The organism is Streptomyces sp. NBC_01446 (assembly GCF_026340095.1).
GTDB lineage: Bacteria > Actinomycetota > Actinomycetes > Streptomycetales > Streptomycetaceae > Streptomyces > Streptomyces aureus.
In genome coordinates this window covers 7,410,743-7,465,305 of the sequence record NZ_JAPEPO010000001.1, presented here as the reverse complement: position 1 = coordinate 7,465,305, position 54,563 = coordinate 7,410,743, and the positions used below count along the sequence as shown (strand labels likewise).

General features: G+C 71.0%; 56 protein-coding genes and 1 riboswitch (2 of these 57 running past the window's edge). Of the genes, 29 read left to right on the top strand and 27 right to left on the bottom strand.

The window, feature by feature from the left end:
- Positions 1–461, bottom strand: partial view of an alpha/beta fold hydrolase gene (locus OG456_RS33705; RefSeq protein WP_266567708.1) — the 5' portion only. The gene continues 388 nt to the left of window position 1, outside the view; 461 of the gene's 849 nt are visible here — the first part of the coding sequence; it begins with the start codon at positions 459–461; its stop codon lies off the left edge, out of view.
- 101 nt (positions 462–562) lie between these two features.
- On the bottom strand, positions 563–1,078 hold the full coding sequence (locus OG456_RS33700) for a helix-turn-helix domain-containing protein (RefSeq protein WP_266567706.1): 516 nt from the start codon (positions 1,076–1,078) through the stop codon (positions 563–565).
- A 957-nt stretch (positions 1,079–2,035) separates the two neighbouring features.
- Between OG456_RS33700 and dhaK the strand changes: the two genes are divergently transcribed.
- From dhaK to OG456_RS33685, 3 genes are read left to right on the top strand one after another with little or no spacing between them, the layout of a single operon-like run.
- On the top strand, positions 2,036–3,028 hold the full coding sequence (gene dhaK, locus OG456_RS33695; protein ID WP_266567704.1) for a dihydroxyacetone kinase subunit DhaK: 993 nt from the start codon (positions 2,036–2,038) through the stop codon (positions 3,026–3,028).
- A gap of 44 nt (positions 3,029–3,072) precedes the next feature.
- The gene (gene dhaL, locus OG456_RS33690; protein WP_266567702.1) at positions 3,073–3,675 is read left to right on the top strand and encodes a dihydroxyacetone kinase subunit DhaL; all 603 of its coding nucleotides are present in this window, start codon (positions 3,073–3,075) and stop codon (positions 3,673–3,675) included.
- A complete protein-coding gene (locus OG456_RS33685) occupies positions 3,668–4,102 on the top strand; it encodes a PTS-dependent dihydroxyacetone kinase phosphotransferase subunit DhaM (RefSeq protein ID WP_266567700.1) in 435 nt (144 codons plus the stop codon). The genes dhaL and OG456_RS33685 overlap by 8 nt, the downstream gene beginning before the upstream one ends.
- 76 nt (positions 4,103–4,178) lie before the next feature.
- On the opposite strand, the gene OG456_RS33680 is transcribed toward OG456_RS33685, so the two are convergent.
- Positions 4,179–4,895, bottom strand: coding sequence for a glycoside hydrolase family 75 protein (locus tag OG456_RS33680; RefSeq protein WP_266567698.1), 717 nt, complete (start codon positions 4,893–4,895; stop codon positions 4,179–4,181).
- A gap of 182 nt (positions 4,896–5,077) precedes the next feature.
- Here OG456_RS33680 and OG456_RS33675 point away from each other — a divergent pair, with 182 nt between their 5' ends.
- Complete coding sequence (locus OG456_RS33675) at positions 5,078–6,064, top strand: fibronectin type III domain-containing protein (protein ID WP_266567696.1); 987 nt, start codon at positions 5,078–5,080, stop codon at positions 6,062–6,064.
- Positions 6,065–6,317: 253 nt separating this feature from the next.
- The gene (locus tag OG456_RS33670; RefSeq protein ID WP_266567694.1) at positions 6,318–7,421 is read left to right on the top strand and encodes a Gfo/Idh/MocA family protein; all 1,104 of its coding nucleotides are present in this window, start codon (positions 6,318–6,320) and stop codon (positions 7,419–7,421) included.
- Here the strand turns inward: OG456_RS33670 and OG456_RS33665 are convergent.
- From OG456_RS33665 to OG456_RS33655, 3 genes are all read right to left on the bottom strand, one after another.
- On the bottom strand, positions 7,418–7,957 hold the full coding sequence (locus tag OG456_RS33665) for a PadR family transcriptional regulator (RefSeq protein WP_266567692.1): 540 nt from the start codon (positions 7,955–7,957) through the stop codon (positions 7,418–7,420). The two genes, OG456_RS33670 and OG456_RS33665, sit on opposite strands and share 4 nt — an antisense overlap.
- A 61-nt stretch (positions 7,958–8,018) precedes the next feature.
- Positions 8,019–10,040, bottom strand: coding sequence for an NADPH-dependent 2,4-dienoyl-CoA reductase (locus tag OG456_RS33660; RefSeq protein WP_266567690.1), 2,022 nt, complete (start codon positions 10,038–10,040; stop codon positions 8,019–8,021).
- 149 nt (positions 10,041–10,189) lie between these two features.
- The gene (locus tag OG456_RS33655) at positions 10,190–10,456 is read right to left on the bottom strand and encodes a hypothetical protein (RefSeq protein WP_266567688.1); all 267 of its coding nucleotides are present in this window, start codon (positions 10,454–10,456) and stop codon (positions 10,190–10,192) included.
- A gap of 97 nt (positions 10,457–10,553) precedes the next feature.
- Here OG456_RS33655 and OG456_RS33650 point away from each other — a divergent pair, with 97 nt between their 5' ends.
- A complete protein-coding gene (locus tag OG456_RS33650) occupies positions 10,554–10,988 on the top strand; it encodes a MarR family winged helix-turn-helix transcriptional regulator (protein ID WP_266567686.1) in 435 nt (144 codons plus the stop codon).
- A 22-nt stretch (positions 10,989–11,010) separates the two neighbouring features.
- Here the strand turns inward: OG456_RS33650 and OG456_RS33645 are convergent, their stop codons facing one another.
- Entirely contained in the window at positions 11,011–11,736 is a 726-nt protein-coding gene (locus OG456_RS33645) for a GNAT family N-acetyltransferase (RefSeq protein WP_266567684.1), read from the bottom strand.
- Between the two features lie 193 nt (positions 11,737–11,929).
- Here OG456_RS33645 and OG456_RS33640 point away from each other — a divergent pair, with 193 nt between their 5' ends.
- On the top strand, positions 11,930–12,562 hold the full coding sequence (locus OG456_RS33640) for a peptide deformylase (RefSeq protein WP_266567682.1): 633 nt from the start codon (positions 11,930–11,932) through the stop codon (positions 12,560–12,562).
- A 73-nt stretch (positions 12,563–12,635) separates the two neighbouring features.
- On the opposite strand, the gene OG456_RS33635 is transcribed toward OG456_RS33640, so the two are convergent.
- Complete coding sequence (locus OG456_RS33635; protein WP_266567680.1) at positions 12,636–13,427, bottom strand: VOC family protein; 792 nt, start codon at positions 13,425–13,427, stop codon at positions 12,636–12,638.
- 209 nt (positions 13,428–13,636) lie between these two features.
- Here OG456_RS33635 and OG456_RS33630 point away from each other — a divergent pair, with 209 nt between their 5' ends.
- Entirely contained in the window at positions 13,637–14,662 is a 1,026-nt protein-coding gene (locus OG456_RS33630) for an NAD(P)-dependent oxidoreductase (protein WP_266567678.1), read from the top strand.
- Between the two features lie 30 nt (positions 14,663–14,692).
- Here OG456_RS33630 and OG456_RS33625 read toward each other — a convergent pair whose 3' ends face one another.
- Positions 14,693–15,805, bottom strand: a complete 1,113-nt coding sequence (locus OG456_RS33625; protein WP_266567676.1) for a sensor histidine kinase KdpD — start codon at positions 15,803–15,805, stop codon at positions 14,693–14,695.
- Positions 15,798–16,622 (bottom strand): response regulator transcription factor, encoded by an 825-nt coding sequence (locus OG456_RS33620; RefSeq protein ID WP_266567674.1) that lies wholly within the window; start codon positions 16,620–16,622, stop codon positions 15,798–15,800. Before OG456_RS33620 ends, OG456_RS33625 begins: the two co-directional genes overlap by 8 nt.
- Before the next feature lie 123 nt (positions 16,623–16,745).
- On the opposite strand from OG456_RS33620, the gene OG456_RS33615 reads away from it, so the two are divergent.
- From OG456_RS33615 to OG456_RS33605, 3 genes are read left to right on the top strand one after another with little or no spacing between them, the layout of a single operon-like run.
- Positions 16,746–17,480 (top strand): glycosyltransferase family 2 protein, encoded by a 735-nt coding sequence (locus tag OG456_RS33615; protein ID WP_266567672.1) that lies wholly within the window; start codon positions 16,746–16,748, stop codon positions 17,478–17,480.
- A complete protein-coding gene (locus tag OG456_RS33610) occupies positions 17,477–18,145 on the top strand; it encodes a DUF2064 domain-containing protein (RefSeq protein WP_266567670.1) in 669 nt (222 codons plus the stop codon). The genes OG456_RS33615 and OG456_RS33610 overlap by 4 nt, the downstream gene beginning before the upstream one ends.
- Entirely contained in the window at positions 18,142–18,795 is a 654-nt protein-coding gene (locus tag OG456_RS33605; RefSeq protein WP_323136371.1) for a methyltransferase domain-containing protein, read from the top strand. Before OG456_RS33610 ends, OG456_RS33605 begins: the two co-directional genes overlap by 4 nt.
- Here OG456_RS33605 and OG456_RS33600 read toward each other — a convergent pair.
- Together OG456_RS33600 and OG456_RS33595 are read right to left on the bottom strand one after the other, a co-directional pair.
- Entirely contained in the window at positions 18,750–19,298 is a 549-nt protein-coding gene (locus OG456_RS33600; protein WP_266567668.1) for a hypothetical protein, read from the bottom strand. The two genes, OG456_RS33605 and OG456_RS33600, sit on opposite strands and share 46 nt — an antisense overlap.
- Positions 19,298–20,530, bottom strand: coding sequence for a molybdopterin-dependent oxidoreductase (locus OG456_RS33595; RefSeq protein WP_266567666.1), 1,233 nt, complete (start codon positions 20,528–20,530; stop codon positions 19,298–19,300). Before OG456_RS33595 ends, OG456_RS33600 begins: the two co-directional genes overlap by 1 nt.
- 153 nt (positions 20,531–20,683) lie before the next feature.
- Between OG456_RS33595 and OG456_RS33590 the strand changes: the two genes are divergently transcribed.
- Positions 20,684–22,042 (top strand): hypothetical protein, encoded by a 1,359-nt coding sequence (locus OG456_RS33590; protein ID WP_266567664.1) that lies wholly within the window; start codon positions 20,684–20,686, stop codon positions 22,040–22,042.
- Here OG456_RS33590 and OG456_RS33585 read toward each other — a convergent pair.
- Positions 22,029–23,690, bottom strand: coding sequence for a phosphatidylglycerol lysyltransferase domain-containing protein (locus OG456_RS33585; RefSeq protein ID WP_266569517.1), 1,662 nt, complete (start codon positions 23,688–23,690; stop codon positions 22,029–22,031). The genes OG456_RS33590 and OG456_RS33585 overlap by 14 nt on opposite strands.
- 241 nt (positions 23,691–23,931) lie before the next feature.
- Between OG456_RS33585 and OG456_RS33580 the strand changes: the two genes are divergently transcribed.
- Complete coding sequence (locus OG456_RS33580) at positions 23,932–25,158, top strand: esterase family protein (RefSeq protein WP_266567662.1); 1,227 nt, start codon at positions 23,932–23,934, stop codon at positions 25,156–25,158.
- A 137-nt stretch (positions 25,159–25,295) separates the two neighbouring features.
- The gene (locus tag OG456_RS33575; RefSeq protein ID WP_266567660.1) at positions 25,296–25,778 is read left to right on the top strand and encodes a DUF4440 domain-containing protein; all 483 of its coding nucleotides are present in this window, start codon (positions 25,296–25,298) and stop codon (positions 25,776–25,778) included.
- Here the strand turns inward: OG456_RS33575 and OG456_RS33570 are convergent.
- The gene (locus OG456_RS33570) at positions 25,775–26,500 is read right to left on the bottom strand and encodes a class I SAM-dependent methyltransferase (RefSeq protein ID WP_266567658.1); all 726 of its coding nucleotides are present in this window, start codon (positions 26,498–26,500) and stop codon (positions 25,775–25,777) included. The two genes, OG456_RS33575 and OG456_RS33570, sit on opposite strands and share 4 nt — an antisense overlap.
- A 411-nt stretch (positions 26,501–26,911) precedes the next feature.
- On the opposite strand from OG456_RS33570, the gene rho reads away from it, so the two are divergent.
- Genes rho through OG456_RS33555 form a run of 3 tightly spaced genes read left to right on the top strand, consistent with a single transcriptional unit; the run spans position 26,912 to position 29,206 of the window.
- Positions 26,912–28,072 carry a transcription termination factor Rho gene (rho, locus tag OG456_RS33565; protein WP_266567656.1) on the top strand — a complete coding sequence of 387 codons (1,161 nt, stop codon included), beginning with the start codon at positions 26,912–26,914 and terminating at the stop codon, positions 28,070–28,072.
- A gap of 60 nt (positions 28,073–28,132) precedes the next feature.
- Positions 28,133–28,618, top strand: coding sequence for a GNAT family N-acetyltransferase (locus tag OG456_RS33560; protein WP_266567653.1), 486 nt, complete (start codon positions 28,133–28,135; stop codon positions 28,616–28,618).
- A gap of 48 nt (positions 28,619–28,666) precedes the next feature.
- Positions 28,667–29,206: an inorganic diphosphatase gene (locus OG456_RS33555; RefSeq protein WP_266567651.1), complete on the top strand. Its 540-nt coding sequence runs from the start codon at positions 28,667–28,669 to the stop codon at positions 29,204–29,206.
- Between the two features lie 25 nt (positions 29,207–29,231).
- Here OG456_RS33555 and OG456_RS33550 read toward each other — a convergent pair whose 3' ends face one another.
- On the bottom strand, positions 29,232–29,594 hold the full coding sequence (locus OG456_RS33550; protein ID WP_266567649.1) for a metalloregulator ArsR/SmtB family transcription factor: 363 nt from the start codon (positions 29,592–29,594) through the stop codon (positions 29,232–29,234).
- Positions 29,595–29,683: 89 nt separating this feature from the next.
- Positions 29,684–29,908, top strand: a riboswitch (cobalamin riboswitch).
- A 28-nt stretch (positions 29,909–29,936) separates the two neighbouring features.
- Between OG456_RS33550 and OG456_RS33545 the strand changes: the two genes are divergently transcribed.
- The 4 genes from OG456_RS33545 to OG456_RS33530 all read left to right on the top strand — a co-directional run bounded on the left by OG456_RS33545 (position 29,937) and on the right by OG456_RS33530 (position 34,406).
- Positions 29,937–31,031 (top strand): HoxN/HupN/NixA family nickel/cobalt transporter, encoded by a 1,095-nt coding sequence (locus OG456_RS33545; protein ID WP_266567647.1) that lies wholly within the window; start codon positions 29,937–29,939, stop codon positions 31,029–31,031.
- 81 nt (positions 31,032–31,112) lie between these two features.
- Entirely contained in the window at positions 31,113–31,787 is a 675-nt protein-coding gene (locus OG456_RS33540; protein ID WP_266569516.1) for a YoaK family protein, read from the top strand.
- Positions 31,788–31,878: 91 nt separating this feature from the next.
- Entirely contained in the window at positions 31,879–32,658 is a 780-nt protein-coding gene (locus tag OG456_RS33535) for a hypothetical protein (protein ID WP_266567645.1), read from the top strand.
- Positions 32,659–33,047: 389 nt separating this feature from the next.
- Positions 33,048–34,406, top strand: a complete 1,359-nt coding sequence (locus tag OG456_RS33530; RefSeq protein ID WP_266567638.1) for a helix-turn-helix domain-containing protein — start codon at positions 33,048–33,050, stop codon at positions 34,404–34,406.
- Positions 34,407–34,462: 56 nt separating this feature from the next.
- Here OG456_RS33530 and OG456_RS33525 read toward each other — a convergent pair whose 3' ends face one another.
- Positions 34,463–35,686: a cytochrome P450 gene (locus OG456_RS33525; protein WP_266567636.1), complete on the bottom strand. Its 1,224-nt coding sequence runs from the start codon at positions 35,684–35,686 to the stop codon at positions 34,463–34,465.
- Between the two features lie 112 nt (positions 35,687–35,798).
- On the bottom strand, positions 35,799–36,680 hold the full coding sequence (locus tag OG456_RS33520) for an MBL fold metallo-hydrolase (protein WP_266567634.1): 882 nt from the start codon (positions 36,678–36,680) through the stop codon (positions 35,799–35,801).
- A gap of 406 nt (positions 36,681–37,086) precedes the next feature.
- On the opposite strand from OG456_RS33520, the gene OG456_RS33515 reads away from it, so the two are divergent.
- From OG456_RS33515 to OG456_RS33490, 6 genes are all read left to right on the top strand, one after another.
- Entirely contained in the window at positions 37,087–37,596 is a 510-nt protein-coding gene (locus tag OG456_RS33515; protein WP_266567632.1) for a transglycosylase SLT domain-containing protein, read from the top strand.
- A 68-nt stretch (positions 37,597–37,664) separates the two neighbouring features.
- Entirely contained in the window at positions 37,665–38,801 is a 1,137-nt protein-coding gene (locus tag OG456_RS33510) for an LCP family protein (RefSeq protein WP_266567630.1), read from the top strand.
- Between the two features lie 32 nt (positions 38,802–38,833).
- The gene (locus OG456_RS33505) at positions 38,834–39,094 is read left to right on the top strand and encodes a hypothetical protein (protein WP_266567628.1); all 261 of its coding nucleotides are present in this window, start codon (positions 38,834–38,836) and stop codon (positions 39,092–39,094) included.
- Positions 39,095–39,313: 219 nt separating this feature from the next.
- A complete protein-coding gene (locus OG456_RS33500; RefSeq protein WP_266567626.1) occupies positions 39,314–40,534 on the top strand; it encodes a transposase in 1,221 nt (406 codons plus the stop codon).
- 268 nt (positions 40,535–40,802) lie between these two features.
- A complete protein-coding gene (locus tag OG456_RS33495) occupies positions 40,803–41,864 on the top strand; it encodes a nitrous oxide reductase family maturation protein NosD (RefSeq protein WP_266567624.1) in 1,062 nt (353 codons plus the stop codon).
- A 50-nt stretch (positions 41,865–41,914) separates the two neighbouring features.
- Entirely contained in the window at positions 41,915–42,943 is a 1,029-nt protein-coding gene (locus tag OG456_RS33490; protein ID WP_266567622.1) for a methyltransferase, read from the top strand.
- Positions 42,944–43,031: 88 nt separating this feature from the next.
- Here the strand turns inward: OG456_RS33490 and OG456_RS33485 are convergent, their stop codons facing one another.
- The 8 genes from OG456_RS33485 to OG456_RS33450 form a co-directional block, all read right to left on the bottom strand.
- A complete protein-coding gene (locus tag OG456_RS33485; protein WP_266567620.1) occupies positions 43,032–43,364 on the bottom strand; it encodes a TcmI family type II polyketide cyclase in 333 nt (110 codons plus the stop codon).
- Between the two features lie 39 nt (positions 43,365–43,403).
- Positions 43,404–43,880, bottom strand: a complete 477-nt coding sequence (locus tag OG456_RS33480) for an SRPBCC family protein (protein ID WP_266567618.1) — start codon at positions 43,878–43,880, stop codon at positions 43,404–43,406.
- A gap of 1 nt (position 43,881) precedes the next feature.
- Positions 43,882–44,142, bottom strand: coding sequence for an acyl carrier protein (locus tag OG456_RS33475; RefSeq protein WP_266567616.1), 261 nt, complete (start codon positions 44,140–44,142; stop codon positions 43,882–43,884).
- A gap of 26 nt (positions 44,143–44,168) precedes the next feature.
- Positions 44,169–45,416 carry a ketosynthase chain-length factor gene (locus tag OG456_RS33470; protein ID WP_266567614.1) on the bottom strand — a complete coding sequence of 416 codons (1,248 nt, stop codon included), beginning with the start codon at positions 45,414–45,416 and terminating at the stop codon, positions 44,169–44,171.
- The gene (locus OG456_RS33465) at positions 45,413–46,681 is read right to left on the bottom strand and encodes a beta-ketoacyl synthase (RefSeq protein ID WP_266567612.1); all 1,269 of its coding nucleotides are present in this window, start codon (positions 46,679–46,681) and stop codon (positions 45,413–45,415) included. Before OG456_RS33465 ends, OG456_RS33470 begins: the two co-directional genes overlap by 4 nt.
- A complete protein-coding gene (locus tag OG456_RS33460) occupies positions 46,678–47,157 on the bottom strand; it encodes a cupin domain-containing protein (protein ID WP_266567610.1) in 480 nt (159 codons plus the stop codon). Before OG456_RS33460 ends, OG456_RS33465 begins: the two co-directional genes overlap by 4 nt.
- 67 nt (positions 47,158–47,224) lie before the next feature.
- Positions 47,225–48,349: a SchA/CurD-like domain-containing protein gene (locus OG456_RS33455; protein ID WP_266567605.1), complete on the bottom strand. Its 1,125-nt coding sequence runs from the start codon at positions 48,347–48,349 to the stop codon at positions 47,225–47,227.
- Between the two features lie 322 nt (positions 48,350–48,671).
- Positions 48,672–49,844 (bottom strand): transposase, encoded by a 1,173-nt coding sequence (locus OG456_RS33450; RefSeq protein ID WP_266567597.1) that lies wholly within the window; start codon positions 49,842–49,844, stop codon positions 48,672–48,674.
- A 182-nt stretch (positions 49,845–50,026) separates the two neighbouring features.
- On the opposite strand from OG456_RS33450, the gene OG456_RS33445 reads away from it, so the two are divergent.
- A complete protein-coding gene (locus OG456_RS33445) occupies positions 50,027–51,709 on the top strand; it encodes an FAD-dependent monooxygenase (protein WP_266567595.1) in 1,683 nt (560 codons plus the stop codon).
- A 15-nt stretch (positions 51,710–51,724) separates the two neighbouring features.
- Here the strand turns inward: OG456_RS33445 and OG456_RS33440 are convergent, their stop codons facing one another.
- Positions 51,725–52,492 carry a class F sortase gene (locus OG456_RS33440; RefSeq protein WP_266567593.1) on the bottom strand — a complete coding sequence of 256 codons (768 nt, stop codon included), beginning with the start codon at positions 52,490–52,492 and terminating at the stop codon, positions 51,725–51,727.
- A gap of 203 nt (positions 52,493–52,695) precedes the next feature.
- Positions 52,696–53,706, bottom strand: a complete 1,011-nt coding sequence (locus OG456_RS33435; RefSeq protein ID WP_266567591.1) for a hypothetical protein — start codon at positions 53,704–53,706, stop codon at positions 52,696–52,698.
- 714 nt (positions 53,707–54,420) lie between these two features.
- Here OG456_RS33435 and OG456_RS33430 point away from each other — a divergent pair.
- Positions 54,421–54,563, top strand: the start of a protein-coding gene (locus OG456_RS33430; protein ID WP_266567589.1) for an MFS transporter. It continues 1,249 nt past the right edge of the window; 143 of the gene's 1,392 nt are visible here — the first part of the coding sequence; its start codon is at positions 54,421–54,423; its stop codon lies beyond the right edge, outside the window.

Below are 54,563 nucleotides of genomic sequence, written 5' to 3'. Positions count from 1 at the left end.
GCGTGCAGCGAGAGGAACGCGGACAGTGCGGTGACCCAGACACTCTCGACCGTCGTAGGCGGGGAGGCGGTGCAGTTGATGCCGATCGCCGCCGCGGTCCGCTGCGGATAGTGGGCCGGGAAGACCCCGGCGAGCATGCCGCCCCAACTGTTGCCCACCAGAATGCACTCGTCGATGCCGAGCGCGTCGAGGATCTCGACGAGCGCGTCGGAGCAGTCCTTGAGATCAATGATCTTGCGCAGCGCGTCGGACTTGCCGTGTCCGGGGCTGTCGATGAGCACTACGCGGTGGGTCGGGGCGAAGTGCTCGTACTGGTACTGCCACATGGTGCCGTCCATCATCAGGCTCGGCCAGCACACCATGGCGGGGCCGCCGGAACGGCCGCCGACGCGCACGTTGATCAGGCCCAGTGAGGTGGGGATCAGCTTCTCGGTAACCCCTTCGAGCCAGTTCGTGGTCATGATCAGTCCCTTCCGTGGCCAAGGAGACGTTCAGTCACTCGTAGCGTAACGCTACTAGTTCCAAAACGCTACTACCCTTGGTCGCCTTCGGATCGAGGTGATCAGCGGGGCCCCGAACCGTCGTCGCCCGGTGTCGCGGGAGCCGACCCCCTCCCGCGGCCGGCACCGCCTCCCTCGGCGGACACCGGCCGCAGAGCAGAGGCCTCGACCGGCTGATGGCAGCTGCTGCACGCGAGGTACGGATTGGTCGGGTTGCCGCACGTCGTGTGCATCAGCGGGTGGTGCGTGATGTCGGTATCGGTCGCATGGGTTTCGGCCCAACGCGTGACGGCCGCAATGGCGGGGACGACGAGTTCGCGGGCGCTGTCGGTGAGCGCGTACTCGTACCACGGTTTGTCGGAGCGGTAGGCGCGCTTGGTGAGCAGGCCCAGCTCGGTCAGGCTGTTGAGCCGCGCGGTGAGGATGTTCGCCGAGATACCCAGGGCTCGCTTGAGTTCGCCGAAGCGGCCAACGCCGAAGAACACCTCCCGCAGGATCTGGTAGTTCCAGCGTTCGGAAATCGCGGCCAGGAACTCCTGGCCATGCTGGAAGGCGACGTGGCCCTCATGGTCGGACACGGCTTCTCCTCTCCGGTGACCCCGGTAGTGGTTCCAAATCGAAAGTAGTCCCGCAATATTACTAGCCAGGAAGCGGGTAAAGCAGGCCGGAGGCGCACCATCAGGGCGCACTCGTCAGGCCCCAGCAGTCGGCGACGTCTCCGTGGGACTCATGGCCCATTCGACGGCAGCCACCACTTCTTCGCCCGCGGGCTCCAGGAGGTGGCCGTACCGGTCGACCGTGGTGGTGATGGACTCATGCCCGAGCCTCGATCCCTGCTGGCCTGGTGCGGGTTAGGTGTTCGCCGCACCGACGCCACAGCACCCGTGACAACCACTGATGCCGATAGCCGTACGAGGATCTCGCCCCTCAGGAAGGGGCCTGCCTCCGGGCCAACAACCACCCCTCACGTTCAGTGAGTTCTCGTCGACACACGCGGTTCGATCAGTTCGACCTCGCTGCGGCCAGCCTTCAAGATTTCTTCGAGGGGCTTTCACTGCAGATCAGCGGCCAGCTTTGGCGGCTGGTCGAAGGGCAAGCCGGGTGAGGATTCGGTTCGTCAGAGGGTCGGCGAGCAGCGCGCCGGCCGCGCCGCGGTCGCAGTCCCGGGGCCACACCAGCCACTCGGGGTCATCGAGCTCGCGCGACAAGGCCACACGCAGGCATTCTGGCGGATCAGGAAGCTCGCCTCGCCAACCCTGCAACGCTCGGCTGGCGCCACTTGAAGCGAGCCCGCACACGTGACCAGCGCTCCGCGAGAGCCGATACTGCCGGAAGTAAGCGGTTGGGAGCGCCGGTCTGCAACTACACGCCCACCTGATACTCCGTTAGTAAAGTCAGCAGCAGGTCAGCATCAGCCCCGCCAGGACCCGCTTCCAGCCGCCACGGACCGCCAAGATCGAAAACCTTCCAAACCTGCTTTGACCAGAGAAAACACTGGTCAAAGGCTCAGACGTTACCCACACTTGGAGGCACCCATGAAGATGCTCATCAACGTGGCCGAGACGGTGGTCGCCGACGCGTTGCGGGGAATGGCCGCGGCTCATCCGGAGCTGGTCGTCGATGTCGAGAACCGGGTGATCGCGCGCCGGGACGCCCCCGTCGAGGGGAAGGTCGCGATCGTCTCCGGCGGTGGGTCGGGGCACGAGCCGCTGCACGGGGGGTTCGTGGGGCACGGGATGCTGTCGGCCGCCTGTCCGGGCGAGGTGTTCACGTCGCCGGTGCCCGACCAGATGGTGCGGGCCGCGGCCGCCGTGGACAGCGGCGCCGGGGTGCTCTTCGTGGTGAAGAACTACACGGGTGACGTGCTCAACTTCGACATGGCCGCGGAACTCGCCGAGGACGAGGGGATCCAGGTCGCCAAGGTCCTCGTCAACGACGACGTGGCCGTCACCGACAGTCTGTACACCGCGGGCCGGCGCGGCACGGGCGCGACCCTGTTCGTCGAGAAGATCGCGGGCGCGGCGGCCGAGGAGGGGCAGCCGCTGGAGCGCGTGGAGGCGATCGCCCGTCAGGTCAACGCGAACGCGCGGAGTTTCGGTGTGGCCCTGAGCGCGTGCGCCACGCCCGCCAAGGGCAGCCCGACCTTCGATCTGCCGCCCGGCGAACTGGAGTTGGGCGTCGGTATCCACGGTGAGCCGGGCCGCGAGCGGCGCGCCATGATGACCTCCGGCGAGATCGCCGACTTCTCCGTGGACGCCGTCCTCGAGGACCTTCAGCCGACCGACCCGGTACTCGTCCTCGTCAACGGCATGGGCGCGACCCCGCTGCTGGAGCTCTACGGGTTCAACGCCGAGGTCCAGCGCGTGCTCAGCGGGCGCGGCGTGCCGGTGGCCCGCACTCTCGTCGGGAACTACGTCACCTCGCTCGACATGGCCGGTGCCTCCGTCACCCTGTGCCAGGTCGACGAGGAGCTGCTGCGCCTGTGGGACGCGCCCGTCAGCACGGCGGGCCTGCGCTGGGGCATGTGAGGCAGCCCATCGTCCGAACCATCACCACCACGCAAGGAGATGACGTGCTCGACGCCGATTTCTTCCGACGCTGGCTCACCGCGGCCACCGCGGCCGTCGACCGGGAGGCGGCCCGGCTCACCGAACTCGACTCGCCGATCGGTGACGCCGACCACGGCAGCAATCTGCAGCGCGGCTTCGTCGCCGTGAGCGCCGTCCTGGAGAAGGAGTCACCGGCCACCCCCGGCGGTGTCCTCACCCTCGCCGGGCGCCAGTTGATCTCGACCGTGGGCGGCGCGTCGGGCCCGCTGTACGGGACGCTCCTGCGCCGTACGGGCAAGGCGCTCGGGGACGCCCCCGAGGTCAGCGAGGCGGAACTCGCCGCGGCGCTGCGGACCGGGGTGGACGCGGTCATGACGCTGGGCGGTGCCGCGCCGGGCGACAAGACCATGATCGACGCGTTGGTGCCCGCGGTCGACGCGCTCGGCACCTCCTTCGACGCGGCCGCCACCGCCGCCGAACAGGGCGCGCTCGCGACGACACCGATGCAGGCGCGCAAGGGGCGGGCGAGCTATCTGGGCGAGCGCAGCATCGGGCATCAGGACCCGGGCGCCACGTCGTCGGCGCTGCTCATCGGGGCGCTGGCCGAGGCGGCCCGCGATGAGTGATCCCGCGAACGTGGGCAGCGGTCAGGAGAAGCTCGTCGGGATCGTCCTCGTGTCGCACAGCCGCGCCGTCGCCGAGTCGGTGGCGGAACTGGCGAAGGCGCTCGCGGGCGGCGGTGCGGTCGTCCCCCTGGCGCCGGCGGGCGGTACCGAGGGCGGCGGGCTCGGCACCAGCGCCGAGCTGATCTGCGGCGCCGCGCGGTCGGTGGACCGGGGTGCGGGCATCGCCCTACTCGCCGATCTGGGCAGCGCGGTCCTCACGGTGAAGGCGCTGCTCGCGGAGGGCGACGAACTCCCGGACGGGGCGCGCCTGGTGGACGCCCCGTTCGTCGAGGGTGCCGTGGCCGCCGTCGTCACGGCGTCGGCGGGGGCGGATCTGGACGCGGTCGAGGCGGCTGCCGTCGAGGCGTACACGTACCGGAAGGTGTGAGGGCCCGGGGCGGCGGCTCACCCGTCGCCCCGGCGCGCCGCGTGGATCCGTCGCCCCAACCCAGCTTGTTTCTGGCTCAGTTGACGGACAGGAACTTCTTCGCCTGCGCCTCGCCCAGCGCCACCGCGGCCCCGTGGCTCTCGATGGGCCGCACAGTGGTGTTCTTGAACAGGATGTAGGTGACCTCGCCGGCGGCGCCGCCCTGTACGGGATCCGGGTTGATACCGAGGTTCACCGCGGTGGCGTACGAGGCCTCGCCGATGACGTCGTTCGGTCCTGTGTCGCCGACGACGGCGTACTGGATCTTGTCCCGGTAGATGATCGCGGCCACTGTTCCGCCGCGGATGCCGTGGGACGCGGGGGTCCATATGGGGCTCGCGCCGGGGACGACAACGTACGGGAGGCTCTCCGCGCCGAGAGCTGAGCCGTGGGAGTCCTGGTAGGCGGTGGTGCTCATGAACAGCGGGTCGGTGCGCGTGTTGCAGTGGACTCCCGGGCGGCCGTCGCAGTCGATGTCCATGTCGGCCTTCCAGTACACGGCGTCACCCTTGCCGCAGACCGGTATGTTCGCGGGCGCCTGTTCGTCGCTGCGGTAGCGGCCGCGTGAGATCTGCGCGCACCCTTTCACCTTGCCCAGCAGGTCCGCGGCCATCACGGAGCCTTCCTGGGCTCCCCCGGCCCGGCGCGGTGCGCGCTCGCGGGCGTCCGGCGTGTGGGCGAGCGCGGGGGGCGCAGGGACGAGCAGGGCGGCACTGCAGACAGCGGCCAGGACCGGCGGGCGCGTGCGCGTCACGAAGGAAGATATGAGGGGAATGCTACGTATGTTCACAAAAACCCAATCTGGGCGCACCTGAGCGCGTAGTCCACTCCTCGGGGGCCGGACGGGAACCGACGCGCGCGACACCACCTCTTGATGTGACCCCGTCACTCATGACATACAGGTCTGTACCAATGCTTCCGAGTGGAAGGCCTGCCGTGCGACGCATCCCCGGACGCGCCCCGCTGGCGTACACGACCTGCGCCGCCGCGCTCCTGTTCGCCACCTCGTGCGGCCTGCTCGACAACGACACCCGGCAGGGGCCCTCCCTCACGGCCCCCGCCGGAGTCACGGCGCAGGCGGGCAGCGCCACCTCCGTCCACGTCATGTGGAGCCGACCCGAGGGAGCCGCCGAGGTCACGGGCTACACGGTGTACCGGGGCGCCACCAAGGTGAAGGAGGTGCCGGGCGAACAGCACATGGTCGACGTCGTAGGGCTGCACCCGCGCTCCGCCTACACCTTCTCCGTTCGGGCCGAGGACACCGACGGCGCACTCGGACCGCTCAGTCCGAAGGTGGCCGTCACGACACCGGCCGCCGTGGCCGAGGACCGGTCGGCCCCGACCCGGCCGGGAGCGCTGCGCGGCCGGGCGGACGGCGGCCGGGCGGCTTCGCTGTCGTGGGGCGCGTCGAAGGACGACAAGGGCGTCGTCTCGTACGACATCTACCAAGGTGCATCGAAGATCCACAGCGTCGGCGGGGGCGAGACCCGGGCGCTGATCACCGGGCTGCGGCCGGGCACCACCTACTCGTTCACCGTGAAGGCGCGCGACGCCGCCGACAACACCTCCCCCGCGGGCCCGGCCCTCAGGCTCACCACCGCGAAGGGCTCCGACGAGGGCCCCGGCACCGCCCCCACCGACTTCCGCGCCACGTCCCGCCAGGACGGCGGCGCGTACTACATCGACCTGTCGTGGACGCCGCCGCGCACGGGCGGCACCGTGCCCGCGTACCGCATCTACCTCGACGGCCGCCAGGCCACCACGCTCGTCTGGGGCGACGCCCCGCCCAAGGGCACGGCGCGGAACAGTTTCTACGTGGGCAAGGAGGGCGGCGTCCGGCACCGGGTGCGGATCCGGGCCCAGCTGCCCGACGGGACGTGGGGCGCCTACTCCACCGAACGGAGCGTCGCCACCGGGTCCTGAGCAGGGCCCTCCGGGCCGGACGGCCACCGGGCCCGGCGGGCCGGACGATGGAACCTGTCACTTGCCCGGCTCCCGTCCGCTTGCGCCCGGCCCGGCCCACACGTTGGCTCTGGAAGGACTACGAGACCGCGACGTACGCCGTGGGCGGAGTCCGCCCGGGACGCGCCCTTGTCCGCTCCCCTCCGGGCGTCCTACCGTCTCCGGAGCCGCGCGGGAGCGGCCGCACCACCTACGCATCCGCCTTGGGGGCAGCGTGAGTTCGGGGCCGGTCGGTGTCGCCGTCGTCGGGGCGGGCGTCATCAGCAAGGAGTATCTGCGGACACTGTCCGCCTTTCCCGATCTGCGGGTGGTGGGGGTCGCCGACCTCGACGCGGGCCGCGCCACGGCCGTCGCGCGCGAGCACGGCGTACCGGTCGCCGGCGACGTGGCGACGGTGCTCGCCGTTCCAGAGGTCGAGCTCGTCGTGAACCTCACCGTGCCGGCCGCCCACGTGCAGGTCGCGACGCAGGCGCTGCGGGCCGGGAAGCACGTGTACGGCGAGAAGCCGATCGCCCTGGCCCCCGGCGAGGCCGAGAAGGTGCTCGCCCAGGCGGCGGAGCGGGGGCTTCTTGTGGGGAACGCGCCGGACACGTTCCTCGGCGCGGGGCTCCAGTCGGCGCTGCGGGCCGTCGGGGCGGGGCACATCGGTGAGCCGGTGGCGGCGACGACGGCGGTGCAGGGTCTTGGGCCGGAGCGCTGGCACCCCGATCCGGCGTTCTTCTACCAGCCGGGCGCGGGACCGCTGTTCGACCTGGGGCCGTACTACCTGACGGCGCTGGTGGCGCTGTTCGGCGGAGTATCGCGTGTGGCGGCCTCGGCGGCACGCGCGCGCGAGGAGCGCGTCGTCGGGTCGGGGCCCAAGGCGGGGCAGGTGTTCCCGGTGGTGGTGCCGACGCATGTGTCGGCGCTCGTCGAGTTCGCGTCGGGGGTGCGGGCGACGTCGGTGTTCAGCTTCGACTCGGCGGTGCCGCGTATCCAGTTCGAGGTCACCGGCACGGAGGGCGTCCTCGCGGTGCCGGACCCCAACACCTTCCGCGGGCCGCTGAAGGTGCGGGCCAACGGGGCGGACGACTGGCGCGACCTGCCGGTCGCGGGGCGCGTCGACGGGCGCGGGCTCGGCGTGCTCGACCTGGCGCGGGCGATCCGCCGGGGCGGTGCACCACGTGCGTCGGGAGCACTGGCCCTGCACGTCCTGCAGACGATGACGGCGATCACGCACTCGGCCGAACACGCCGAGTTCACCCGGATCGCCACCTGCCCGACGCCACCCCCGCCCGTGCCGGCGGACTGGGACCCGGAGGCGGCGACCGTAGGCTAGGACGGGTCGAGGCCGAGTTCCTCCAGGGTCTCTTCGAGCCAGCGCGCCCAGAAGGTCTCCAGGTCGATGCCCGCGCGCAGCACGACGTGTTGCAGGCGGTTCTCTACGGAGTCGAGGCCGGGCGGGAAGTCGCGCTTCTCGATCTCCTCGTACTCCGCCAACTGCCGCCGGTGCAGGTCGAGATGGCGGCGCAGGTCGGCCTCGATGCCGTCGGTGCCGACGACGGCGGCGGCGCGCAGGCGCAGGAGCAGCGGGTCGCGCAGCGGTTTGGGGTCCTGGCTCGCGGCGGTCCAGCGGGCCAGTTCGGCGCGGCCCTCGGGCAGGACCTCGTACTCCTTCTTCTGGCCGCGCGCGGGCGTCGGCGCGGGCAGGGCCCTGATGTACCCCTCGCGTTCCAGGCGGCCCAGCTCGCGGTAGATCTGCTGGTGCGTGGCCGACCAGAAGTAGCCGATCGACTTGTCGAAGCGGCGCGTCAGTTCGAGGCCCGACGACGGCTTCTCCAGGAGGGCCGTGAGGATCGCGTGCGGGAGTGACATGGCTGCACCTTATGCGGAGGCGGTCACGTGGCCGGCGGGCCCGGCCACGTGACCGCCGGTCTCACAGCGCCGCGGCCAGCTCGGTGCCCTGGCGGATGGCGCGCTTGGCGTCCAGCTCGGCGGCCACGTCGGCGCCGCCGATCAGGTGCGCCTCGCGGCCGGCGGCGAGCAGGTCGTCGTACAGACCGCGGGCCGGGTCCTGGCCGGTGCACAGGACGACGGTGTCGACGGGGATGACGGTGGAGTTACCGTCGACGGTGACGTGCAGGCCCGCGTCGTCGATGCGGTCGTAGGTGGCGCCCGCGACCATGGTGACTCCGCGGTGGCGCAGTTCGGTGCGGTGGATCCAGCCGGTGGTCTTGCCGAGTCCGGCGCCGACCTTCGTGGTCTTGCGCTGGAGGAGGTGGACGGAGCGCGGCGGCACCGGGCGCTCGGGCTTCGCGAGGCCGCCGCGGCCCTGGTAGTCCATGTCGACGCCCCACTGCCGGAAGTACGTGGCCGGGTCCTGGCTCGCCTTGTCCCCGCTGTCGGTGAGGTACTCGGCGACGTCGAAGCCGATGCCGCCCGCGCCGACGATCGCGACGCGCTCCCCGACGGGCGCGCCGTCGCGCAGGACGTCGAGGTAGCCGACGACGCTGGGGTGGTCGAGCCCCGCGATCTCCGGGGTGCGGGGGGTGACGCCGGTGGCGACGACCACCTCGTCGTACGCGTCCGGGGTGAGGTCGGCGGCGGTGACGGGGGTGTTCAGCCGGACGTCCACGCCGTGCAGTTCGAGCTGCGCGCGGTAGTAGCGGAGGGTCTCGTCGAACTCCTCCTTGCCGGGGACCTTGCGGGCGACGTTGAGCTGGCCACCGACCTCGGACGCGGCGTCGAAGAGGGTGACGGCGTGGCCGCGCTCGGCGGCGGAGACCGCGCAGGCAAGGCCGGCGGGGCCCGCTCCGACGACGGCGACACGCTTGCGCAGGCGGGTGGGCGCGAGGACGAGTTCGGTCTCGTGGCAGGCGCGCGGGTTGACGAGGCAGGAGGTGATCTTGCCGCTGAACGTGTGGTCCAGGCAGGCCTGGTTGCAGCCGATGCAGGTGTTGATCGTTTCCGAGCGCTCGGCCTGGGCCTTGGCCACGAAGTCCGGGTCGGCGAGCAGGGGCCGCGCGAGGGACACCATGTCGGCGCAGCCGTCGGCGAGCAACTCCTCGGCGATCTCGGGGGTGTTGATGCGGTTCGTGGTGACGAGCGGGATGGAGACCTCGCCCATGACCTTCTTGGTGACGAAGGTGTACGCGCCGCGCGGCACGGACGTAGCGATGGTCGGGATGCGGGCCTCGTGCCAGCCGATGCCGGTGTTGATGATGGTGGCGCCGGCGGCCTCGATCTCCTTGGCGAGCTGCACGACCTCTTCGAGGGTGGAGCCGCCGGGCACGAGGTCGATCATCGAGAGCCGGTAGATGAGGATGAAGTCCGTGCCGACGCGCTCGCGGACGCGGCGGACGATCTCGACGGGGAAGCGGATGCGGTTCTCGTACGAGCCGCCCCAGCGGTCGGTGCGCCGGTTCGTGGCGGCGACGATGAACTCGTTGATGAGGTAGCCCTCGGAGCCCATGATCTCCACGCCGTCGTAGCCCGCCCGCCGGGCGAGTTCGGCGGCGCGCGCGAAGTCCTCGACGGTCTGCTCGACCTCGGCGTCGGTGAGTTCGTGCGGCGGGAAGGGACTGATCGGCGCCTGGAGCGGGCTCGGGGCGACGAGGTCCTCGTGGTAGGCGTAGCGGCCGAAGTGGAGGATCTGCATCGCGATCTTCCCGCCCGCCGCGTGCACCGCGTCGGTGACCTGGCGGTGCTCGTCGGCCTCCGCCTCGGTGGTCAGCTTCGCGCCGCCGGCCCAGGGGCGTCCGGCCTCGTTGGGGGCGATGCCGCCGGTGACCATGAGGCCGACACCGCCGCGGGCGCGGGTGGCGTAGAACTCCGCCATGCGCGCGAAGCCGTTCTCCGCCTCCTCGAGTCCCACGTGCATGGAGCCCATCAGGACCCGGTTGGGCAGCGTGGTGAATCCGAGGTCGAGCGGGGTGAACAGGTGCGGGTATCGGCTCATGGTGGCCCTCCGTGCGCGGCGAACGTCGTCACAGTTGTAGACGACGACACCGCGCTTTTGCAACAAGTTGCATAAGAGAGCTGCGCCACGCCGCACAGCGCCGCCGCGCCACGCCGCCGGGGCGGGTCGCGGCGCGGCCGGGCGGCCGGTCAGTCCGCGGCGACCTCGGCCACCCACCCGTACGGCAGCTCCTCGCCGTCGACCGTCACGGCCTCGACGGAGCGGGTGAGCGGGTCGATCTCCACCTGCACCCCTTCGCCCTCGAAGCGCGGATAGCCGGACTCCCCGGACGACCCCGTGGCCTCGACGGGCACCACGCGCAGGGGGTTGCCGTGCACGGGGTGACCGTCCTTGTCGGCGAGTTGGGGCTTGACCAGGACCGTGTAACGGGCGGGCACATCACTGAGGTCGCTCATGCTCAGGAGGCTAGCTCCGGGCACGGGAACGCGCCTGCCCGCGGCGCGCACCCGCCCTCGGTTGTAGAATGCAACGAGCAGCGGGAGAGGACAGCACGTGACAGACCGAGAGACGGCCGTCGAGACCATTCAGCGCGAGATGACGTCGTTCGCGCGGCGTGCCAGAGCGATGGCCGGACGAATGCACCCCGAGCTGTCGCTCGTGTCGTACACCCTGCTCAGCCACCTGGACGAGAAGGGCGGCTGCCGGGCGACGGACCTCGCCACGCACTACGCCCTCGACAAGTCGACGGTGAGCCGGCAGGTGTCCGCGCTGGAGCGGGCCGGGCTCGTGATGCGCCGGGTGGACCCGGACGACCACCGCGTCCAGGTCCTCCATCCGACCGAGGCGGGCGCCGACATCCTCGCCCAGGTCACCGTCAGCCGCCGTCAGGCGTTCCGGGAGCGGGTGGCGGACTGGCCCGAAGAGGATCTCGTCCGCTTCGCGGACTATCTGCTGCGCTACAACGCGCAGGTCCAGGACGACGCCTGAGCCGCCCCGGACACCCGGCGCGTCAGCGGGCGGCGGCGTGGTCGAACTCCGGGACCCGGGCCGCCATGAACTTCGTGGTGCGCCGCAGCCGGAAGCCCAGTGACTCGTAGAGCCGGATGGCGTTCGTGTTACGCGCCGCCGTGTGCAGGAACGGGGTCTCGCCGCGCTCCTTGATGCCCGCCGCCACGGCCAGGACGAGGCGGGCCGCGAGCCCCTGGCCGCGATGGTCCGGGTCGGTGCAGACGGCGCTGATCTCCGTCCAGCCCGGCGGGTGGAGCCGCTCCCCCGCCATCGCCACGAGCGCGCCCTGCCGGCGGATCCCGAGATAGGTGCCGAGTTCGACGGTGCGGGGCAGGAACGGCCCCGGCTGGGTGCGCGCGACGAGGTCCAGCATCTCGGGCACGTCGGCCGCGCCGAGCGGCACGGCCTCCGCGTCCGGCGCCGCTGCCACGCCGTCGTCGACGAGTTGCACCCCGTCCATGCTCATCGTGAGTTCCCAGCCCTCGGGCGGCGCCGTGCGCATCCCGGGCAGCGGGACGGTCTCGCCCGGCCCGGCGAGCGCCGCGAGATCCGCCCAGTCCCCGGGGCCCGGCTCGTCCGGCAGCGCGAGCCACGGCGACACCTCGAGGGGGTACCGCACGACCCGGCCCCGCCGTTCGGCGAAGTGTGCGTGCGGGCCGGTGAGGGAGGCGTACGCGGGGTTGTCGAGCGGGTGCGGGTGGGCGGTGGCGGCGGCCGGGACGGACATACGGCGGGCTCCCAGGAGACGGCGGTGGGCGTGCGGGCGGTGGAGCGGCCGTGCCGACCATGGCCGCCCTCTGATGAAAGCCCATGTCACCGCGGTCTCATTCCCCCACCGGAGCAATGTTCACGAGCCCGCAACGATGCGCGCGGCGCGCAGGACGTTGCCCACGCGTGATCCTTCTTGACATGCTGGCCCGATGCCCTCCGTACCCCTGAGTGACCGCGTCGAGGAACTGCTCGCGGGCGAGCACCCGTTGCCGGTCGTGGAGGCGGGCGACCCCGTGCTCCGGTCCCGCGCGCAGACCTACGACGGTCAGCTCGCGCCCGCGCTCCTGGAGCGTCTGATCACCGCGATGCGCGCGTCGATGCACGCCGCTCCGGGCGTCGGGCTCGCCGCACCGCAGATCGGCGTCCCGCTGCGGATCGCCGTCATCGAGGACGCGGCCGAGGTCCCCGAGGAGCTACGGGTGGCGCGCGGCCGGGTGCCGCAGCCGTTCCGTGTTCTGGTCAACCCGTCGTACGTGCCCCTGGGGGCGCACCGTGCCGCGTTCTTCGAGGGCTGCCTGAGCGTGCCCGGCCTGCAGGCCGTGGTCTCCCGGCACCAGCGGGTGCGGCTGCGGGGTCTCGACGAGCGGGGCCGCACCCTGGACGAGGAGTTCACGGGGTGGCCCGCCCGGATCGTGCAGCACGAGACGGACCATCTGCACGGAACGCTCTATCTCGACCGGGCGGAGTTGCGCTCGCTGTCCACCCGGAACGCGATGGCCGAGCGCTGGACGCAGCCCACCGCGGAGCTGGCCGCGGGCGCGCTCGGCTTCTCGCTTCCCTGAGAGCCCGTGCTCCGTGAGAGCCCGTGCCCCTTGAGAGAGAGCCCGTGTCCCTGAGGGCCCGTGCGCCCTCCCGTCAGGTGAGGTCGGGCATGTCGCCCTGGGTCGTGCTCAGGTCGATCACCGAGAACGCGGCGCCCTGCGGGTCCGTCACCGCCGCGAAGCGGCCGAACGGGGTGTCCATCGGGCCGTAGTGGAGCTTTCCGCCGAGCCTGGTCACCGTGGCGACCGCCGCGTCGCAGTCGTCGACCGCGAAGTAGACGTTGACGTACGACGGGACCTGCGGCGGGAAGTCCTCGGTCATCTTGAAGCGGCCGAGCTGGGGCTGTCCGTCGAGCTGCCAGATGTTGAAGTCGACGCTCTCGTCGGCCATCTTCCGGACCTCGTACGGGAAAACGGCCTCGAAGAACCCGTCCGTCTTTGCGGTGTCACGCGTGGTCACCTCGGCCCAGGCGTACGAACCGGGCTCGCCCACCTTCTCGAACCCGTCGTGCGTACCCGGCTGCCAGAGGCTGAAGAAGACGCCGGCCGGGTCCTGGACGGTGACCATCGAGCCGAAGTCGCGGACCTCCATGGGCTCCATCATCAGGGTGCCGCCGGCCTCCTTGACGCGGCCCGCCGTGGCTTTGATGTCGGGCGTGGCCAGGTACAGGTTCCAGGCCGGCGGGGTGCCCTCCATGCCCGGCATCTGCGGCACAAGCGCCCCGACCCGCTTTCCGTCCGACTTCGCCTGCGTGTAGTTGCCGAACTCCTCCTGGCCCTCCTCGAACGTCCAGCCGAGAAGCTCGCCGTAGAAGCGCTTGGCGCCCTCCAGGTCGGGGAACATGGCGTCGGCCCAGATGGGCGCGCCCTCCGGTCGTGCGGCCATGGCGCGAACCCTTCTTCCGAGTGATGGTGGTTCCGGGGGTGGGACGGTCCGGGCAACGATGTGTGGTTCAGCCCGTTTCCCACCGATTCACGCTAGTCGCGTACAGGCCGCCGCGCGATACCGAACTCTGTTCGCACAAGCCTTACGGAGCCATGACGTATCGGCGCGGAGAGCCGTCGCGGCGCCCTGTGCCGCATAGCGTGGGCGGCATGCGTGTACTGGTCACCGGCGGTGCCGGGTTCATCGGGTCCGCGGTCGTGGACACTCTCTCCGCACGAGGCCATGAGGTCGTCGTGCTCGACGTCCGGCCGCCCGGCCCGGACGAACGCCGGCCCTGGGTCGTCGCCGACGTACGCGACCCCGCCGCCGTGGAGTCGGCCCTCGCCGGCGTCGACGCGGTGTGTCATCAGGCGGCGAAGGTAGGACTCGGCAAGGACTTCGCCGACGCGCCCGACTACGTCTCCCGCAACGACCTCGGCACGGCCGTGCTGCTCGCCGCGATGGCCTCGGCGGGGGTACGGGATCTGGTGCTCGCCGGGTCGATGGTCGTGTACGGGGAGGGGCGGTACGAGTGCGGGCGCCACGGAGTGGTGCGCCCGGGACCGCGTGCCGAGGCCGACCTGCGGGCGGGCCGCTTCGAGCCCGGGTGCCCGCGGTGCGGCGATGCGCTGGGCCCCGGCCTCGTCGGCGAGGACGCCCCCACGGACCCGCGCAACGTGTACGCCACGACGAAGCTCGCCCAGGAACATCTGGCGTCCGCCTGGGCGCGGGCCACCGGGGGCCGCGCGGTGTCGCTGCGCTACCACAACGTGTACGGGCCGGGGATGCCGCGCGACACCCCGTACGCGGGCGTCGCGTCGTTCTTCCGGTCGGCGCTGGCCCGGGGCGAGGCCCCGCGCGTCTTCGAGGACGGCCGCCAGCGGCGGGACTTCGTGCACGTTCACGACGTGGCCGCGGCGAACGCGCTCGCCCTCGAGGCCATGGGCGACCGGCCCTCCGACGCGTGCGTCGCGTACAACACGGGCAGCGGGGACCCGCACACGGTGGGCGAGATGGCCCACGCACTCGCCGCCGCGTACGGCGGGCCGATGCCCGTCGTGACGGGCGAGTACCGGCTCGGCGACGTACGGCACATCACGGCGGACCCGGCCCGGCTCAGGGCGGAGCTCGGGTGGCGCGCCGAGGTGGGGTTCGAGGAGGGGATGACGGAGTTCGCCAAGGCGGAGCTGGGGTGATGACTGCGCCGGCCGCCGGGACGCGTACCGCTACGCCCCCGCGGCCGGGAGCGTCACCTCGAAGCAGCAGCCGCCGGCCACATTGCGCACGGCGGCGCTGCCCCGGTGGGCCTCCACGATTCCCCTGACGATGGCGAGCCCGAGGCCCGCGCCCGACGGAGGTGTACGGGCGTGGCTGCCGCGCCACCCCGTGTCGAAGACGCGCGGCAGATCCTGCTCGGGGATGCCGCCGCAGCCGTCCGTGACCGTGAGGACCACACCGTCCGTGGAGCCTGCCGCCGCCACGGCGACCGTGCCGTCGGCCGGCGTGCGACGGATCGCGTTCACCAGGAGGTTGCCGAGGACGCGGCTCATCTCCTTGCCGTCGACCTCGACGGGAATCCGGTCGACGCTGTCGCCGACGAGGCGTACGCCGTGTTCGCGGGCGAGCGGGTCGGCGCCCGCGAGCGCGTCGCCCACGAGGTCGTGGAGGGAGATCCTGGACGGGCTCAGGACGAGGGTCCCCGCGTGGATGCGCGACAGTTCGAAGAGGTCGCCCACCATGTCGTTCATGCGCTCGACCTCGGTGCGGATCTGGCGCAGATAGCGGTCCGGGTCGGCCGCCATGCCGTCCTCCAGGGCTTCGGACATCGCGCGGAGCCCGGCGAGCGGGGTGCGCAGATCGTGCGAGATCCAGGCGACGAGCTCGCGACGCGAGGTCTCCAGGGCGCGCTCGCGGTCCCTGGAGGCGGCCAGCTTGGCGCTGGTGGCCTCCAACTCCCTTGAGAGCGCGGCGAGTTCCGCCGTCGCGGGGACGAGGGGCGCCGCGAAGCTGCCCCCGTCGCCGAAGGAGCGGGCGGCGAGGGTGAGCGCGTTGCTGCGGGCCACGACCCAGCGGCCGAGGAGCAGCGCGGTGGCCAGTGACACGGTGGCGGCCATCGCGGCGACGGTCGTCACGACGGTCAGGTCGTGCGGGGACAGGAACATCGCCCAGGCCACGACGAGCGTTCCGGCGAGCATCGCCGTCACGGCGACGGCGGCGACGACCGTGAGCGACACCGTCAGGGAGCGGCGGCGCAGCACGAACAGGACGAGCGCGCCCAGCAGGCCCGCACCGACGGCGCCGAGGAACGCGTAGAGGGCGATGAGGAGCATGTCATGCACGGGGTTCGGTCCACTCTGCCGGTGCGCGGTCGGGCCGGGGAACGTCCGGCGCACGGCCGGGCCGAGGGACTTCCGGCACGCGGTCGGGCCGAGTGGCGTCGCCGTGCGGGTCCGAGCCTGGGCCCGGGTCCAGGCGGTAGCCGACTCCCCAGACCGTCTGGATGAGGCTCGGGGCCGCCGGGTCGTCTTCGATCTTGCCGCGCAGTCGGCGGACGTGAACCGTGACGGTCGACAGGTCACCGAAGTCCCAGCCCCACACCTGCTGCATGAGCTCCTCGCGGGAGAAGGCGCGGCCCGGGTGGCGCAGGAAGAAGGCGAGAAGGTCGAACTCCCTTATCGTCAGGGCGAGTTCGACCCCTGCTTTGGCGGCTCGACGTGCCGCGGGGTCGACGGTGAGGCCGGCCGCGCGCAGCGGTCCCGCCGGCTTGGGTGCCGTGGCCGCGCGGGCCCGGCGCAACACCGACTCGACACGCAGGACCAGCTCCCGCGGGCTGAACGGCTTGGTCACGTAGTCGTCCGCGCCGACCTCGAGGCCGAGGATGCGCTCGTCCTCGTCGCCACGCGCCGTCAGCATGATCACGGGGACGGGGCCGCGGGCCCGGAGTCTGCGGCACACCTCGAGGCCGTCCATGCCGGGCAGCATGAGGTCGAGGACGACCAGGTCGGGCCCGTGCGCGTCGGCGCGGTCGAGGGCGGCCGGGCCGTCGGCGGCGCGGTCGACGTCGTAGCCGGCGCGGTCCAAGTAGCCCGCGACGACCTCGGCGACGGTCGGGTCGTCGTCGACGACGAGGACACGGCCGAGCGGTGGTGTCTGCATTCCACCAGCGTCGCACCCGAGGCGCCCGTTCCGAGCCGCCGGAGGGGTCACCCGCGCGCGACGTCCGCGTTTCGTAAGGAGCGGAGGACCGAAATGTCAGGTTTGGATTCGTAGGGTGACATCGTGATCCCCCCTGACTATCCCTCGCTCCCCACCCCGGCCCCCTCGGTCGATGTCGTGCTGCCCTGCCTCGACGAGGCCGCCGCGCTGCCGTGGGTGCTGGCCCGCATCCCGGACGGCTGGCGGGCGCTCGTCGTGGACAACGGGTCCACCGACGGCTCCCCGGACGTCGCCCGTTCCCTGGGCGCGACGGTGGTGACCGAGCCCCGGCGCGGCTTCGGGGCCGCCTGCCACGCGGGCCTGCTGGCGTCCGACGCGGACATCGTCTGCTTCTGCGACTGCGACGCGTCGCTCGACCCGGGTCTGCTGACGCCGTTCGTCCAGGACGTCGTCGCGGGCCGGGCCGATCTCGTGCTCGGGCGGCGCCGACCGCAGGGCCGTGGCGCCTTCCCCGTGCACGCGCGCGCCGGGAATCTCGCGCTGGCGGGGATGCTGCGCCGGCGCACCGGGCTGCGGCTGCACGACCTGGGCCCGCTGCGCGCCGCGCGCCGCACCTCCCTCCTCACCCTGGACCTCGCGGACCGCCGCAGCGGCTACCCCCTCCAGATGGTCGTCCGGGCCGCCGACGCGGGCTGGCGCATCGAGGAGCGCCCGGTGCCCTACCGGCCCCGTACGGGAAAGTCGAAGGTCACCGGCACCTGGCGGGGCACCTGGCAGGCCGTACGGGACATGCGCGCGGTCCTCGCGGAGAAGCCGCTGCCGGCGCTCACGTCGCACGGAGAGGCGGCATCCCGGTGAGCGCCGGCGGATCGCCCGCGGCACGGCGGCACGGCACCACCCTCCTCGTCATCGCCAAGTCCCCGGTGCCCGGGCGGGTCAAGACGCGGCTCACGCCGCCGTTCACGCCCGAGGAGGCCGCGCGCCTGGCCGAGGCCTCGCTCGTCGACACCCTGCACGCCGCGCTCGCCACGTCCGCGCGGCGTCGGGTGCTGGTGCTCGACGGGGCGCCCGGAGCATGGCTGCCGGCCGGGATCGAGGTGGTCGCGCAGTGCGACGGCGGCCTGGACGAGCGGCTCGCGGCGGCGTTCGCCGGGTCCGACGGGCCCGCCGTCCTGATCGGGATGGACACGCCTCAGGTGACGCCCGCGCTGCTCGCCCCCGTGTTCGGGCCCGACGCCTGGCGGGGCTGCGACGCATGGTTCGGGCCCGCCGACGACGGCGGTTTCTGGGCGCTCGGGCTCGCCGAGCCCGACCCGGAACTGCTGCGGGGTGTGCCGATGTCGACGGCGCACACGGGTGCGGCCCAGCGGACGCGGCTCACGGACGCGGGGCTGCGCGTACGGGACCTGCCGGTCCTGCGGGACGTCGACACGGCCCACGACGCCGCCGTGGTGGCGGCCGCCGCACCGGACGGACGATTCGCGGCCGAACACGCGCGGCTGACGCGGGTGGTCCGCTCATGACGACGGCGCGCGAGGCGGCACCGGCCTGGTGTACGGATCCTTACGCCGACGCCGTGCGCAACGAGCGCGGCCCCCTCTTCCTGCGGCGCGCCGACGGATGGCTGCTGCCGCTCGAGGTGGAGCGCTGGTGCGCGGTCGCCGACGCCGCCGACCGGTCGGCGCTGCGCCGCTGCGAGGGTGCTGTCCTCGACATCGGCTGCGGCCCGGGCCGGCTGGTCGCCGCACTCGCCGCGGCCGGTCACCGCGCGCTCGGCATCGACGTGAGCGAGGCCGCGGTCGCGCGGACGGTCCGCGTCGGTGGCGCCGCGTTGCAGCGGTCCGTCTTCGACTCCCTGCCCGGCGAGGGCCGTTGGGGGACGGCGCTTCTTCTCGACGGCAACATCGGGATCGGCGGCGACCCGGAGGCCCTGCTGTCCCGTGTCGCCGAACTCACCGCTTCCGGGGGGCTGTTGATCGCCGAGACGGCTCCGCTCGACATGGACGAGCGGGTGGAGGTGCGGGTGGACGACGGGCAGGGCGCCGCGGGCTCGCTCTTCCCGTGGGCCCGGGTGGGGACGCGGGCGCTGCTGCGGTACGCGCGCCCGCTCGGCTGGCTGCCGGTCGCTCAGTGGTCCGAGGGCGGGCGCTCCTTCGTCTCCTTGCGCCGCTGACGCTCCCGTTCGCGCTCCCGCGCCCGCTCTTCCCGGCGCGCCCTGCGTGCCTGCCTCCAGGGCGACGCGGGAGCGAGGAACGTGACGGCCACGAACCACAGGGCCGACGCGGCGAACAGCGCGGCCGTCAGCAGCAGCCACCGCGGCAGGAACGCGTCCCCCGAATGTCCCGTCACGAGGGCGAAGTGGTCCGCCCGCGCCCGCGTGATCAGCGGGAACCAGACCAGCAGCAGCAGGCCCGACAGGAACGCGGGGACGCGTACATACATCGTCGTTCTGCGGCTCCGGTCGCCGAGCGCCTTCTGCGCCGCGACGTCCGCGAGCGAGTACACCGGCACGAGCAGCAGGTCGTGGACGAGGGCCGCGCCGACGAACCAGACCGCCACGGCCCACGGATCGTTCTCGAGCAGCCGCACGCCCGCGTATCCGGCGAGGGCGAACGAGGCTGCCAGGAGCGGGAGTTGGAGCGGGCTCTCGCCGTACCAACGACTCAGTCGGTTCATCACAGCGCTCCGAACGTCATGCGGGCGACCCACTTGGTGTTCAGGACGCCCGGCGCCGCGGGGACGATGACACGGGCCGGGTAGCCGTGGTCGAGGGTGAGGTCGGCTCCGTTGACACGCAGGGCCAGCAGGGAGCGCGGGTCGTGGACCTGGTTGTGCCGCAGGGCCGCCTTCCGGAACGCGCCGTGCTGTTGCAGCGATTCGACGAAGACGTCGGTGTCGCCGTCGGTCCCGGCGAGGGCGGCGAGGTCGCGCAGCCGTACGCCGCTCCAGTGCTGGTCGTCCGTGGACCAGCCTTCGACGCAGGCGATGGGCAACGCGCTGGTGTGCTGCGGGAGTTGGAGGAGGTCGTCGCGGGTGAGCCGGTGGACGGCGCCTTTCGGCCCGGTGACGACGAGCCGCCACGGCTCGCCCGTGTCGGCGGTACGGATGCCGGCCACGGCGGCGGTCTTGTTGATCTGGAAGCGGCCGGGGCCGGTGCCCGGGTCGGCGCCGCCGTGCGGCGCGAGCAGAGCGGTGCTGCGCCATACCCCGCCGATGCTCTGGCCGGCCGTCGTGACGAGCAGCAGGAGCGAGCCCGCGCCGACCATGGCGAACGCCCCGCGTCGCGAGACCGTGGGCTCGGCCGGTTTCGCCGGCACCAGCTCACCCGTCTCGGGCAGGCCCGCCTTCCGCTCACGCAGCACGCGCAGCGCCTGCGGTACGCGCAGCACCGCGTGGACGATGAACGCGCTGATGAACACCCATGCGCCGTAGAAGTGCAGCGGATAGAAGGAGCCGGGGAACAGGTAGTCGAGCTGCACGTTGAGGATGCCGGTCACGAACTCGAAGAGCGCGCCGCCCACGAGCAGGAGCAGAGACAGCCGTTCCAGGGCGTGGCCGATGGAGCGCGCGGGTGGCAGCGTGAACAGTTTGGGCACGACCGACCACAGCTTGGCGAGGAGCACGGGCACGAGCGCGACGCCCACGGTGACGTGCAGTCCCTGGGTGAGGCGGTACAGCCAGTGCGGGTCCGTCGGCCAGGAGAACAGATAGAAGCCGAGCAGGCCCTTGCCGGGCGTCTTGTCGTTGACCGCAGCGAGGTTCGGGTTGTAGGCGGCGTACGACAGGAGGCCGGTCACGAAGAGCAGGGTCATGCCGACGAGCAGGACGAGGCCGAGGACCGCGGTGAAGCGCGGGCCGCGCAGCGGGCTGCGCCACGGATCGGGGAGAGTGCGGGGGAGGACGCCCATGTGGTTCCTTCAGGCTGTGCGCGGCGGGGGCCCGCCGACCTGTTCCGACCGTATTGCGCACAGCCCGCGGATAGGCGCAGGAAGATCTGACGGTTCGGTGACGCGACCTCGCGGTGCACCAAATGGGCGGTGCGGGCGCCTAGCGTTCCAGGTGTGAAGCTCGAAGCTCCCCCTGAAGCCCCCCGCACCGCGCCACCCTCCACCGGGACGCGCCGTGACCTGCTCGCCGCCGCTGCCGCCGCCACCCTGGTCGCGGCGGCCGCGCTCGTGGGCCGATACATCCAGGACCGCTACGGCACCCTGCACGTCGACTGGGCGCCCCTGTACGCCCATTGGGATCCCCACGTGGGCCCGGGCACCCCGGCGGCGATCACCGTCGCCGTACTGGTCATCACGTACGGGCCTGTGGTGGCGGCCCGGCTTCGGTGGCGGCGGCTGCTGCCCGCCGTGTGGGCCGCGTCGGCGGCGTGGACCTTCTCGCTCGCGCTCGTCGACGGCTGGCAGCGGGGCATCGCCGGGCGCCTCACCACGTCGTACGAGTATCTGCGGGTCATCGACCGGTTCGACGACGTCGGCGCGACGCTGCGGGATTTCACGCGCCACATCCTGCTGCAGTCCCCCGGCCACTGGCCTCCCCATGTCGCGGGGCATCCGCCCGCAGCGACCCTGACCTTCGTGGGTCTGGACCGGATCGGGCTCGGCGGGGGTGCGTGGGCCGGGGTGTGGTGCATCACGGTGGGGTGCACGGCGGCTGTCGCCGTCCTCGTCACGGTGCGCGCGCTCGCCGACGAGCGGACGGCTCGCCGCGCGGCGCCCTTCCTGGCGCTCGCGCCGGCCGCGGTCTGGACGGGCACGTCGGCGGACGGTTACTTCGCGGCGGTCGCCGCCTGGTCGGTGGCGCTGCTCGCGGTGGCGGCCACCCGCGGCAGCCGCTGGGCGGCCCTCGGCAGCGGACTGCTGTTCGGGCTCACCTGCTATCTGTCGTACGGGCTGACGCTGATGGTCCTGGTCGCGGCGGCCGCGCTGCTCGCGACGCGGACACCGCGGCCGCTGCCGCTGTTCGTCGTGGGGGCGGCCGTGGTGCCCCTCGCGTTCACCCTCGTCGGGTTCAACTGGTGGGAGGCCTATCGCCTGCTGACGGAGCGTTACTACCAGGGTGCGGGCGGGATCCGGCCGTACGGCTACTGGGTGTGGGGCAACCTCGCGTGCACCGTGCTGATCGTCGGGCTTGCCACGGCGGCGGGGCTGCGCCGGGTTCCGGGACGTGTCCTGCGCGCGCGTGATGAGCCGGAGGGGCGGCTCGCGCTGGTCGTCCTCGGCGCGGCGCTCGCCCTCCTGGCCGCCGATCTGTCGGGCATGAGCAAAGCGGAGACGGAACGTATCTGGCTCCCGTTCGCCGTCTGGCTCATCGCGGCCACCGCTCTGCTGCCCGAGCGGTGGCGCCGCGGGTGGCTGACCGCGCAGGCGGTGCTCGCCCTGCTGGTCAACCACCTGCTGGTCACGGGGTGGTGACCTTCACCGGCTGCGGCTTCTCCTCGCGGGCGGCGGGCCGGTTCCGCAGCAGCTGCCTCAGCCGCTCCGCCGGGCGCGGCAGGACGACGAACGCCTCGGCCTGGAGACAGGCCCAGCTGATCCTCGGCAGGTCGCGCACCGTGGGGTAGACGACGAAGCGCGGCTCCCACTCCGGCCGGAACTTCGCGTTGAAGCGGTACAGGGACTCGATCTGGAACCAGCGCGAGAGGAACACGAGCAGCCCCCGCCACACCCGCAGCACCGGGCCCGCGCCGAGGCGCTCGCCGCGCGCGAGAGCGGCCCGGAACACCGCGAAGTTGAGCGACATGCGGCGCACCCCGAGCCCGGGGGCGCCGCGCAGGGCGGCCACGATGAGGAGTTCGTTGAGGCCGGGCTCGGCCGTGCGGTCGCGGCGCATCAGGTCGAGGGAGAGACCGTCCTCGCCCCAGGGCACGAAGTGGAGCAGGGCGCGCACACGGTCGTTGCCCGCCTCGTCGTCCTGATGGGCGGTGACGACGACGCAGTCCCCGTCGTCGGGGTCGCCGAACCGGCCGAGGGCCATGGAGAACCCGCGTTCGGTGGCGCTGCCCCGCCACGCGGCTGCGACCTCGCGCAACCGCTTCTTCTCCTCGTCGGGCAGATCGCGCACGCGCCGCATGCGGCAGCTGTAGCCGGCGCGTTCGATGCGGTTGACCATCTGCCGGACGTTGCGCATGGTGCGACCCGAGAGACTGAAGGCCTGACAGTCGACGATGGCCTCGTCGCCCAGCTCCAGGGCCTTGAGGCCGCCTTCGCGGACCCAGACCTGCCCGCCGAGTTCGCTGCACCCCATGACAGCGGGAGTCCAGGCGTGCAGGGCGCACTGCCGCAGGAACTCCTTGATGGCGCCGGGCCAGGCCTCGTAGTCGCCGATGGGGTCGCCGCCCGCCAGGGCGACGCCGGACACCACGCGGTAGGCGACGGCGGCCTTGCCCGAGGGCGAGAAGAGGACACGCTTGTCGCCGCGCAGCGCGAAGTAGCCGAGCGAGTCGCGCCGCCCCTCGTCGGCCAGCAGGGCGCGCAGGCGTTCGTCGCTGTCGGCGGGGCGCAGGGTCACGGGCCGCAGGGCGAGATAGGCGCTGGTGGCGGCGGTGACCACGCCGAGCGCCAGCAGCGAGAAGTACACGATGTCGCCGGCCCGGTCGCTCCTGTACGCGATGGGGCCTGACGCACCGAGCAGGCCGTAGCCGACCTCCTGGACCCGGTCGGCGAAGGTGATGGCGTGGCCCGCCTCCTGGTTCGCGCGCACACCGACGACGAGCAGGCCGAGCCCGAAGCTGCTGCCGCCGAGGACGACGAGGTTCCACAGGGCGCGCGTTCTGCCGCGCGGGTCGCCGAGTGCGTAGAACTCCTCGCGGTAGGCGACGAGCGCGACGCACAGGACGACGGAGACGGTCGCGGGGATCAGGGCGTGATGGCGCACGCCCTGGACGAGCGCGCTGACCGCGAGGAGCCCCACGGCCGCCTCCCAGGCGCGCCGTTTACGCCGGCGCAGACCTCTGGCGAGCATCACGAGCAGCAGTCCCGCGGCGAGCGCGGCGGCGCGGGCCACCTCCTCGGCGAGGCCCGGCACGTAGGGCGCGATGCGCTCTATGCGGGTCTCCTGCATGTGCGGGGAGATCGCCGACGCGATGTCCAGAATTCCGATGATCAGGCACGTGTGACCTGCCACGGCGGCGGGGCGTTGTTTCACAGTGAGTGAGCGTAGGAGGGCTCCACCTCGCTGGAGTAAGAGCGACACAGGAGCACGGTAAGAACGCGGTGGCCGGCAAACCTGCCTCGGCCATCGTGTCTCTTTCCCGATGAAAACTGCCGAACAGCGCAGATGACGGCTGAAAGTTGAGGAAAACATGGGCCTGACGAGCCGGGCACTCGAGTACGCGACGGTGCTGGCCGCCCTGGTGTGTGTGGGGCTCGCGGTCTGGGTGTGGCCGCGGCTCGCCCGGCGCGGGCCCGTGGCCGTGCTCGGCCGCCTCGGCGTGATCGGCGCGACCCAGCTCACGATCCTGACCGCGTTCGCTGTCGCCGTGAACACGAACTTCGAGTTCTACGGCTCGTGGGACGAACTGCTCGGCCATGTCGACAAGGCGCCCGCCGAAGTCACGGCGCTCGGCCGGTCCGGCGTCTACTCCACGGTCGGTGCGGTGCGCGGCGGTCTGGTGCAGCCCGCCGGGCCGCAGGGCCTCGATCGGGTGAAGGGCATCCCGCACGGACCCGCGGCACAGGTCGGCCGGGTCGAGTCGGTCAAGATCGTCGGACGGCGCAGCAAGGCCGTGAACCCGGCGTTCGTGTATCTGCCGCCGCAGTACTTCCAGAAGCAGTTCCACCGCCAGCGCTTCCCCGTGATGGTCGCGATCAGCGGCTACCCGGGCGGCATCATGAACCTCGCCCAGTACCTCCAGGTCCCGCAGACCGCCGACCGGCTGCTGAGGGCGGGCAGGATCCAGCCGACAGTGATCGTGATGGTGCGCCCGACGATCGCGCCGCCACGTGACACGGAGTGCGTGGACGTGCCCGGCGGTCCGCGGGCCGAGACGTTCTTCACGAAGGATCTGCCGGAGGCGCTGAAGCGGTCGTACCGCGTGGGTCACGACCCCAGCGCGTGGGGCGCTCTCGGCTATTCGTCGGGCGGCACGTGCGCGCTCCAGCTCACCCTGCGCCACCCCGGCGTGTACACCTCGGCGGCGGCGCTGTCGGCGGACTACAGGATCGGCGACGACCTGACCACCGGCAGCCTCTTCGGCTCGGGTCCCGGCGCCGCGCAGCGGCAGCGCGAGCACGACCTCATCTGGCGTCTGGAGCACCTGCCCGTGCCCCGCGTGTCCGTCCTGGCCGCCAGCAGCAGGTCGGGCGAGAAGGACTACGGCGACACGATGAAGTTCCTGCAAGCGGTGAAACCGCCCATGACGTCGGCCCAGATCATCCTGCCGCGCGGCAGCCACCACTTCACGACATGGCAGCGGGAGATCGCTCCGGCCATGCAGTGGATGAGCGACCAGCTCACGTTCCCGCAGGACACCGCGTCGTCACGGCACCGCCGGCCCACGACACAGGCCGCGAACCGGCCGCACCCGTAGCCGCGCCCCCGTCGGTGACCCGCCTGCCCGGGCCCCGCTTCGGCCCGCCGGAGCAGCCGTCACCGGCGACCCGTTACGGTGGCCTGGCATCGGCGCCGGCCCGGCGCGCCTCCCCCGTCCGACCAGGAGCAGCCCTCATGCCCGAGTCCGCCGTGTCCGCCCGCCCCGCACTGGCCAGGCCTGGCGCGGCGCCCGGCGACGTGGCCGCCGTCTGGTCCGTCGTGACCGGCATGTACGAGGCGTACGCCACCGGGGACCGCGCCCAGATCGACGCCCGGCTCGACCCGGAGGCGACGATCTGGGACCCGGCCGCCGAGCCGCTGCTGCTCGGCAAGCCGGACCTGGACCGGGTGCGGGACGAGCGGCCCGAGTCCGGGGACGGGTCCGTGGGGAGCGGGCTTCGCCCGTACGACCCGGTCGTCGACGTCTTCGGTGACACGGCGGTCCTGCGGTACTGGCTGCGCGTCGCGTACGCGCCCGGCCCGGACGGCACCCCGCTCCGACCCGAGCTGCTGCGGAACACGGCGGTCCTGCGCAAGGACCCCGCGGTCGGCCGCTGGCTGATCGTGCATCTCCACGAGGACGTACGGCAGGCGGGCGGGGCGCCCGAGACCGCCTAGCGCGGCGGGCCGGCCTTCGTGGCCACCAGGAGGCGGCACCCGGGGCTGCCGTCGGAGCGCTCGCCGAGTTCGGGCAGCGCCCGGAGCTCCACATCGAAACCGGCCCTGACCAGCTCGCTCCGTACGTCGCCGAGGCGGAAGCCCCGGTAGTACATGACGAAGGGCGGCCGCCACAGCGCGTTGCGGACCCGCATCGCGCCGTCGAAGGCCAGCATCGACCAGTAGCCGAGGGAGCCGGGCCGCGCGGGAGCCGGCACCGGGAACGCGAAGCGTCCGCCCGGCCGCAGCACGGAGTGGACCTGCGCGAACAGCGCGGGCCGCTGCCGCGGCAGGAAGTGGCCGAACGCCCCGAAGCTGACGACGAGGTCGAAGGCCGGCCCGAAGGGCAGCGCGAGGGCGTCGCCGCGCACCAGGTCCGCGCCGCTCCCGTGGGCCGCGCGGCCCGCCGTGAGCATGCCCGCGCTGATGTCCACCCCGACGGGCCGCTCGCGGCACACCTGCGCCAGCACGCCGAACCCCGCGCCGGTCCCGCAGCACAGGTCGAGTCCGCGCTCGAAGGGGCCCATGCCGCGCAGGGCACGGGTCACGGGTGCGAGGACCGACCGGGGCGTGCGGAACGGCGTGCGGTCGAACTTGGGGGCGAGCAGGTCGTAGCCGTGCTCGACGGAGGACAGCGCCTGGACGGCGAGCTCCCGGACTGTGGGGCCTTCAGGTACGAACATCGGGGCTCAGCATAGGCCGCGCCCGGCGTCACGGGGGCTTTGCCCAAGGGGTCGAGCAGGGTTCACGGGGCGGCTGAGAACGGCGGCCCGTGACGTGAGCCCTTGCGGGACGGCGCCCCCACGGTGTTACAGTGCGAGTGGCACGCGTGCTAGCCGCCTCTTCGGCGCCGGTGCCAGTCTCCCCCTCCGAATCGCCGCTACAGCGGGATTCGTCGAATCGATGTCAGCGATGCGCCAGGCGGCGCCGACGCGCCGTACCCCGCATCGCTTCTCCCCGGCCACAGGCTTCTCAGGGCTTTCACGGGCCTCTTCGCCCGCCCGCCTCGCGGGGCGTGCAGTCACCGCCCCGATCCCGCCGGATCCCACCTCACTCATGCTCTCGTACGAACGTCCGCGAAAGGACCGATTCCGATGACCACCACACTCGAACCCCCCACCATCGCAAAGGCGTTCACGACGCAGCCGAAGGAGGTCGCGGTCCAGGCCGCGGGCGTCCTCGACATCTCGGGCAACGGGCCCGGGTCCCTGCGCCTCGCCGATCTCCTGCCGACGTCGCACGACGTCCAGGTGCCGGCCGCCCTGATCCGCCGACTCGGCCTGCGCAAGGGCGACTTCATCCAGGGGACGTGCGGCAGGCCGCGCGCCCTCGCCGAGGTCGAGCGCGTCAACGGGCGCCCCGTCCAGGAGCTGCGCGGGCGGCCCCGGTTCGGCGACCTCACTCCCCTGCACCCGCGGCAACAGCTGCGTCTCGAAACCGCGAAGGGCGGTGTGGCACCCCGCGTCGTCGACCTGTTCACCCCCATCGGCAAGGGGCAGCGCGGGTTGATCGTGGCACCGCCCAAGACCGGCAAGACGGTGCTGCTCCAGCAGCTCGCCGCGTCCGTCGCCACGAACCACCCCGAGGCCCATCTGATGGTGGTGCTCCTCGACGAACGGCCGGAGGAGGTCACCGACATGCGGCGTTCGGTGCGCGGCGAGGTCTTCGCCTCGACCTTCGACCAGCCCGCGAAGGCGCACATCGCGCTGGCCGAACTGGCCGTCGAGCGTGCCAAGCGGCTCGTCGAGGACGGCCGGGACGTCGTCATCCTCCTCGACTCCCTGACGCGCCTGTGCCGCGCCCACAACAACACGGCCTCGTCCGGCGGCCGTACGCTCAGCGGCGGTGTCGACGCCTCCGCGCTGATCGGGCCCAAGCGGTTCTTCGGAGCGGCGAGGCTCGCCGAGGAGGGCGGCTCGCTCACCATCCTCGCCACCGCGCTCGTCGACACCGGCTCTCGCGCCGACGACTACTTTTTCGAGGAGCTCAAGAGCACGGGCAACATGGAGATCCGCCTCGACCGCACCCTTGCCGAGCGCCGGATCCACCCCGCCGTCGACCTCACCCAGTCCGGCACGCGCCGCGAGGAACTCCTTCTGCCGGAGGCCGAGTTGACGGTCGTACGCGGCCTGCGGCGCGCGCTTCGGTCGCGGGACGGGCACGCCGGGCTCGAGACGCTCGTCGAGCGGATCCGGCAGACGCAGGACAACGCGACGTTCCTGCGGCAGGTGCAGTCCACCGTTCCCACCGCGTGAGACGGCCGCCGTACAAGGTCCCGGGTCGATCGGCGCCGCAGGATGCGTAATACTCTCACTATGACTTCGAGCATTACAGCCTTGGGATCGGGAGGTGGCGGGGCGGTCCGGGTGCGCAGGGCGACCGCCCGCGACGCCAAGCGGCTGACCCGGCTCGTCCGTACGTCTCGCGCCTACGAGGCCCCGTACGCGTCGATGGTGGCCGGCTACCGGGTGGGCCCCGACTACATCGAGGCCCATCGCGTCTTCGTCGCCGTCGACGCCGACGACCTGGTGCTCGGGTTCTACGCGCTCACGCTCGTGCCGCCGGAGCTCGACCTGATGTTCGTCGCCGACGCGGCGCAGGGGCTCGGCATCGGGCGGCTGCTGGTCGCCCACATGAAGGACGAGGCGCGCGCCGCCGGACTCACCTCGGTCCGCGTGGTCTCGCACCCGCCCGCCGAGGGCTTCTACCGCAGCACGGGAGCCGTCCGCACCGGCACCGCGGCCGCCGACCCTCCCGCCGTGATGTGGGACAGGCCCGAATTGGAGTTCCCGATCGGCTGACGCGCCCCTACTCCCGGGAGCACACTCGGGGTGGACGAGGAGGCCGGCTTGGACAACGAGGTCCGACACACCGACGCAGCCCACGGCACCGACGCGGTCCACGCGTTCGACGTCACCGTGGAGATCCCCCAAGGCTCCCGCAACAAGTACGAGATGGACCATTCCGTCGGCCGGATAAGGCTCGACCGGATGCTGTTCACCTCCACCCAGTACCCGGCGGACTACGGATACATCGTGGGCACGCTCGGGCGCGACGGCGATCCGCTCGACGCGCTCGTCCTGGTGGGCGATCCGACGTTCCCCGGCTGCACCGTCGAATGCCGGGCGATCGGCATGTTCGTGATGCGGGACGAGAAGGGCATGGACGAGAAGATCCTGTGCGTGCCCGCGCACGATCCGCGCCACACCACCGTGCAGGACATCGAGGACATCCCCGAGTTCGACCGTCTGGAGATCACGCACTTCTTCGAGGTCTACAAGGACCTGGAGCCCGGCAAGTCGGTCGAGGGCTCACACTGGGAGGGCCGCGACCTCACGTACGCGGAGATCGCCGCCGCGCGCCGCCGGGCCGCCGCTCGACGGGACTGAAACCGGCCACGACGGCGCGCACGTGTCAGTGCGCGCCGTCCGTCGCGCAGTGTTCGAGCAGATCCGCGGTCGCCGCGTCGACGACGCGGTAGCGCACGATCCTGCCCTCCTTCTCCCCCTCGACCACGCCGGCCGCGCGCAGCAGCCGCAGCGCCTGCGAGACCGCCGGGTCGTTCATGCCCGTGGCCACGGCGAGATCCGACACGGCCAGCGGCCCCGCCCGGTGCAGCGCGAGCAGCAGCGCGAGGCGCCGGGGATCGGCGAGCAGGGAGAACCGGTCGGCCCAGGCGCGGACATGTCCTGGCTCACCGATGGCGGCGATGGCCTCGCAGACCCGGTGGCCGTCGATCGTGCGGCGGTCGGCGCGCTCGGCAGGGACGAGATGCATGACGCCATCCTCGCAGCCGCCGATGTGATCTTGAATACCCGCGCACACCTACGCAGCTGTGCAGCCTTGCAGACGTCGCCGACCGGCCTCTACTGTGGGCGGGCCGTGGTGCTCGGGAATTCGGTGACGGTCCCTCAAAGGACCCAGACCGAAGCGGCCCTCGCCACTGTGATCGGGCCCCGGGTCCCTCGGCAACGAGACGACTCGGGACGCCTCGCCCCACCACGCCACTGGCTGCCGCGCGCAGCTGGGAAGGCAGGGGCGGACGCGGACACCCGTCAGCCAGGAGACCGGCCACGGCATCTCACGAAGTGATTCCACGAGGTGTTGGAGCGTGACCGCATGACCCTGCCCGTAAAGCCCCCGGAGACCGGACGCGACGCGTTCCACTGGCGGCGCGAGGACACCGTCCGCACCGCCGGGCTCCTGGCGGTGATAGCCGCACTCCATGTCGTCGCGTTCGGCGTACTGTTCCTGCTCGTCGTGCCGGAGCACTACGAGGTGGGGTCGAAGGCCTTCGGCATCGGCCTCGGCGTCACCGCGTACACCCTGGGCATGCGGCACGCGTTCGACGCGGACCACATCGCCGCGATCGACAACACGACCCGCAAGCTGATGGCCGACGGCAAGCGCCCGGTGTCGGTGGGGTTCTGGTTCGCGCTCGGCCACTCCAGCGTGGTGGTCGTGCTCGCCGCGCTGATCGCCGGGGGCACCCAGCTCGCCGGGCGGATCATGAACGAGGGCTCCGCCACCCATCAGACGCTCGGCGTCATGGGCACCACCATCTCCGGGTCCTTCCTCTACCTCATCGCGGCGCTCAACCTCGTCGCCCTGGTGGGGATCCTGCGGGTGTTCCGGGCGATGCGCGCGGGCTCGTACGACGAGGCGGAGCTCGAACAGCACCTGGATTCACGGGGGTTCATGAACCGGATCCTCGGCCGGTTCACCAAGTCCATCACCCGGCCGGGCCAGATGTACCCGCTCGGCTTCCTCTTCGGCCTCGGCTTCGACACGGCGACCGAGGTCACGCTGATGGTGATGGCGGGCAGCGGCGCGGCGGCCGGACTGCCCTGGTACGCGATCCTGTGCCTGCCGCTCCTGTTCGCCGCCGGAATGAGTCTGTTCGACACCCTGGACGGGACGTTCATGAACTTCGCGTACCAGTGGGCGTTCTCGAACCCCGTGCGCAAGGTGTTCTACAACCTCGCCATCACCGGCCTCTCGATCGCCGTCGCGTTCCTGATCGGCACCATCGAGCTGGTGGGCGTCCTGCACGACAAGCTCGACCTGCGGGACCCGGTGACCGGCTGGATAGCGGGGCTCGACCTGGACAACGTCGGGTTCATCATCGTGGGCCTGTTCGTCGTCGTCTGGGCGGCCGCCATCGGGTACTGGCGGCTCGCGAAGGTCGAGGAACGGTGGGCCGTGCGGACCTGATCCGGCGGGCCGCCGGGACCGGGACTCCGTAAGGTCGTGCGGGTGAGTGAAGCCAGCGTTCCACCAGCGGCGCCCGCGCCCGTGCCACGCAGGTCGGCCCTCCCCGCGACCCTCACGGTCCTCACGGTCGTGAGCGGCTTCGTCGACGCGGTCAGCTATCTGGGCCTCGGCCGCGTCTTCGCGGCGAACATGACCGGCAACGTCATCATCATCGGCTTCGCCGCGGCGGGCGCTCCCGGGTTCTCCGTCCTCGGGTCGGTCACCTCCCTCGGCGCGTTCCTCGCGGGGGCCGTGTGCGCCGGGCGGCTGACCGGAGTGTTCGCCGGGCGGGCGCGGGAGACCTGGGTGCGGTCGGTGTTCGTCGCCGAGGCGGTCCTGCTCGCGGTGGCGACGGCGGTCGCCTTCGCGTGGCCGGGCGGGGCGACGTACGCGCTCATCGCCGTCCTCGCATGGGCGATGGGGCTGCGCAACGCGACCGTCCGCAAACTCGCGGTTCCGGACATGACCACGACGGTCCTCACGATGACGCTGACCGGGCTCGCCTCGGAGTCCTCGCTCGCGGGCGGCACCGCTCCGCGAACGGGGCGGCGGATGGCCTCCGTGGTGGCGATGCTCGTGGGCGCCACGTTCGGCGCGCTGCTCGTGCTGCACCACGGTCTCGGCTGGCCGCTCCTCGTCGGCACCCTGCTCGTGGCGGCCGCCGCGGCCGGATATCGCGAGCCGGCCGCCGACGCGGACGACATCCGATCGGCCTAACCCTGCGGGCGCCGTCCGCCCGGGCTCACTAGCGTCCTGACCAGGACCGCAGCTCCCTCTGCCGCTGCGGCACAGGGACCGGAGACGCCTCATGTTCTGCCCCATAGCCACCGTCATCACGACGACCGCCTGCCTCACCGCGCTCGCGCCCGGGACCGCAGCCGCGCAGCACCCCGTCGCAGCACCCGCCTCGGTGACCGCACCCGACGAGGTGGGCCGGACCGGCTCGGTGGGCCGGACCAACCCCTTGAGCCCCTCCGACGACGGGCCACTCGACCGGGGCTCGGACGACGGGACCCGTGACCGGGGCTCGGACGACGGAACCCGCGACCGGGGCTCGGACGACGGAACCCGCGACCGAGGCTCGGACGACGGAACCCGCGACCGCGGCTCGGCGAACGGAACCCGCGACCGCGGCTCGGCGAACGGCGACTCCTACGCGGAGGCACGCCTCTCGCCGTCCACGGCGGTGGGGGCCTCGTCCACCGCCGAGATCACGGTCTACTGCGCCGGCGGCGGGCGCGGCTCCATCACGGCCCGCTCCCAGGCCTTCGCCGCCGGCTCCGTCACACTCCCCGTGTTCGGCGGCGGAATCGGGCAGGACGGCCGCACCCAGTACAGGGGGACGGCACGCCTCGCCGGCGAGGTCGGGACCAGCTCGCAGGTGTCCGTGCAGGGAGCCTGTCCCGACGGCAGGCAGTGGAGCACCCCGATGAACCTGGCACGCGACAACTATCGCGGCGCACGCGCCGGAGTCGGCAGCACCGCGGGCGGCGGCCTGGACCTGGGCCGGATCGGCTTCGGCGCGGCCCTCGCGGGCGGGGCCGCCTGCGTGCTGTGGCGCAGGACGCGCGCCCCGCACGAGGACTGACCGGTCCATCCGCCAAAGCGTCGCGCACGAGGCAAGTGCGCCGTACGTCCGTTCCGCCCCTGACCAACCGCGCTTTGCCGACAATCACCTCCATTGTGGCCGCCCGAACGGCATTCCCGAGGCTCCGCATCCATGAGTGGCGGCGCGGAGCGGCGCAGTGTTGTGGGCCGCGGAGCGGGCCAACGCGTTGTAGGTGAGGGCTGCCGCGGAGCGGTGTGGTTGCCTTCCGGCGGGGCTGGACACGGCCTGGGGCACAGGTGAACGCGTGTGATCGGAGAAGGGCGTTGCCCTGCTCGGTGTCAGCGCACACGTGATCGCAAGAAGGCGCCGGTGATCAGTATGGATCTGCCCTCTGCCCGGTATCACCGCACCGGGTACGGTTTCCGTTCATGCAGCTGAGGTACAGCTTTCGCTTGTACCCGACCCGCGGCCAACAGGCCGCTCTGGGACGGGCGTTCGGCTGTGCCCACGTCGTCTACAACGACGCGGTACGCGCCCGGCGCACCGCCCGCGAGAACAAGCTCCCCTTCCCCAGGGCCGGCGAACTGTCCCGCCGGTTGATCACCGAGGCGAAGAAAACCCCGCAGCGGGCCTGGCTGGGCGAGGTCTCCTCGGTGGTGCTGCAGCAGTCTCTGCGCGACGCGGAGAGTGCGTACAGCAACTTCTTCGCCTCCCTCAAGGGTGAACGCAAGGGCCCCAGGCTCGGGGAGCCGTCCTTCAAGTCCCGCAAAGACACCCGCCAGGCCATCCGCTTCACCGCGAACGCCCGCTGGACTCACCGACGCCGGACACCTCCTGCTCCCCAAGATCGGACGGAGGGCGCCGAGCACCAGCGGCGCGCGGGCGTCATCACTCAGGCCCTCGAAGCGGTCGACCAGTTCGAACTCGCCCGCGACTGCGAGCGCATCGCCGACCAGCTCATCGACGCGTTCGCCGACAGCGGCCGGGCCGAGCTGATGGCCGCCTTCGCGCACGCCCTGCCGATGCGGGCGGCGGTGCAGTTCTGCGGGATGCCCGCGGGCAGCACCGACACCGAGCAGTTGGTGGACGATCTGCGGATCTCCCTGGACGCCGCGGAGGGCGACGACCCGGTGGCCGCGTACGGCCGGGTGGGCGCGCGCATCCAGCAACTGGTCAAGGAGAAGCGGGAGTCACCCGGTGCTGACGTCACGTCACGGATGCTGGCGCACCCGGCGGGCCTCACCGACGAGGAGGTCGTCCAGGACCTGATCTCCGTCATCGCGGCGGCGCAGCAGCCGACGGCCAACTGGATCTGCAACACGCTGCGTCTGCTGCTGACCGACGAGCGGTTCGCGCTGAACGTCTCCGGCGGGCGGCTCAGTGTCGGTCAGGCGCTGAACGAGGTGCTGTGGCTGGACACGCCCACGCAGAACTTCATCGGCCGGTGGGCGGTGCGCAACACGCAGCTGGGCGGGCGGCAGATCCGGGCGGGCGACTGTCTGGTGCTCGGCCTCGCGGCGGCCAACACCGATCCGCAGATCTGGCCCGATTCGCAGGTCTGCGCGGAGAACTCGGCCCATCTGTCGTTCAGCAACGGCGAGCACCGCTGCCCGTATCCGGCCCCGCTCCTCGCGGACGTCATCGCCCGTACGGCGGTGGAGACGCTGCTCGAGCGGCTCCCCGACCTGGTGCTCGCCGTGGAGCCGCAGGAACTGACCTGGCGCCCGTCGATCTGGATGCGCGGACTGACCGCGCTGCCGGTGCAGTTCACTCCCGTGTCGCACTGAGATCTACGGACACCACGCGGCCGGGACCGGTCAACTGCCGGTCCCAGCCACGTGGTTCACACGGTGACGGGGGTGAACTGCACCGGCAGGGACTGCGGGCCGCGGGTGAACACCCCTTGTTCCACCGGGTCGAACCCGTCGGCGAGCCGCACGTCCGGCATCGCGTCGAGGAGCTGGCCGACGCCGATCTCGACCTCGGCCTTGGCGAGCAGCGCGCCGACGCAGAAGTGCCGGCCGAGCGCGAAGGACAGATGGTCGGCCGCCGCCGAGAACGCGTTCGTGGCGGTGAGGTCCTCGCGGAAGATGTCGAAGCGGTCGGGCTCCGAGTAGCGGTCCGCGTCGCGGTTGGCTGCGCCGATCAGACAGGTGACGGTCGCTCCCGCGGGGATCGTGCCGCCGCTCACCTCCACGTCGGTCGCCGACTGGCGCATGATCATGTGGACGGGCGGGGTGTAGCGCAGCGTCTCGGCGAAGGCGCGGGCGATCAGCGTGCGGTCCTTGCGGACCGCGTCGAGCTGCTCGGGGTGGGTGAGCAGGTTGGCGAAGAGGCTGGCGATGGCCTTGTCGGTGGTCTCGCCGCCGGCCGCGAGGAGCAGGCTGCAGAACGCCTTGATGTCCTCGTCGCTCATGCGGACGCCGTCGACCTCGGCGGCGCACAGCGAGGAGAGCAGGTCGTCGCCGAGGTTGTCCCGGCGCTGCCGGATGATCGGGATCATGTACTCGGCGAACTCGACGCGGGTGCGCTCACCGGCCGCCGCGACGTCCTTGTCACCGGACAGGTTGCCGAGGAACGCGATGACGGTGGTGTACCAGCCGTGGAAGCGCGCGTGGTCCGCCTTGTCCAGGCCCAGCATGTCGGCGATCACGTTGACGGGGAAGCGGGTGGCGTACTCGCCCACGAGGTCGACGGAGCCGGTGGCACGGAACGTGTCGATCAGTTCGCGGGAGTTGCGCTCGATGACCGGCAGGAACTTCTCCTGGAGGTCGCTCCCGCGGAACGCCGGCGCGACGAGCGCGCGGCGGACCGCGTGCTCACGCCCGCTGAGCTGGAGGATCGTCTTGCCGTGCACCGGCTCGATCTGCCAGTTGTAGTTGTCCGTCGTGAACTGCGACTCCCTGTCCTTGAAGACGCGCTCGACATCGGCGTACCGCGAGATGACGTAACTCCGCGTGGCCTCGTGCCAGATGAGCGGAGAGTGCTCACGCATGGCCGCGTAGGCCGGGTACGGATTCTCGGCGAACTCCGGCGACAGTATGTCGGGGACCTGTGCGGTGGACATGAAGCTCCCTCGGTCAGTAACAGGCAACGCCCACCAGGTTATTGATCATCCGTCGGCGGAGACAGCCCCCTCATGGTCTCGCCGCGGCGGTCGGCGTGACAGGCCGGGGCGCTCAGTCGTCGGAGCGGCAGATGATGAAGTCGGGGAAGACGTGGCGGCCGGTCCGGTCGCCGATCTCATCGATCGCTCGGCGGATGTCCTGCAGCTGCCCGACCGTCATCTCCAGCGGTGGCTCGTCCGGCTGACAGGTGGTCAGGACCGGGTAGTCGATGCCCGGCTTGCTGCTCATCTCGATGTGGCAGCCCAGCACATGAGTGACCGTACGGGTGGCGGCGAATTCGACCATGCGGTCGATGGACTCGGTGAACGCCGCCCAGTCCTCGACGTACAGCCGCCCGGGATAGACCGTGTCCCCGGTGAGCAGGAGCCCGGTGTGCGGGTCGTAGTAGGTGACGGCCGCCGCATGGTGGCCCGGGGTGGCCATGCACTCCAGCACGCGGCCGCCCAGGTCGACGCGGGCCACTCGGCCTTGGTCGTCCGCGAACCCGAAGAACGCCCAGGCGCTGTCACGATCCGCCCCGACCACGCGCGTGTGGGGCCGGTCGGCGAACTGGGCATCCGCCGCCACATGGTCCCCGTGGGCGTGGGTGTGCAGCACGAGGAGTTCGTAGGTGTCCCGGGGGTGCTCCGTCAGCCAGTCCCCGATGAGCCCGTCGACGACCCGGCGCAGGGGGAAGTACTCGGCGGAGGCGGTGGCTCCCGTGTCGATGAGTACGGCGCGCGCGTTGCCGAACAGCAGAAACAGGAAGGGCGCCTCGTCATGCACGGCCATGTTCTGGCGCAGGATGACCGTGTGCTCGTCATAGGGGTGCACCTGGATGTCCGGGTCGGTGTTGTGCTTCGCCGACTCCGATCCGTGGATCCAGCGCACGTCCAGCGCCAGCGGCACGGGCCCCTCGGTCACGAAGTCGACCTGCCGCGTGGTTCCACCCATTCCGCCTCCTCAAGAGAGTCGCCCTGCGAGGGCATCATCCTGGCCTCCGAACCGGGCTGAACGCGTGACGTGGGTAACGCGGAGGGGGCCGGGCCTGTGAAGCACCCCATAGGAGCCAGATCACATACTAGAGGCGGTAGTAGCAGATAAGGCCGCCCAGTGGTGCACAGAGGGCACCACATCAGGTCATTTCGGACATTCCTCCGTAGTGGGGTAGTACGTCACATCCTTGCGCACCCTCTCCGGGATCGCTAACTATGGCTGTCGTCCCGGAGAGCGGGTCGGAGCACGAGCGAAGTCGCTCGCTCCGGACCCCCGGGTCAGGACGCGGATCTCCACTCCGCTCCCAGCGCCACCACACGGCCGGCGCCGCACGATGTCCCCGAGCATGAAGAGGTAATCCCGCATGGCCTTCTCCACTCAGATCACCGCTGCCGCCCGCCCCACCCGCTTCAAGCGCGCCACCGTCACGGTCCTGGCCGCCGCCGGTCTCGCGGGCGCGGCACTGACCTTCGCCCCGTCCCCCGCGCAGGCCGCCGAGCCCGCCGCGGCGCCGAAGGCCGCTCCTTCGGTATCGACGAAGAAGGCCACCGACGGGAACAACGTCGACGCCTGGATCAACGAGGCCCTCAAGGTCATGAAGGCCAAGGGCATCCCCGGCTCCTACGAGGGTCTGCACCGCAACATCATGCGTGAGTCGTCCGGCAACCCGAACGCCGTGAACGGCTACGACGTCAACGCGGTCAAGGGCACCCCGTCCAAGGGCCTGCTGCAGGTGATCCAGCCGACCTTCAACGCCTACCACGTCGCCGGCACCGCCAACAGCCTGACGGACCCGGTCGCCAACATCACCGCGGCCGCCAACTACGCCGCCGACCGCTACGGCTCCATCGACAACGTCAACTCCGCGTACTGAGCCGTCGTCACCACACGCCGTAACTGATCCACGGCACACCTCAAACCCTCGAACGGAGGGCAGCGCCCATGCCGCACCACAGCGGAGACGAAGGGCACGCGCCCTCAGCCGACGCCCTTGACCACCCCGGCTACGGGTCCGCGAACCTGCACCGCTCACGCGGCAGGTCAAGCAGGAAACGGCTGCGCATCATCACCTACACCGCACTCGGCGCCGTCCTCGTCGGCGGCGGTGGCGTGGCCTACGCGTGGTCGCACCTGAACGGGAACCTCAAGGGCACGGACATCAACGCCGTACTGGGCAAGAACCGCCCGGACGCGGGCCACGACGGGGCGATGAACATCCTGCTCCTCGGCTCCGACTCGCGCGCCGGCACACACGGCAAGTACGGCACGGGCGTCACCGGCGCCCGCTCGGACACGGCGATGGTGCTGCACGTCGACAAGAGCCACAAAACGGCCTCCGTCGTCAGCATCCCCCGCGACACGATGGTCGACCGGCCGCAGTGCGCGAACCCGTCGGGCGGCACGGCACCGGGCGAGCCTCAGTCGATGTTCAACGCGGCGTACCAGGTAGGCGGCCCCGCCTGCACCGTGAAGACGGTGGAGAAGATGTCGGGCGTGCGCATGGACCACTATCTCGAGGTCGACTTCAAGGGCTTCCAGAAGTTCGTCGACGAGCTCGGCGGTGTCGACATCACCACCCACCGGGCCATCAGGGACACCAGCAGCCATCTGTCCCTGAGCGCAGGCAAGCACACCCTCAAGGGTGAACAGGCACTGGCACTCGTGCGGACCAGGCACGCCGTCGGCGACGGCAGCGACCTGGGCCGGATCCAGCTCCAGCAGACCTTCATCAAGGCACTGATCCACCGCGCCGAGTCGATCGGCGTGGTCAGCAACCCCGCCAGGGCGTACGAACTCGCCGACACCGCGACCAAGACCGTGAGTGCCGACTCCGGTCTCGCGTCCGCGGACAAACTGCTCGGTCTGGCGAAGGACCTGAAGGGCATCAGCCCCGACCACATGAACATGATCACGCTGCCCGTCAGTTACGACGCCCAGGACGCCGGCCGCGTCCTGCCGCTGACCAAGGCGTCCCACCAGGTCTGGCAGGCCCTGCGCGACGACCGGCCGATCCCCAAGTCCGTGACCGACAACTCGGTGGCCGCGCGGACCGACTCACCGGTGTCCGCCGGCGCCTAGCGCCTCTCGACCCGTGCGGTCACGGCAGGTCGGTGCGGCCCAGCCAGGCCGGCTTCACCGGCACCCCGTCCGCGTACCGGTCCACGGTCGGACCCGAGGGCGCCGGAGCGGCGTCCTCGGGCGGGGGCGCGGGCGACGGCACCGGCTGCGGCGCGGCGCTGTCCTTCACCAGCTCCGCGACCGTGAACCGGGAACTGAAGGACTGCCAGGCACCGTCGACGACGAGCAGGAACCCGTCGGCGGTACGGAAGATCCGACTGCGTTTCGGACTGCGTGGATGCTCCGGCGTGTAGCGCCCGATCCACTCCCCCAGCTCCGCCAGGGCCTCTTCACCGGGTTCCTCCGAGGATGCCCGGCCTTCAGGCCGGGGAGGAGTCGGACTCCTGCGGAGCAGGACAGGAGACAGGGGTTTCGCCCCCGGGGCGAAAGACCGTCCACCGCGTGTCGGGGCGAGCGTGCCGACAGCGATCAAAAACTCTCGACTGTCAGTCCTCCCGGGTAGGTTCGGGTGTATGACGAGTGGAGCGATCACGCAGGGGGCCGGGCATGCCCGGTACACCTTTCGTGTGCGCCTGTCGGCCACGGCCCGGCGCGCGCTCGACGCCGAGTGGGATCGCTGCCGGTGGCTGTGGAACGAGTGCGTGGCCAAGTCCAGGCAGGTCCACGCGCAGAGCAGAGCGGGCGGCGAGAAGCTGACGTGCGGTCCGGCCCAGCTCGACAAGCTGCTGACCGAGGCCCGCAAAGTGACGCCGTGGCTGGCTCAGGGCGCGTCCGTGCCGCAGCAGCAGGTGATCCGCGACTTCACCAAGTCGAGGGCGAAGGCGCTGAAGGACATCAAGGACCGGCTTGCGCAGCACCGTCGGGCGGGGATGCCCCACTTCAAGCGCAAGCGGGACGCCAAGCCGGGCATGAACTACACGAAGCGCGGTTTCCGGCTTAAGGACGGTCGTCTGCACCTCGCGGGCGGGATCGTGCTGAGCGTGGTGTGGTCGCGGGACCTTCCGGCCGACCCGTCGAGCGTTCGCGTGTACCAGGACACGCTTGGGCATTGGTACGTGTCCTTCGTCGCTCCCGCGCAGAGCGAACCGCTGCCCGCCACCGGGCGGGTTCTCGGGGTGGACTGGGGTGTGAAGGAGACGGCCACCACCACGGATGACGCCTACGACCTCCCGCATGCCGGGCACGGCAAGCGGGCCGCGCAGCGGCTCGCGAAGTACCAGCGGATGATGGCCCGGCGCCGGCGCCCGAAAGGGCAGCCCGCATCCAAGGGTTATCGGAAGGCGCAGGCACAGGCCGCCAAGGTGCACAAGAAGATCGCGAGGCAGCGTGAGGACACCGGCCGCAAGTGGGCCACGTCCGTGATGCGTGGCCATGACGGGGTTGCGGTGGAGGACTTCCGGCCGAAGTTCCTCGCGAAGACCACGATGGCCCGCACAGCGGCCGACGCCGCCATCGCCGCGACGAAGCGCGCCCTGGTCGAGATGGGCCGCAAACACGCACGGGACGTCCGTCTCGTGCACCCGGCGCACACCACGATGGAATGTGCGCAGTGCGCAGCGAGAACCAAGCACGCACTCCCTCTCTCGATGAGAACGTATGCCTGCACCGTGTGCGGAGCCGTGTCCCCCCGGGATAAGAACTCCGCCCGCGTGATGCTGGTCCGGGCAGGTTGGAACCCGGACGGTGCTGAGGGTGCAAGACCTCCTGGTCCGCTGGACCAGGAGGCTGCCTGAGCCGTAAATCCCCGCTCAGCCCTGGAGGGTGGAGAATCTCCTCCCTCCAGGGAGGGGAGCCTTCAAGTGAGCCCTCCACATGCGCGCGAAGCACGGACGCCTCCATGTGCTTGCGCTCCCCCGTACCCACGGTCATCTCGACGATCAGCCCCCAAGTGGCCATGCGCCGCCCCCTTTTCCGCTCGTTCGGCTCACCCACAGCGTAGGTGGCGGCCCACCTGGGCGATCAGCAGTGGCGGGCCGGAACACCCGCTCGTAGCTTCGCCATATGACCAAGCGACAGATTGCGTACCTCGCATGCACCGCGGCCGTCGTCGCGTCGAGCGTGGGGGCCGCGGCCCCGTCGGCCGACTGCCGATCGGTGCACCGGGTGAAACCGGGCGAGTCGATCCAGAAAGCCGTGAACACGGCAAAGCCGGGAGACGTCATCGTCCTCTCCCCCGGCACCTACCACGAGAGCGTCACCATCACCGTGTCCGGAGTGACGCTGCGGGGCGCGAGCGCCCGGTCCACCGTCATCGTCCCCGGCACGAAGTCCGCCGACAACGCATGTGCCAAGGCCGGCAACGGCATCTGCGTGACCGGGACCAAGAGCAAGCCCGTCGAACGCGTCACCGTGCGCTCCCTGACTCTTCGTGGTTTCACCAAGAACGGTCTGTGGGCGACGGGTACCGATCGTCTCCGGATCGAGGGAGTGACCTCCGAGAAGAACGGCCAGTGGGGCATCGGCCAGGAACGGTCCGTGCGCGGGGTGGTCCGCAACGACACGGTCGAGGGCAACGGCGACGCCGGCCTCTTCCTGGGCAACACGGTCTACGCCGAGGAGGGGGCCCTGGACACCGATGGGACGGTGGTCAGCCACAACCGGATGCTCGGCAACCGGATCGGCGTCACCGTGCGGCGGCTGCGGAACCTGGCGGTCGCGCACAACGAGGCGGCCGGCAACTGCGCCGCGATGATGCTCGTGGGTGACGAGAACAAACCGCGCCCCGGCGCACTGACGGTGCGGAACAACTACGTGCACGACAACAGCAAGTACTGCCCCGCGACCGCGCGCCTGCCCTACATCCAGGGGTCGGGCATCGTCCTCACCGGCGTCGAGGACTCGCTGTTGGCGGGGAACACCGTCGTGGACAACGTCGGCAAGGCCCCGATGTCGGGCGGCATCGTGCTCGCCAAGAACTTCAAGGGTGCCCTCAACCAGCGCAACGAGATCCGCGACAACCTCGTGATGGGCAACACGACCGACCTGGTCACCCAGGACAAGGGCAAGGGCAACAAGTACCGCGACAACAGGTGCGCGGTGTCCGTGCCCGCCGGAAGGTGCTGAGGGCCCATGCCATGTCCGCACACATCACGCCAGCAGAAGCGAGGCAACAGATGACGACCGTCGATCAGGCTCCCCAGTCACCCATGCGCCTGCGGGAGCTGGTTTTCGGGGCCGCGTGCGCCGCCGCCGTACGCGCGGCCGCCCGCCTGGGCGTGGCCGACGCCCTGGGCGACACGCCCATGAGCGTGGAGGACCTGGCGGCTGAGTTGAAGACCCAGCCGCTGACACTGCGCCGACTGCTGCGCGCACTGGCCAGCCAGGGCGTCTTCACGGAGCGCCCGGACGGCACGTTCGCGCACACGGACATGTCCCGGCTCCTGCGCGAGGACGACCCGCACAGCCTGCGCTACATCGCGCTGTGGTGCACCGAGCCGTGGACCTGGAACGTCTGGCCGAAGCTCGACGAGGCGGTGCGCCACGGCCGCAACGTCTTCGAGGACGTGTACGACACTGAGTTCTTCACCTATCTCAACGAGGAGGCTCCCGAGTCGGCGCACGTGTTCAACCGCGCCATGACGACGTCCAGCGAGCAGTCCGCGCGCGACGTCGCCGCCCTCCTCGATCTGGAGGGCGTGGCCTCGGTCGCGGACATCGGCGGCGGTCACGGGCAGGTCGTGGCCGGTCTGCTGGAGAAGCACCCCGACATGCACGGGACGCTGCTCGACCTGCCGGGGGTGGTCGAGAACGCCGATCCGCGCCTGCGCGACGGCGGTGCGCTGTCCTCACGGGTGCGCATCATCGCCGGTGACTGCCGCGAGGACATCCCGGTCCAGGCGGATGTCTACATCATCAAGAACATCCTGGAGTGGGACGACGACAGCACCCGCAGGGCGCTGGCCAACGTCCGCAAGGCGGCGCGGCCCGGTGCCCGCGTCATCGTCATCGAGAACCTCGTCGACGACACCCCGTCGATGAAGTTCACGACGTCCATGGACCTGCTGCTGCTCCTCAACGTCGGCGGCGCCAAGCACACCCGGCTGAGCATGGTCGAGCGGCTGACGGACGCGGGTCTCGTCCTCGGCGAGGTCCGTCCCGTCAACGCGTACCTGCACGCTTTCGAGTGCACCGTGCCCGCCTGACCCGCACACAGTCTCCGGACACAACCCGAGGCCGCCGGCTCCGCGTCTGACGCGGGACCGGCGGCCTCGGGTTGTGTCGTGCCCTCGCTCAGGAGGGGTTGTTCCGGTCCCAGTGGTAGAAGCGGTGCGCCATGGCGTCCTTGGGGCTGCGCCATGTCTGCGGGTCGTACGCGCTGACGTACGACGACAGCTGATCGCTGATGCTGCGGAACTCGGGGTGCCCGGCCACCTGTGCGATGGCGGGCGCCGGGTCCTCCTCGGACTCGATGAGGTGCAGGTACACGTCGCCGAACTGGAACAGGCTACGGCTCTTGACGCCGATCAGACGCGGGAGTTCACCTCGGTCGGAGGCGGCGAACACGTCGGAGATCGCCGGCGCCGAACCGGGCGCCATGCGGGCGACGATCAGGGCGTGATGCATCGGGATTCCTTCCTGGACGGGCGGGCGGGCGGTCGGCGGTCAGCGGGGCACGGCGGCCTTCTGGCGGTCACGGGCGACGCGCTCGATCTGGTCGCGGATGAGGCCCATCTGCGTGACGGAGTTGCGGTTGATGTTGTCCGTCATCCAGGCGTCGTCGACCGGGGCGTCGGGCTTCATGGCGAAGTCCTGCACCCAGTCCATACGGGTGCCTTCCGGGGTCTCCGTGTAGTCCCACCGGATGTCCATGTGCGCGAAGGGCCCGGTCTCGACGCGGCGGGCACGCACGGTCCGCTTGGCACGGTCCATGGTCCGCTCCGAGACCCAGCTCCAGACCTTCCCGTTGTCGTCCGGGTGCATGGTCAGGCGGAAGGTCGTCGTGTCGCCCTCGCGGGAGAGCACTTCGAGGGACGCGTACTCGCTGAAGAGCTGCGGCCAGTTCTCGATGTCGTTGGTGATGTCCCAGACGAGGTCGAGGGGCGCGTCGATGGTGATGCTGTTCTCCGTGTGTCCGGACATCTCAGGCTCCAGCCTTGAGGGTGCTGTTGACGAGGTCGAGGAACTCGCGGGGCGTCTTGCAGCGCTCCGAGTCCTGGGGAAGCGACTGGCCGTACCGGTTCTCGAGCTCGCCCACGATGCCGAGCAGGCCGAGGGAGTCGAGGCCGACGGAGTCGAACGGGAAGTCAGGCGACTGCTTGAGTCGCTGGGGGTCCACGGTGACGCCGGCCGCCTTCTTCATGAGGCCGGCCAGATCGTCGAAGGTCAGTTCTGCGGTGATCATGCGAATGTTCTCCTTCCCGCCCGGTCCTATCGGGCGGAGTCGCCGCCGCGGCGCACTACCAGCGCCGCGTTGGAGCCCATGAGTCCCCTGCTGAGGACCAGGGCGGTGCGCAGCTCGGCGGGGCGAGCGCGAGACATCACCAGGTCGAGGTCGTGGCAGATGTCGAACACATTGGGTGTGGGGGGTACGAGGCCGTTCTCCATGGCAAAGACGGCGGAGACGACATCCAGGACGGGCGCCGCGCAGTAGGCACGCCCCGTACCGGTCTTGGGTGCAGTGACGGGGACGCGGCTGCCGTGCGCACCCAGGGCGTCGGCGATGGCCAGCGCCTCGGCGCGGTCCGCCTCCGGTACACCCATGGCGTCGGCGAAGACCACGTCGATCTCCTCCGGGGCGCAGCCCGCCTCGTCGAGGGCGCCCTTGATCGCGCGGGCGAGCCCCTCTCGGGACTCCTCCCAGCGGGAGGCGCCGGTGAAGGTGGCCGAGTGGCCGGCCACCACGGCCCGGATGTCCGTCCCCCGCTCGCGGGCGCGGGTCTCGTCCTCGACGACGAGCATCGCGCCGCCCTCGGCGGGCGCGAACCCGCGGGCTCTCTCCGTGAAGGGCAGATAGGCCCGGTCGGGGTCCTCGGCGGTGCTGAGCTCGGGGTAGCCGAGCTGGCACACCATCGAGTACGGGGCGAGGGGTGCCTCGGCGGATCCGACGACCATGGCGCCGGTTCCGCGCCGTACGGTGCGGGCCGCGTGCGCGATGGCGTCAAGACCGCCCGCCTCGTCGCTCGCGACCACTCCGCACGGCCCCTTGAAACCGCTCCAGATGGAGATCTGTCCGGTGCTGGCGGCGTAGAACCAGGCGATGGACTGGTAGGGACCCACGAATTTGGAGCCCTGACCCCACAGCTTCTGGAGCTCCCGCTGTCCGAACTCACCGCCGCCGGAACCGGCCGCGGTGACCACGCCGATGGAGTACGGCTCCGCGGGGTCACCGCGGCCGAGCCCGGCTTCGTCGAGGGCGAGCGCCGCAGCGGCCATACCGAAGTGGGTGAACCGGTCCGTCTGGACGAGGAACCGCTCCTCGATGAGGCCCGCGGGATCGAAGCCGCGGACCTCACCGCCGACGCGGAGCGGCATGTCCTCGCATCCCTCGCGGGTGATCCGGTCCAGGGCGCCGAGGCCCTCCCGGACGGATTTCCAGTACGCGTCGGCGTGCAGTCCGTTGGGCGCGATCACACCGATCCCGGTGATGGCCGCGCCACGGGCGCGTTCACTGCTCATCGTGTCCTCCCACCTGGTTCGGTCAGGAGCACCGCGGACTGGAATCCGCCGAATCCGCTGCCGACGGAGAGCACGTTCCGCAGCTTTCGCGGGCGTGCGGTGCGCGGTACGTAGTCCAGGTCGCACTCGGGGTCGGGGGTCTCGTAGTTCGCCGTGGGCGGCACCACCTGGTGCTTCATGGCAAGGACGCAGGCGACCACCTCTATCGCGCCGATCGCGCCCAGGGAGTGGCCCACCATGGATTTGATGGAGCTCATGGGTGTGTCGTAGGCGTGAGCTCCCAGGGACACCTTGACCGCGGCCGTCTCATGGCGGTCGTTCTGTCTGGTGCCCGAACCGTGGGCGTTGACGTAGTCGATCAGCGTGGGGTCGAGGCGGGCCTGGCCGAGCGCGTTGTCGATCGCCCGGGCCATCTCCAGGCCTTCGCTGGTCAGACCGGTCATGTGGTAGGCGTTGCCATAGGTGGCGTAGCCGCTGAGCTCGCAGTAGATGTGCGCGCCACGCGCACGGGCGTGCTCGTAGTCCTCCAGGACGAGCACCGCGGCGCCCTCGCCCATCACGAAGCCGTTGCGGTCGGCGTCGAAGGGGCGGGAGGCGTGCTCGGGGTCGTCGTTGTTGGGCGACGTCGCCTTGATGGCGTCGAAGCACGCCATCGTGATCGGGGAGATCGGCGAGTCCGACGCCCCGGCGATGCAGATGTCGGCGCGGCCTTCCTCGATGGTGTGGAAGGCGTAGCCGACCGCGTCGAGCCCGGAGGTGCAGCCGGTGGACACCGTCTGCACCGGGCCCTGGGCACCGAACTGCTCGGCGACGACCGAGGCGAGTGTGCTCGGCGAGAACGCCATGTGCAGTTTCGGTTCTGCCGCGCGGTGGTCCACGTCCCAGCGCTTCCCGCCCTCGCTGACCAGCACGTAGTCCCGCTCCAGGCGGGTGGTGCCGCCGATGGCGCTGCCGAGGGACACCCCGATGCGCCAGGGGTCCTCGACCCCGGTGTCGAGTCCGGAGTCCTTGACGGCTTCGTCGGCGGCGATGACCGCGAACTGGATGTACCGGTCGGCGTGTTCGACCAGTTCCGGGTCGAGGCCGTGCGCGACCGGGTCAAGGTCGCACTCGGCGGCTATGCGTGAGCGCAGGCCCACCGGGTCGAAGAGCGTGATGCCTCGGGTCGCGGTACGGCCGTTGGCGAGAAGATCCCAGAACGCGCTCGCCCCGATACCACCCGGGGCGACTACACCGACTCCGGTGACAGCCACCCGCCGGGTCACGTTATGGCCCCACTACGCTCGGACGCCTGTCCGTGTCCTGGCGCGGTCAGGTCCGGACCGCCGGTGATGAACCCGGGTCCGGCTTCGGCGCCCTCGGTCACCTCCGTGTCGACGTGGCCGAGGCTGGGGCGCGGGGCGAGCGGGCCGAGGTGGAAGACCATACGGGCCTCCACGTCGCCGACGTTGCGGAAACGATGCCGCATGTTGATCGGGATCAACAGGCCCTGGTCCGGGCGGAGTTCATGCGTCTCGCCATCCAGGTCCACCTCGAGGGAGCCGTTGACGACGTAGACGAACTCCTCCGAGTACGGGTGGTAGTGCTCGCCGATGCGCTCGCCGGGCTGGACGAGGGCCAGGCCCATGAACCCGCTGGTGGAGCCGACCGTCGCGGGCGTGAGCATGGCCCGCAGGTCACCTCCTCGGCGGCGGTTTGGTTCGGTCTCGCTCAAGTCCACGATGCGTGGATTCTTGGTCATGGTTGATACCTCCGGGTGCGGCGGCGGCGTCCGGGGCAGCGCCCACGGACACCCCCGCAGTTGTCCGTCAGGAACCCGCCGAGCTGCGGTCGGTGATGGGCATCATGTCGGCGTGCGACAGGAGCCGGTTGATGTTGCGCTCCGTCTGCAGGGAGCCCTCGACACCGATCGCTGCGCCGTCGAGGAGCTGCTCGAGCTCCGCGCTCTTGTTCGCGCCCTTGAGTCCGAGGGAGGCGACGGGGTCGCTGTCGAGCTCACCCGTGATGTCGATGAGACGCACCACGATGTCGTCGCGCTGGAAGACGGTGCTGCCGTACACCGGGTTGTCCGGGTCGTCCGCCGCGATCGCGTCCTGCTCGGCCAGCAACCGGGCCAGGTCCATCCCGCGGCCCTTCTTGGCCGGGTAGTACAGCGCGTGACGCCGCAGGTCGCGCGGTACCGGAACGTCGGACACCACATGGTGGACGGCCGGGAGCGCGGCCCGGGTGAAGAAGACCCGCGCCGAATCGGCGTCGGTCAGGTCCCGGTGCTGCTCGAGGTAGGGGTTGATGGCTTCCTCGACCGCCTGCACCTCGGGCTGGCGGGCGACGTGACGCAGCGCGGCGAGGAGGTCGCCCTCCACCTCCACGGCACGCACGACGCGGTTGCCGTGCATGAAGAGCGAGGTGCGGCGCAGGCGGGTGGTGTCGTCGACCTGAGCTTGGGGTGACTGATACCCGGCCAGGATCTCCGCGACCTTCGACTCGGAGCCCGGCTTGACGGTGAAGGTGAGGGCGTGGCGCGCCGCGCCGTCGCCCACCCGGGCCGTCACCGCGTTCGCCGCCGCCGGCGCCGGCGTGACCGACTCGGCGGGGCTGGTCTCCCGGAGGATGCTGTAGCGCATCGACCGGGTGTCCTTGACGCAGCTGTGCATCGGCCTGACGGTCTCGACGTGCTCCTCGCTGTTCACCCAGGCGAGGAAGGGCGGGGCGCTCTCCCACTCGCTGGTGATGAGCCACTGCGAGGGGTTCTCGATCGACTGGCAGAGCTGGTCACTGATGTGACCGGGCACGGACGCGACCTGATTGCGCATGTGCTCGTACGCGTCCAGGAACTGCTGCTGCGCTCCCTCGTACAGGTCGAGCAGGAGGATCACTCGCAACTTGGAACCGTCGAAGGCCGACTGCGATATACGTCCTGAGATGGGGGTCATACGGCACACCTCTCCTCTTCTTCAGAAGATCAGGAACGACCACCGCGTCCGAAATGCCGGGGTCGCCATGAGCCGATCGTCGATCGGGCCCCCGGAGGGCGCGATCCACAAACGCCGTACGGGTGACCAAGGCACCCATCCGGGCGCTCCGAGGGGCGAAGCGACGCGGGGAGGCATGGACTGTGCACACAACCCCCGACTCACCCGCGGTGGCTGGGCTGCGGCTGGAGGCAAGCATTGACTCCTCCCCCTCGTAGGCGAGGGGGATTCCTAGCTCACGTCGCCTGCCCCCCGGCGGGGGGCAGGTCTTACACGATCAGCACTAGCCGGGTGGAAGACCAGCCCGGACCAGCATCACGCGGGCGGAGTTCTTGTCTCTGGGCGAGACGGCTCCGCGTGCGGTGCAGGCATACGTTCGCATCGAAAGAGGTAGTGCGTGCTTGGTTCTCGCTCCGCACTGCGCGCAGTCCATCGTGGTGTGCGCGGGGTGTACCAGATGGATGGTCCGGCCGTGCTTCCTGGCCATCTCGACAAGCGCCGCCTTGGTGGCGCCGATCGCGGCATCTGCTGCTTTCCTGGCCATGGTCGACTTCGCGAGGAACTTCGGCTTGAAGTCCTCGATGGCCAAGGCGTCGTGGTCACGGACGACCTTCTTGGCCCACTTGCGGCCGGTGTCCTGCCGCTGGGCCGCGACCTTGCGGTGCAGTTTCGCCCTCTGCCGCTTTGCCTCGCGGTATTCCTTCGATCCGGCCTGTCCCTTCGCGGGGCGGCGCCGGGCCATCATCCGCTGATAGCGGGCAAGTTTCTGCGCGGCTGTCCGCCCGTGCTGGCAATGGGGAAGGTCGTGGCCGTCGGATGTGGTGGTCGCGGTCTCCTTGACGCCCCAGTCGATTCCGATCACGCGACCGGTTACAGGCAGCCTCTCGCTCTGTGCGGGGACAACGAACGACGCCCACCAGTGCCCCACCGCATCGCGGTACACGCGCACCGACGAAGGCGGCTCGGGCAGCACGCGCGACCACACCGGCCGCACCACGATGTGACCGGCCAGATGCAGAATGCCGTCCTTGAGACGGAACCCCCGCTTGGTGTATTCGAGGGTGGGCAGCGCTTCCCGCTTCTTCTTGTACCTCGGCATCCCGGCCCGCTGCCGCATCGGCAACCGCGCCTTGATGTCCTTGAGGGCCTTCGCACGCGACTTGCCGAAGTCGCGTATCAGCTGCTGCTGAGGAACACAGGCACCATCGGCCAGCCACGGCGTACGCGATCGGGCCTCGGTCAGCATCGCCGCGAGCTGGACCGGCCCACACGTCGTCCTCTCGCCGCTGGCCCGGTTGTGCGCGTGGACGGCCTTGGACTTGGCGACGCACTCATTCCACACCCAACGCGCCCGGTCCCACTCAGCTTCGAGCGCAGTGCGGGCCGACACCGACAGACGCACACGGTAGGTGTACCGGCAATAGCCGGCCCCCTGCGTGGTCGCATCTGTCGTCATGCATCGGAACCTACCCGGGAGGACTGACAGTTGAGCCCCATTGCTCTGTGTGGTGCCCCTCGCCAGCGGTTTCGATGTACGCCGATCCGCCCTGGCGGCGAATCTGCTTTCCCTGCCCCGCTCACGCGGGAGCTTCGCTTCCTCCCCCGGCCAAAGCCGGGGGTATCCACGAAGGAGAAACGATGAACCGATCGGAAGCGGCGTCCGAGGGTGCCGAGCACGTGCCGGTACTCATCGTCGGCGGCTCCCTGGTGGGCCTTTCGACCTCGCTGTTCCTGGGGCGTCTCGGCGTCCCGCACATGCTCGTGGAGCGCCACTCGGGCACGTCGATCCATCCCCGCGGGCGCGGCAACAACGTGCGCACGATGGAGTTGTTCCGGGTGGCCGGAATCCAGCAGCGCATCGAGGACGCCGCGTCGGTCCTGGCCGACAACCACGGCATCCTGCAGACGCCGACCCTGGTGGGCGACGCCGGCGAGTGGCTGTTCAAGGAGATCGACCCCGGTGGCGGGCTCGCCCGCTTCAGCCCTGGCGGTTGGTGCCTGTGCAGTCAGAACGACCTCGAACCCGTACTTCTGGAGAGCGCGCGGGAGCTGGGCGGGGACCTGCGGTTCCACACCGAACTGATGTCGTTCGAGCAGAACGCCCAGGGTGTGACCGCGCAGCTCAAGAGCCGCGACACGGGCGAGCACACCACCGTCCGGGCGGACTACCTCGTCGCGGCGGACGGCCCGCGCAGCCCCATCCGCGAGCGGCTCGCCATCGGGCAGAGCGGCCCGGGCGACCTGTTCCACAACGTGAGCATCACGTTCACCTCGCGCGGTCTCGCGGACGCCGTCGGCGACCGGCGCTTCATCGTGTGCTACCTCACGAACCCAGAGGCCGACGGCGCCCTGCTGCCGGTCGACAACCGTGAGCACTGGGTGTTCCACGCTCCCTGGCACCCCGAGAACGGCGAGACGCTCGAGGAGTTCACTGACGAGCGCTGCACGGAACACATCCGGCGGGCCACCGGAGTTCCGGACCTCGATGTGCAGATCACCGGCAGGGCCGCCTGGCACGCCGCCGAGCGGGTCGCCGAACGGTACTCGGACCACCGGGTGTTCCTCGCCGGCGACTCTGCCCACGAGATGTCCCCCACCGGGGCGTTCGGCTCCAACACCGGTATCCAGGACGCGCACAACCTCGCCTGGAAGCTGGCCGCCGTCCTTGGCGGCTGGGCCGGCCCCGGTCTGCTGGAGTCCTACGACCTGGAGCGCCGGCCGGTCGCGGAGGCGACGAGCGCCCGCGCCTCGACGCGATCGGTCGAGCACAGCCACCCGGGATACACCCCCAACCCGGAAGCCGGCGGACCGGGCGGACCGGGAGCAGGCGGCCCCGGTGGCAAGAAGGGCGGAATCCTCAACGTGGCGCTGGGCTACCGCTATCCGCGCGGCGCGGTCCTCGGTGCCGACCCGGCGACGCCGGTCGTACCCGAGGGAATGCGGCTGACCGGCGAGCCCGGGAGCCGCGCGCCCCACATGTGGCTGAACCGCGCCGCCACCCGGGTCTCCACCCTCGACCTGTACGAGCGGTCGATGGTGCTCCTGAGTTCGGCGGACGGCGACGGCCCGTGGCACCACGCGGCCACGGCCATCGCGCAACGGATGGCCGTGCCGCTCGACTCGTACCGCATCGGCAATGGGCCCGACGCGGAGCTGTCCCCCGTAGGCGACGTGGACTGGGCGGAGACCCACGGTGTCGCCCCGGGGGGTGCGGTCCTCGTCCGCCCCGACGGGTTCGTCGCGTGGCGGTCCGAAGGGCCGGCGGCGGATCCCGGGAAGGAACTGCGGGACGCCCTCATGGGAGTCCTGGACCTGGACTGACAACTCCCGCCGACCTCAGACGAGATGGGCGAAGACGACCAGGTTGTCGATGTAGTCCTTCTTGACGTGGTCGTACACCCCGGTGCAGGTGATCAGCCGGACCTGAGCCTGAGGCGTGTCCCCGTAGACACGCTCGTTGGGGAAGTTGTTCTTCGCGAACGTCTCGACGCTGTCGACCACGAAGGAGGCCGTGCGCGAGTCGTCCCTCTGGACGGTGAAGGTGTCCCCCGGCTTCAGATTCCTGAGGCCGGCGAACACCGCGGCGGACGTCTTCGTGTCGACATGCCCGGCGATGATCGAGGTACCGGTCTCGCCCGGGGTCACGCCGTCGGCCATCCAGCCGACCAGGTTCGTGTCGGCGGCGGGCGGGGGCTGCAGCTGGCCCGTGGGGCCGATGGCGAGCGCGGTGAAGGGGGCGTTCACGCCGATCTTCGGGATGAGCAGCCGCGTGGGCCTGGCCGGCGGCAGATGCTTTCCGACGGGCGCCACGGACGCCGCGGACGGCACGGGCTCCTCGGGCGCCGCGGGCGGCACGGGCGCGGCGGGCGGCTCGGGCGGCTCCGACGGCGCGGGCGGCACGGCGTCCGAGGACGGCGCGTACGCCACCGCGGGCCCCGACGCACCGGAGGAATCGGATGTGTCTGACGTCGTGTCATTACCGCCGAACAGACTCACCGCCAGGACGACGATTCCGACGGACCACACGATCCACGCGCCGATGCGGGATCGGCGCCCGGGCGGCACGGACTCGGTCTGATTGGGGGAAGGCAACCGGGCTGCCATCTGGCATCACCTCACTGGAACGAGCAGATCTGGAACAGCACAAGAAGATCGGGATCGGCAAAAGGGTCCGATAACAGCGCAAGCGCGGTTCGGGACCGCGCAGCCAGGTCGGGAGCTTCAAGAGGGAACTACGCAAAAACGAAGGCAGCCGGGCCGCCGCGACGTGTTAACGCGGCGGCCCCGGCTGCTATGACGGGCACCGGTCAGGACGCGTCGGATGCGCGCTTACGGCGCATCGCGAACGCGCCGGCCGCGGCGACCCCGAGAATCGCGATGCCGCCTGCGGTGACACCCGGCGTGGTGGCGAGCCCGCCACCACCGGTGTGCATGCCACCACGCGGCTTGCCGTGGTCGTCGCGCTCCTTGCCGTAGCCGCCGCGGTCGTCCTTGCCGGAGTCGGAGCCCCATGAGCCCTTGCCGGAGTCGTCGCCGTCCTTCTTGTAGCTCTCCGGGTCGTACTTCTCCTTGTCCTTGGTCCAGTCGTCGTCGTTCACCAGGGTGAGGGCGCCACCACCGGTGTGCATGCCACCACGCGGCTTGCCGTGGTCGTCGCGCTCCTTGCCGTAGCCGCCGCGGTCGTCCTTGCCGGAGCCGTGCTCGTCCTTGCCGGAACCGTGCTCGTCCTTGCCGGAGCCGTGCTCGTCCGAGTCACCCTTCTTGTTCTCGTCCTGGCTCCAGTCGTCGTCCCCATCGTCCCCCTTCACCATGGAGAGGGCGCCACCACCGGTGTGCATGCCACCACGCGGCTTGCCGTGGTCGTCGCCGTAGCCGCCGCGGTCGTCCTTGCCGTAGCCGCCGTCCTGCTTGCCGTGGTCGTCACCGCGCTTCTTGTCGCCGCGGTCGCCGTGCTCGTCCGAGTCACCCTTCTTGTTCTCGTCCTGGCTCCAGTCGTCGTCCCCGTCGTCCCCCTTCACCACGGTGAGGGCGCCACCACCGGTGTGCATGCCACCACGCGGCTTGCCGTGGTCGTCGCCGCGCTCCTTGCCACCGCGGTCGTCCTTGCCGGAGCCGTGCTCGTCCTTGCCGTAGCCGCCACGGTCGTCCTTGCCGGAGCCGTGCTCGTCCTTGCGGTTGCTGTCCTTGTCGTGCTCCGAGCTGTAGGAAGAGCCGTCGTTGTCCCAGTCGCCTGCGGCGGCGGCGAACGCACCAGGAGCAGCGATGGCGAGTGCGGCCGTAGCCGTCGCGGTAGCGAGAAGCATGCGGGCAGTACGCATCGTCGAAGTCCTTCCGCCACGGCCGAGCCACTGACGCTTTGTCAGCTCGAATTACTCGGCCCCGACCTGATCACCGTCAGTCAAAGGCAGCCCGCGCACCACTCGAGCCACGCGCGGGATCGATGGCCGCGACGTCACCCAATCGGCCTCCAATGGCTCGACTCTGGGGCAAGTCACAGATCCTGACCAGGCATTTCGCCACAGAGGTTCCCTGACTTCCCGCTCGCAGACCGATTTGAGGACAACCCGATCGGCCCCGACACGACTGCGCGCACCCGACCCATCCGGACCAGCGGCTTGACGCACCCCGATCGCTGACGACGGGTCCGATCCCCGCGTCCTCATCGCTGACGCCCAGTCCGATCCGGCAGTCCTCTTCGCTGACGAGGCGTCCGACCCGCGCCCGCCCTGATCCCTGACGACGGGTCTGATGCGCCGGTCGTCATCCCTGACGACGTGTCCGACCCCTACGCCCTCGTCACTGACGATCAGTCTGATCCACCTGGCCCAGCGACTGGGGAGGCTCATGGGCGTCGCGCTGTCGCGACACGCCGACGCGCACGGAACTTGACGCTGCTCACCGTCTCCTCATGGTGGCTCCCCGCATAGCACCGCCCAAAACTATGGTGCCCCACCACATGTGCCGTTGACCTGCGTCTTTCTACCTTGTGCCGACACGTACCCGTCCCCGCCCAACGCCTGGAAGTGGTCCACATGGCCTCCGCAGCAACCGCTCCCCCACCGCCCGCGAGCCTCCGGCGGATCGTCGCCGCGAGCCTCATCGGCACCACGATCGAGTGGTACGACTTCTTCCTCTACGGTTCCGCCGCCGCACTGGTCTTCAACAAGCTCTTCTT

Bases quoted from the DNA above. Each gene is read 5' to 3' on its own strand.
- dhaK (WP_266567704.1), top strand. From the start codon at position 2,036: ATGAAGATGCTCATCAACGTGGCCGAGACGGTGGTCGCCGACGCGTTG.
- OG456_RS33685 (WP_266567700.1), top strand. From the start codon at position 3,668: ATGAGTGATCCCGCGAACGTGGGCAGCGGTCAGGAGAAGCTCGTCGGG.
- OG456_RS33665 (WP_266567692.1), bottom strand. From the start codon at position 7,957: ATGTCACTCCCGCACGCGATCCTCACGGCCCTCCTGGAGAAGCCGTCG.
- OG456_RS33660 (WP_266567690.1), bottom strand. From the start codon at position 10,040: ATGAGCCGATACCCGCACCTGTTCACCCCGCTCGACCTCGGATTCACC.
- OG456_RS33655 (WP_266567688.1), bottom strand. From the start codon at position 10,456: ATGAGCGACCTCAGTGATGTGCCCGCCCGTTACACGGTCCTGGTCAAG.
- OG456_RS33645 (WP_266567684.1), bottom strand. From the start codon at position 11,736: ATGTCCGTCCCGGCCGCCGCCACCGCCCACCCGCACCCGCTCGACAAC.
- OG456_RS33640 (WP_266567682.1), top strand. From the start codon at position 11,930: ATGCCCTCCGTACCCCTGAGTGACCGCGTCGAGGAACTGCTCGCGGGC.
- OG456_RS33635 (WP_266567680.1), bottom strand. From the start codon at position 13,427: ATGGCCGCACGACCGGAGGGCGCGCCCATCTGGGCCGACGCCATGTTC.
- OG456_RS33630 (WP_266567678.1), top strand. From the start codon at position 13,637: ATGCGTGTACTGGTCACCGGCGGTGCCGGGTTCATCGGGTCCGCGGTC.
- OG456_RS33620 (WP_266567674.1), bottom strand. From the start codon at position 16,622: ATGCAGACACCACCGCTCGGCCGTGTCCTCGTCGTCGACGACGACCCG.
- OG456_RS33605 (WP_323136371.1), top strand. From the start codon at position 18,142: ATGACGACGGCGCGCGAGGCGGCACCGGCCTGGTGTACGGATCCTTAC.
- OG456_RS33600 (WP_266567668.1), bottom strand. From the start codon at position 19,298: ATGAACCGACTGAGTCGTTGGTACGGCGAGAGCCCGCTCCAACTCCCG.
- OG456_RS33595 (WP_266567666.1), bottom strand. From the start codon at position 20,530: ATGGGCGTCCTCCCCCGCACTCTCCCCGATCCGTGGCGCAGCCCGCTG.
- OG456_RS33585 (WP_266569517.1), bottom strand. From the start codon at position 23,690: ATGCAGGAGACCCGCATAGAGCGCATCGCGCCCTACGTGCCGGGCCTC.
- OG456_RS33580 (WP_266567662.1), top strand. From the start codon at position 23,932: ATGGGCCTGACGAGCCGGGCACTCGAGTACGCGACGGTGCTGGCCGCC.
- OG456_RS33575 (WP_266567660.1), top strand. From the start codon at position 25,296: ATGCCCGAGTCCGCCGTGTCCGCCCGCCCCGCACTGGCCAGGCCTGGC.
- OG456_RS33570 (WP_266567658.1), bottom strand. From the start codon at position 26,500: ATGTTCGTACCTGAAGGCCCCACAGTCCGGGAGCTCGCCGTCCAGGCG.
- rho (WP_266567656.1), top strand. From the start codon at position 26,912: ATGACCACCACACTCGAACCCCCCACCATCGCAAAGGCGTTCACGACG.
- OG456_RS33560 (WP_266567653.1), top strand. From the start codon at position 28,133: ATGACTTCGAGCATTACAGCCTTGGGATCGGGAGGTGGCGGGGCGGTC.
- OG456_RS33550 (WP_266567649.1), bottom strand. From the start codon at position 29,594: ATGCATCTCGTCCCTGCCGAGCGCGCCGACCGCCGCACGATCGACGGC.
- OG456_RS33545 (WP_266567647.1), top strand. From the start codon at position 29,937: ATGACCCTGCCCGTAAAGCCCCCGGAGACCGGACGCGACGCGTTCCAC.
- OG456_RS33535 (WP_266567645.1), top strand. From the start codon at position 31,879: ATGTTCTGCCCCATAGCCACCGTCATCACGACGACCGCCTGCCTCACC.
- OG456_RS33530 (WP_266567638.1), top strand. From the start codon at position 33,048: ATGCAGCTGAGGTACAGCTTTCGCTTGTACCCGACCCGCGGCCAACAG.
- OG456_RS33525 (WP_266567636.1), bottom strand. From the start codon at position 35,686: ATGTCCACCGCACAGGTCCCCGACATACTGTCGCCGGAGTTCGCCGAG.
- OG456_RS33520 (WP_266567634.1), bottom strand. From the start codon at position 36,680: ATGGGTGGAACCACGCGGCAGGTCGACTTCGTGACCGAGGGGCCCGTG.
- OG456_RS33515 (WP_266567632.1), top strand. From the start codon at position 37,087: ATGGCCTTCTCCACTCAGATCACCGCTGCCGCCCGCCCCACCCGCTTC.
- OG456_RS33510 (WP_266567630.1), top strand. From the start codon at position 37,665: ATGCCGCACCACAGCGGAGACGAAGGGCACGCGCCCTCAGCCGACGCC.
- OG456_RS33500 (WP_266567626.1), top strand. From the start codon at position 39,314: ATGACGAGTGGAGCGATCACGCAGGGGGCCGGGCATGCCCGGTACACC.
- OG456_RS33495 (WP_266567624.1), top strand. From the start codon at position 40,803: ATGACCAAGCGACAGATTGCGTACCTCGCATGCACCGCGGCCGTCGTC.
- OG456_RS33490 (WP_266567622.1), top strand. From the start codon at position 41,915: ATGACGACCGTCGATCAGGCTCCCCAGTCACCCATGCGCCTGCGGGAG.
- OG456_RS33485 (WP_266567620.1), bottom strand. From the start codon at position 43,364: ATGCATCACGCCCTGATCGTCGCCCGCATGGCGCCCGGTTCGGCGCCG.
- OG456_RS33480 (WP_266567618.1), bottom strand. From the start codon at position 43,880: ATGTCCGGACACACGGAGAACAGCATCACCATCGACGCGCCCCTCGAC.
- OG456_RS33475 (WP_266567616.1), bottom strand. From the start codon at position 44,142: ATGATCACCGCAGAACTGACCTTCGACGATCTGGCCGGCCTCATGAAG.
- OG456_RS33470 (WP_266567614.1), bottom strand. From the start codon at position 45,416: ATGAGCAGTGAACGCGCCCGTGGCGCGGCCATCACCGGGATCGGTGTG.
- OG456_RS33460 (WP_266567610.1), bottom strand. From the start codon at position 47,157: ATGACCAAGAATCCACGCATCGTGGACTTGAGCGAGACCGAACCAAAC.
- OG456_RS33455 (WP_266567605.1), bottom strand. From the start codon at position 48,349: ATGACCCCCATCTCAGGACGTATATCGCAGTCGGCCTTCGACGGTTCC.
- OG456_RS33450 (WP_266567597.1), bottom strand. From the start codon at position 49,844: ATGACGACAGATGCGACCACGCAGGGGGCCGGCTATTGCCGGTACACC.
- OG456_RS33445 (WP_266567595.1), top strand. From the start codon at position 50,027: ATGAACCGATCGGAAGCGGCGTCCGAGGGTGCCGAGCACGTGCCGGTA.
- OG456_RS33440 (WP_266567593.1), bottom strand. From the start codon at position 52,492: ATGGCAGCCCGGTTGCCTTCCCCCAATCAGACCGAGTCCGTGCCGCCC.
- OG456_RS33435 (WP_266567591.1), bottom strand. From the start codon at position 53,706: ATGCGTACTGCCCGCATGCTTCTCGCTACCGCGACGGCTACGGCCGCA.